The sequence below is a fragment of the Burkholderia guangdongensis genome, from assembly GCF_013403875.1.
Classification (GTDB): domain Bacteria; phylum Pseudomonadota; class Gammaproteobacteria; order Burkholderiales; family Burkholderiaceae; genus Burkholderia; species Burkholderia guangdongensis.
On sequence record NZ_JACBNX010000023.1, the window covers coordinates 113,294 to 170,964 of the forward strand.

General features: G+C 69.4%; 46 protein-coding genes and 1 other RNA gene (2 of these 47 running past the window's edge). 13 read left to right on the forward strand and 34 right to left on the reverse strand.

Annotation, left to right across the window (positions count from 1 at the left end; all coding sequences use genetic code 11):
• The 9 genes from rpoS to ffs all read right to left on the reverse strand — a co-directional run.
• A protein-coding gene (rpoS, locus tag HZI36_RS21390) for an RNA polymerase sigma factor RpoS (protein WP_179404663.1) crosses the window boundary here: on the reverse strand, positions 1-1,082 show its 5' portion. 7 nt of this gene lie to the left of the window's left edge; 1,082 of the gene's 1,089 nt are visible here — the first part of the coding sequence; the start codon lies at positions 1,080-1,082; its stop codon lies beyond the left edge, outside the window.
• Positions 1,083-1,093: 11 nt separating this feature from the next.
• Complete coding sequence (locus tag HZI36_RS21395; protein WP_179404664.1) at positions 1,094-1,990, reverse strand: peptidoglycan DD-metalloendopeptidase family protein; 897 nt, start codon at positions 1,988-1,990, stop codon at positions 1,094-1,096.
• A 5-nt stretch (positions 1,991-1,995) separates the two neighbouring features.
• Positions 1,996-2,973: a protein-L-isoaspartate(D-aspartate) O-methyltransferase gene (locus HZI36_RS21400; protein WP_179404665.1), complete on the reverse strand. Its 978-nt coding sequence runs from the start codon at positions 2,971-2,973 to the stop codon at positions 1,996-1,998.
• Complete coding sequence (gene surE, locus HZI36_RS21405) at positions 2,970-3,728, reverse strand: 5'/3'-nucleotidase SurE (protein WP_179404666.1); 759 nt, start codon at positions 3,726-3,728, stop codon at positions 2,970-2,972. Before surE ends, HZI36_RS21400 begins: the two co-directional genes overlap by 4 nt.
• A 106-nt stretch (positions 3,729-3,834) precedes the next feature.
• A complete protein-coding gene (locus tag HZI36_RS21410; RefSeq protein WP_179404667.1) occupies positions 3,835-5,040 on the reverse strand; it encodes a CaiB/BaiF CoA transferase family protein in 1,206 nt (401 codons plus the stop codon).
• 72 nt (positions 5,041-5,112) lie between these two features.
• Positions 5,113-5,709 (reverse strand): recombination mediator RecR, encoded by a 597-nt coding sequence (gene recR, locus HZI36_RS21415; protein ID WP_179404668.1) that lies wholly within the window; start codon positions 5,707-5,709, stop codon positions 5,113-5,115.
• 34 nt (positions 5,710-5,743) lie between these two features.
• The gene (locus HZI36_RS21420) at positions 5,744-6,070 is read right to left on the reverse strand and encodes a YbaB/EbfC family nucleoid-associated protein (RefSeq protein WP_179404669.1); all 327 of its coding nucleotides are present in this window, start codon (positions 6,068-6,070) and stop codon (positions 5,744-5,746) included.
• A gap of 109 nt (positions 6,071-6,179) precedes the next feature.
• Positions 6,180-8,519 carry a DNA polymerase III subunit gamma/tau gene (gene dnaX, locus HZI36_RS21425; protein ID WP_179404670.1) on the reverse strand — a complete coding sequence of 780 codons (2,340 nt, stop codon included), beginning with the start codon at positions 8,517-8,519 and terminating at the stop codon, positions 6,180-6,182.
• Between the two features lie 127 nt (positions 8,520-8,646).
• Positions 8,647-8,745, reverse strand: an RNA gene (gene ffs / locus HZI36_RS21430) — signal recognition particle sRNA small type.
• Between the two features lie 351 nt (positions 8,746-9,096).
• On the opposite strand from ffs, the gene trxA reads away from it, so the two are divergent.
• The 8 genes from trxA (at position 9,097) to HZI36_RS21470 (ending at position 17,236) form a co-directional block, all read left to right on the forward strand.
• Positions 9,097-9,423, forward strand: coding sequence for a thioredoxin TrxA (gene trxA, locus HZI36_RS21435; protein ID WP_179404671.1), 327 nt, complete (start codon positions 9,097-9,099; stop codon positions 9,421-9,423).
• A 197-nt stretch (positions 9,424-9,620) separates the two neighbouring features.
• Positions 9,621-10,883, forward strand: a complete 1,263-nt coding sequence (gene rho, locus HZI36_RS21440) for a transcription termination factor Rho (protein WP_179404672.1) — start codon at positions 9,621-9,623, stop codon at positions 10,881-10,883.
• A gap of 77 nt (positions 10,884-10,960) precedes the next feature.
• A complete protein-coding gene (locus HZI36_RS21445) occupies positions 10,961-11,791 on the forward strand; it encodes a M90 family metallopeptidase (RefSeq protein WP_179404673.1) in 831 nt (276 codons plus the stop codon).
• Positions 11,792-11,932: 141 nt separating this feature from the next.
• Positions 11,933-12,196 carry a type B 50S ribosomal protein L31 gene (locus HZI36_RS21450; RefSeq protein WP_179404674.1) on the forward strand — a complete coding sequence of 88 codons (264 nt, stop codon included), beginning with the start codon at positions 11,933-11,935 and terminating at the stop codon, positions 12,194-12,196.
• Positions 12,197-12,401: 205 nt separating this feature from the next.
• Positions 12,402-14,150, forward strand: a complete 1,749-nt coding sequence (locus tag HZI36_RS21455) for an ArnT family glycosyltransferase (protein ID WP_179404675.1) — start codon at positions 12,402-12,404, stop codon at positions 14,148-14,150.
• Between the two features lie 83 nt (positions 14,151-14,233).
• On the forward strand, positions 14,234-15,622 hold the full coding sequence (locus tag HZI36_RS21460; RefSeq protein ID WP_179404676.1) for an MATE family efflux transporter: 1,389 nt from the start codon (positions 14,234-14,236) through the stop codon (positions 15,620-15,622).
• 265 nt (positions 15,623-15,887) lie between these two features.
• Positions 15,888-16,724, forward strand: a complete 837-nt coding sequence (locus HZI36_RS21465) for a ComEA family DNA-binding protein (RefSeq protein WP_179404677.1) — start codon at positions 15,888-15,890, stop codon at positions 16,722-16,724.
• 77 nt (positions 16,725-16,801) lie between these two features.
• On the forward strand, positions 16,802-17,236 hold the full coding sequence (locus tag HZI36_RS21470; protein ID WP_484478981.1) for a YidB family protein: 435 nt from the start codon (positions 16,802-16,804) through the stop codon (positions 17,234-17,236).
• 165 nt (positions 17,237-17,401) lie between these two features.
• On the opposite strand, the gene clpB is transcribed toward HZI36_RS21470, so the two are convergent.
• Both clpB and HZI36_RS21480 read right to left on the reverse strand, forming a co-directional pair.
• Positions 17,402-19,999, reverse strand: a complete 2,598-nt coding sequence (clpB, locus tag HZI36_RS21475) for an ATP-dependent chaperone ClpB (protein ID WP_179404679.1) — start codon at positions 19,997-19,999, stop codon at positions 17,402-17,404.
• 138 nt (positions 20,000-20,137) lie between these two features.
• Positions 20,138-20,635: an Rrf2 family transcriptional regulator gene (locus tag HZI36_RS21480; protein ID WP_179404680.1), complete on the reverse strand. Its 498-nt coding sequence runs from the start codon at positions 20,633-20,635 to the stop codon at positions 20,138-20,140.
• 159 nt (positions 20,636-20,794) lie between these two features.
• Here HZI36_RS21480 and HZI36_RS21485 point away from each other — a divergent pair, with 159 nt between their 5' ends.
• Positions 20,795-21,343 (forward strand): group III truncated hemoglobin, encoded by a 549-nt coding sequence (locus HZI36_RS21485; RefSeq protein WP_179404681.1) that lies wholly within the window; start codon positions 20,795-20,797, stop codon positions 21,341-21,343.
• A 43-nt stretch (positions 21,344-21,386) separates the two neighbouring features.
• On the opposite strand, the gene moaE is transcribed toward HZI36_RS21485, so the two are convergent.
• From moaE to alaS, 4 genes are all read right to left on the reverse strand, one after another.
• Positions 21,387-21,863, reverse strand: a complete 477-nt coding sequence (gene moaE, locus HZI36_RS21490; RefSeq protein WP_179404682.1) for a molybdopterin synthase catalytic subunit MoaE — start codon at positions 21,861-21,863, stop codon at positions 21,387-21,389.
• Between the two features lie 10 nt (positions 21,864-21,873).
• A complete protein-coding gene (moaD, locus tag HZI36_RS21495; protein ID WP_179404683.1) occupies positions 21,874-22,131 on the reverse strand; it encodes a molybdopterin converting factor subunit 1 in 258 nt (85 codons plus the stop codon).
• 7 nt (positions 22,132-22,138) lie between these two features.
• Positions 22,139-23,410 carry a molybdopterin molybdotransferase MoeA gene (locus HZI36_RS21500; protein ID WP_179404684.1) on the reverse strand — a complete coding sequence of 424 codons (1,272 nt, stop codon included), beginning with the start codon at positions 23,408-23,410 and terminating at the stop codon, positions 22,139-22,141.
• 307 nt (positions 23,411-23,717) lie between these two features.
• Complete coding sequence (gene alaS, locus HZI36_RS21505) at positions 23,718-26,342, reverse strand: alanine--tRNA ligase (RefSeq protein ID WP_179404685.1); 2,625 nt, start codon at positions 26,340-26,342, stop codon at positions 23,718-23,720.
• 287 nt (positions 26,343-26,629) lie between these two features.
• On the opposite strand from alaS, the gene HZI36_RS21510 reads away from it, so the two are divergent.
• Positions 26,630-27,850: a CaiB/BaiF CoA transferase family protein gene (locus HZI36_RS21510; RefSeq protein ID WP_179404686.1), complete on the forward strand. Its 1,221-nt coding sequence runs from the start codon at positions 26,630-26,632 to the stop codon at positions 27,848-27,850.
• A gap of 3 nt (positions 27,851-27,853) precedes the next feature.
• On the opposite strand, the gene HZI36_RS21515 is transcribed toward HZI36_RS21510, so the two are convergent.
• Complete coding sequence (locus tag HZI36_RS21515; RefSeq protein WP_179404687.1) at positions 27,854-28,066, reverse strand: ornithine acetyltransferase; 213 nt, start codon at positions 28,064-28,066, stop codon at positions 27,854-27,856.
• Positions 28,067-28,321: 255 nt separating this feature from the next.
• Between HZI36_RS21515 and HZI36_RS21520 the strand changes: the two genes are divergently transcribed.
• A complete protein-coding gene (locus HZI36_RS21520; protein WP_179404688.1) occupies positions 28,322-30,028 on the forward strand; it encodes a glutamine--tRNA ligase/YqeY domain fusion protein in 1,707 nt (568 codons plus the stop codon).
• On the opposite strand, the gene HZI36_RS21525 is transcribed toward HZI36_RS21520, so the two are convergent.
• Positions 30,029-30,502, reverse strand: coding sequence for an NUDIX domain-containing protein (locus HZI36_RS21525; RefSeq protein WP_179404689.1), 474 nt, complete (start codon positions 30,500-30,502; stop codon positions 30,029-30,031).
• Between the two features lie 134 nt (positions 30,503-30,636).
• Positions 30,637-32,031: a cytochrome-c peroxidase gene (locus tag HZI36_RS21530; RefSeq protein ID WP_179404690.1), complete on the reverse strand. Its 1,395-nt coding sequence runs from the start codon at positions 32,029-32,031 to the stop codon at positions 30,637-30,639.
• Positions 32,032-32,206: 175 nt separating this feature from the next.
• Here HZI36_RS21530 and HZI36_RS21535 point away from each other — a divergent pair, with 175 nt between their 5' ends.
• Positions 32,207-33,787 (forward strand): acid phosphatase, encoded by a 1,581-nt coding sequence (locus HZI36_RS21535; RefSeq protein WP_179404691.1) that lies wholly within the window; start codon positions 32,207-32,209, stop codon positions 33,785-33,787.
• Between the two features lie 85 nt (positions 33,788-33,872).
• Here the strand turns inward: HZI36_RS21535 and HZI36_RS21540 are convergent, their stop codons facing one another.
• Genes HZI36_RS21540 through bcsB form a run of 9 tightly spaced genes read right to left on the reverse strand, consistent with a single transcriptional unit; the run spans position 33,873 to position 48,801 of the window.
• Positions 33,873-34,058, reverse strand: a complete 186-nt coding sequence (locus HZI36_RS21540) for a hypothetical protein (protein WP_179404692.1) — start codon at positions 34,056-34,058, stop codon at positions 33,873-33,875.
• On the reverse strand, positions 34,040-35,590 hold the full coding sequence (gene bcsG, locus HZI36_RS21545) for a cellulose biosynthesis protein BcsG (protein WP_179404693.1): 1,551 nt from the start codon (positions 35,588-35,590) through the stop codon (positions 34,040-34,042). Before bcsG ends, HZI36_RS21540 begins: the two co-directional genes overlap by 19 nt.
• A gap of 25 nt (positions 35,591-35,615) precedes the next feature.
• Positions 35,616-38,156, reverse strand: coding sequence for a UDP-forming cellulose synthase catalytic subunit (gene bcsA / locus HZI36_RS21550; RefSeq protein WP_179404694.1), 2,541 nt, complete (start codon positions 38,154-38,156; stop codon positions 35,616-35,618).
• Positions 38,153-38,980: a cellulose biosynthesis protein BcsQ gene (gene bcsQ, locus HZI36_RS21555; RefSeq protein WP_179404695.1), complete on the reverse strand. Its 828-nt coding sequence runs from the start codon at positions 38,978-38,980 to the stop codon at positions 38,153-38,155. The genes bcsA and bcsQ overlap by 4 nt, the downstream gene beginning before the upstream one ends.
• Positions 38,977-39,189 carry a hypothetical protein gene (locus HZI36_RS21560; protein ID WP_179404696.1) on the reverse strand — a complete coding sequence of 71 codons (213 nt, stop codon included), beginning with the start codon at positions 39,187-39,189 and terminating at the stop codon, positions 38,977-38,979. Before HZI36_RS21560 ends, bcsQ begins: the two co-directional genes overlap by 4 nt.
• A complete protein-coding gene (bcsE, locus tag HZI36_RS21565) occupies positions 39,186-41,267 on the reverse strand; it encodes a cellulose biosynthesis protein BcsE (protein WP_179404697.1) in 2,082 nt (693 codons plus the stop codon). Before bcsE ends, HZI36_RS21560 begins: the two co-directional genes overlap by 4 nt.
• An 11-nt stretch (positions 41,268-41,278) precedes the next feature.
• Complete coding sequence (locus HZI36_RS21570; RefSeq protein WP_179404698.1) at positions 41,279-45,205, reverse strand: cellulose synthase subunit BcsC-related outer membrane protein; 3,927 nt, start codon at positions 45,203-45,205, stop codon at positions 41,279-41,281.
• On the reverse strand, positions 45,190-46,482 hold the full coding sequence (gene bcsZ, locus HZI36_RS21575) for a cellulose synthase complex periplasmic endoglucanase BcsZ (protein WP_218884155.1): 1,293 nt from the start codon (positions 46,480-46,482) through the stop codon (positions 45,190-45,192). The genes HZI36_RS21570 and bcsZ overlap by 16 nt, the downstream gene beginning before the upstream one ends.
• A gap of 3 nt (positions 46,483-46,485) precedes the next feature.
• Complete coding sequence (gene bcsB, locus HZI36_RS21580) at positions 46,486-48,801, reverse strand: cellulose biosynthesis cyclic di-GMP-binding regulatory protein BcsB (protein ID WP_179404699.1); 2,316 nt, start codon at positions 48,799-48,801, stop codon at positions 46,486-46,488.
• 1,072 nt (positions 48,802-49,873) lie between these two features.
• Here bcsB and HZI36_RS21585 point away from each other — a divergent pair.
• Entirely contained in the window at positions 49,874-51,076 is a 1,203-nt protein-coding gene (locus tag HZI36_RS21585; RefSeq protein ID WP_246327166.1) for an MFS transporter, read from the forward strand.
• A gap of 41 nt (positions 51,077-51,117) precedes the next feature.
• Here the strand turns inward: HZI36_RS21585 and HZI36_RS21590 are convergent, their stop codons facing one another.
• The 7 genes from HZI36_RS21590 to HZI36_RS21620 form a co-directional block, all read right to left on the reverse strand.
• Positions 51,118-51,846, reverse strand: a complete 729-nt coding sequence (locus HZI36_RS21590; protein ID WP_179404700.1) for a maleate cis-trans isomerase family protein — start codon at positions 51,844-51,846, stop codon at positions 51,118-51,120.
• 19 nt (positions 51,847-51,865) lie between these two features.
• A complete protein-coding gene (locus HZI36_RS21595) occupies positions 51,866-52,987 on the reverse strand; it encodes a CobW family GTP-binding protein (protein WP_179404701.1) in 1,122 nt (373 codons plus the stop codon).
• A gap of 34 nt (positions 52,988-53,021) precedes the next feature.
• Positions 53,022-53,624: a UbiX family flavin prenyltransferase gene (locus HZI36_RS21600; protein ID WP_179404702.1), complete on the reverse strand. Its 603-nt coding sequence runs from the start codon at positions 53,622-53,624 to the stop codon at positions 53,022-53,024.
• Positions 53,621-55,045, reverse strand: coding sequence for a UbiD family decarboxylase (locus tag HZI36_RS21605; RefSeq protein ID WP_179404703.1), 1,425 nt, complete (start codon positions 55,043-55,045; stop codon positions 53,621-53,623). The genes HZI36_RS21600 and HZI36_RS21605 overlap by 4 nt, the downstream gene beginning before the upstream one ends.
• Positions 55,046-55,170: 125 nt before the next feature.
• The gene (locus HZI36_RS21610; RefSeq protein ID WP_179404704.1) at positions 55,171-56,103 is read right to left on the reverse strand and encodes an amidohydrolase family protein; all 933 of its coding nucleotides are present in this window, start codon (positions 56,101-56,103) and stop codon (positions 55,171-55,173) included.
• 35 nt (positions 56,104-56,138) lie between these two features.
• Positions 56,139-57,041 (reverse strand): amidohydrolase family protein, encoded by a 903-nt coding sequence (locus tag HZI36_RS21615; RefSeq protein ID WP_179404705.1) that lies wholly within the window; start codon positions 57,039-57,041, stop codon positions 56,139-56,141.
• Positions 57,042-57,380: 339 nt separating this feature from the next.
• Positions 57,381-57,671: the final stretch of a LysR substrate-binding domain-containing protein gene (locus HZI36_RS21620; protein ID WP_179404706.1), read on the reverse strand. 627 nt of this gene lie beyond the right edge of the window; the window shows 291 of its 918 coding nt (coding positions 628-918); the start codon falls outside the window, past its right edge — the gene reads right to left on this strand; its stop codon occupies positions 57,381-57,383.

Sequence of the window (57,671 nt, forward strand, 5' to 3'; positions counted from 1 at the left end):
ACGGCGTCCTTCCGGACGCCATTGGATGCGAAGAAGCGCTTCAGCCGAACGAGCGCTTCCTGCTGAATTTGCCGCACGCGCTCGCGCGTGAGGCCCATCTCGTCGGCAAGCTCCTCGAGCGTCGCCGGCTCGATGTGATTGAGCCCGAAGCGCCGCTCGATCACATGACGATGCTTGTCCGACAGACGCGACAGCCATGCGCGCGTCAGCGTCTCGAGCTCGCGGTGCTGAACTTCGGCATCGGGCGACTGGCTCTGGTCGTCGGGCAGCAGATCGAGCAGGCTGCTCGCCGGATCGAGGTCGAGCGGCGCGTCGAGCGACGCGGTGTGCTCGTTGAGCGCGAGGATGTCGGTGACTTCCTCGGCCGTCTTGCCCGTCAGGTACGCGATGTCGTCGATGCTCGCTTCGCGGCGATCGGCCGCTTCGCCGGTCGACATCGAGTTCTTTTCGAGATGGCGCTTCGCGCGCAGCACCTGGTTGAGCTCGCGGATCACGTGCACCGGCAGACGCACGGTGCGGGCCTGATTCATGATCGCCCGCTCGATGCTCTGCCGGATCCACCACGTCGCGTACGTCGAGAAGCGGAAGCCGCGCGTCGGATCGAACTTCTCGATCGCGTGCATCAGCCCGAGATTGCCTTCCTCGATCAGATCGAGCAGCGGCACGCCGCGATTCAGGTAGCCCTTCGCAATGCTGACGACGAGCCGCAGATTGCGCTCGATCATCACCTGACGCGCGTCGAATTCGCCCGCCTTCGCGAGCCGCGAATAGCGCTGCTCTTCCTCGACCGTCAGCAGCGGCTTCACGCTGATGCGATTCAGGTAATGCTGGATCGTGTCGGCCGTGAGCTCCGCCTGCAGCATCGCGCGAAAATCGTCGAGATCGGCGGGCGCCTCCGCGGCGCCTTCACGCTCGCCGTCGCTGCCATCCGCGTCGGCGTCGCGCGCCTCGAAGTCGCGCTCGTTGTCCGCAGGATCGTCGTCGTCGTCCGTCGAAGCGGCAGCACGCTCCACCGATGCTTGCGTGGCACGACTGACCTTCTCGGACTCGGCTTGCGGCTCGCGGCGCTTCGGTTTCGGCATGGTCGTCCCGTCTATTGAGGCGGCAGGTACTTCAGCGGATCGACAGGCTTACCCTGTCGGCGAACTTCGAAATGCAGCATCACGCGGTCGGCGTCGCTATTGCCCATCTCTGCGATCTTCTGTCCTTTAGTCACCGCTTCCCCCTCTTTTACCATCAAAGCGCGATTGTGTGCATACGCCGTGAGATAAGTTGCATCGTGTTTGATGATAATGAGGTTGCCGTAACCGCGCAGGCCATTGCCCGCATAGACCACGCGCCCGTCGGCCGCCGCGCGGACCACTTCTCCGATCTTGCCGCCGATGTCGACACCCTTGTTCTTCGCGTCGTCGAAATTGCTCAGCACCGGGCCGCGTGCGGGCCACGCGAACGCGATCGGACCGCTCGGCGCGGCCGACATGTCGCTCGACGCCGCAGCGGGCGGCGTCGGTGCCGTCGCGGATGCCGACGGCGACGTCGCGGGGCCGCTGCTGAGCGGCGCGGTCGCCATCGGCGCGCCCGCCTCGGGCATGCCGGCGCCCGCAGGCGCCGATCCCGCCGCTCCGTTCGGCGGCGCGACGCGCAGCAGTTGATCGACCTCGATCTGATTCGGATTCGCCAGATTGTTCCAGGTGGCGACGTCGCGATAATTCTGACCGTTCTCGAGGGCGATCCGATAGAGCGTGTCGCCCGGCTTCACGCGGTAGAAACCCGGAGGGGGCGGGCCGAGCGGCACCGCGGGCTGCGCGGCGCCGCCGGCAGCCGACGGCGCCGACAGGCCGAGCGAGCCGGAGCGGTCGACGACGGGCGCGTTGTCGAGCCGCGTCGCGCAGGCGGCCAGCATCGTCAGCGCAGCCACACAGATCGCGCGCTGGGAGAGCGTCAGCGTTACCTTCGAACGATTGTTTTGCATCGCGCGCAACATACTCATCGGTGTCAAATTACTCCGGATTTTAAAGGGACAAAGAAAACACGATCAAGCCGCGACTCGCGCCACTGTGCCTGCCCGACGCGCTCGACGAGCGTGAGCACCTGCGGCTCCCCGCTCTGCCCACCGACCGGCGCGACGAGCCGCCCGCCGATCGTCAACTGCTCGAGCAGCGCACGCGGCACGTCGAGCCCCGCCGCCGCGATCACGATCGCGTCGAACGGCGCCGCCGACGGCAGCCCCACGCGCCCATCGCCGTAATGCAGGCGGATGTTCGGCACGCGCAGCGGCCGCAAATTCAGCTTCGCGCGCTCGTAGAGCGGCTTCACGCGTTCGATCGAATACACGTCGCTCGCCAGATGGCTCAGCACCGCGGCCTGATAGCCGCAGCCGGTGCCGATCTCGAGCACGCGCTCGATCGGACGGCCGGCCATCGCGAGCTCGATCATTCTCGCGACGACCGACGGCTTCGAAATCGTCTGCTGATGCCCGATCGGCAGCGCCGAATCTTCGTAGGCCTGCGTCGCGAGCCCCGGATCGACGAACATGTGGCGCGGCACCGCGGCCATCGCCGCCAGCACGCGCGCGTCCGTCACGCCATTCGCACGCAGCCGTTCGACCATCCGTTCGCGCACGCGTTCCGAAGTCAGCGCGAACGCGCCGACGAGCGCGACGTTCGGCGCGCCCGTCTTCGTGTCGGCGGGTTTCGGCGACGCGGACTTCTGTGATACCGGGTTCGGCGATACTGGCTTCGACGGCACGGCGGCACTCGGCGCGACGGCCTTCTGCACAGCCGGCGGCTTCGCGGCGCCGCGCGCATCCTGTGCCGTGCGCGGCGTCGCGCTCGCGAGACGCTGGCGGGCCGCTTCGCCGGCCGCATCGCGCTCGCCCGCGCGGCCGTCGGCCTTGCGCGGCTCGCGCTTCAGGTCTTCGAGCGCAAGCGGAAACCGTACGGCCGGTCTAGGCTTCGCGCGCTCCCCGCTCAAGTGCGTCCCCCGGCACGCGCCCAGTCGCGCGTCGCGGACAGCATCTGCGTATGGGTGAGATCGAGTTGCAGCGGCGTGATCGACACGTAGCCGTTCGCGACCGCATGGAAATCGGTGCCTTCGCTCGCGTCCATCGCCGCGCCCGACGCGCCGATCCAGTAGATCGGCTCGCCGCGCGGGTTCATCTGCCGGATCACCGGCTGCGACGGATGGCGCTTGCCGAGGCGCGTAACCTGCCAGCCCTTCAGCTCGCCGTACGGCAGGTTCGGAATATTGACGTTCAGCAGCGGCTGGCCCGGCAGCGGATGCGCGAGATAGTGACGCACGATCTCGGCTGCGACGCGCGCCGCATCGACGAGATGCGCCCAGTCCTTGTCGACGAGCGAGAACGCGATCGCCGGCACGCCGAACATGATCCCCTCGGTCGCCGCGGCGACGGTTCCGGAGTAGAGCGTGTCCTCGCCCATGTTCTGGCCGTTGTTGATGCCCGACACGACGAGATCCGGCTTCACGTCGAGCATCCCGGTCAGCGCGAGGTGCACCGAGTCGGTCGGCGTGCCGTTCACGTAGAAGAAGCCCGTCGACGCCGACCGCTGCAACGACAGCGGCCGGGACAAGGTCAGCGAATTCGACGCGCCGCTGCAATTCTGCTCGGGCGCCGTCACCGTGAGCTCGCCCAGCGGCTGCAGCGCGTCGTGGAGCGCGGCGAGACCGGGGGCGAGATAACCGTCGTCGTTGCTGAGTAGGATTCGCATCCGGCGATTGTAACCGAGGAAAGATGGCACGCGAGAGACAGCCTGCGGGGCCGTCGGAGCACGTGCCGAGCCCCCGCCGCCGCACCGCGCGACGGCCGTGCGCGAATCAGATCGCGCCCTGCTCGCGCAGCGCCGCGATAGCGTCCGCGTCGTAGCCGAGTCCGCTCAGCACCTCGTCGGTATGCTCGCCGAGCTCGGGCCCGAGCCAGCGCGTATCGCCGGGCGTGTCCGACAGCTTCGGCGTGACGTTCGGCAGCGCGATCTCGGTGCCGTCGCCGAGCTTGAAGCGCTGGATCATCTGCCGCGCGACGTACTGCGGATCGGTGAACATGTCGGCGGCGCTGTAGATCCGCCCGGCCGGCACGTCGGCCGCGTTCAGCACGTCGAGCGCCTCGCCGATCGAGCGCGGCGCGAGCCACGCGGCGATCGCGTCGTCGATCTCCTTCGTGCGCGGCACGCGGCCGTCGTTGTGCGCGAGCGCCAGATCGTTCGCGAGATCGTCGCGTTCGATCGCGCTCATCAGCCGCTTGAAGATCGGATCGCTGTTGCCGCCGATCACGATGCTGCCGTCGCGACACGCGTACGTGTTCGACGGCACGATGCCCGGCAGCGATGCGCCGGTGCGCTCGCGCACGAGCCCGTACACGCCGTACTCGGGCACCACGCTCTCCATCATGTTGAACACCGCCTCGTACAGCGCGACGTCGACGACCTGCCCCTTCCCGCCGTTCGCGTTGCGGTGATGCAGCGCCATCAGCGCGCCGATCACGCCGTGCAGCGCCGCGATGGAGTCGCCGATCGAGATGCCGATCCGCGGCGGCGGCAGATCCGGATAGCCGGTGATGTGGCGCAGCCCGCCCATCGATTCGGCGATCGCGCCGAAGCCCGGCCGGTCGCGATACGGGCCGGTCTGCCCGTAGCCCGACAGGCGCACCATCACGAGGCCGGGATTGTCGGCGGCGAGCACGTCGTAGCCGAGGCCGAGCTTCTCGAGCAGCCCGGGCCGGAAATTCTCGATCACGATGTCGGCCTCGCGCGCGAGCTTGCGCGCGATCTCCTTGCCGGCTTGCGCCTTCAGGTTCAGCGTGACCGACTTCTTGTTGCGCGCCTGCACCGACCACCACAGCGACGTGCCGCCCTGCTCCGGATGCAGCTTGCGCCATTTGCGCAGCGGATCGCCGCCGTTCGGGTCTTCGATCTTGATGACTTCGGCGCCGAATTCGGCGAAGAGACGCGACGCGAACGGCCCCGCGATCAACGTCCCGAATTCGAGCACCTTGACGCCCGCGAGCGGGCCCTGGGTCGTGCTCATCTGTCTCCCTCGTATGGAACGCGCCGCCGGCGGGCGGCGCGGCAAACCGCGGCGAACCGTGGCAAATACGCGTTACATCGTGCGGCGGTCGAGCATCGCGCGCGCGATCGTGCCCGCGTCGACGTACTCGAGCTCGCCGCCGACCGGCACGCCGCGCGCGAGGCGCGTGACCGACAGCCCGCGCGCCTTCAGCGTCTGGCCCAGATAGTGCGCGGTGGCTTCGCCCTCGTTCGTGAAGTTCGTCGCGAGCACGACCTCCTTCACGATGCCGTCCGACGCGCGCCGCACGAGCCGGTCGAAATGGATCTCCTTCGGGCCGATGCCGTCGAGCGGGCTCAGCCGCCCCATCAGCACGAAGTAGAGGCCGCGGTAGGTCATCGTCTGTTCGAGCATGATCTGATCGGCCGGCGTCTCGACCACGCACAGCAGCGTCGGATCGCGCTCGGTGTCGCTGCAGACCTCGCAGATCTGCGCTTCCGTGAACGTGTTGCACCGCTCGCAGTGCCGCAGATGCTCGGTCGCGAACAGCAGCGACCGGCCAAGCCGCTCGGCGCCCTCCCGATCGTGCTGCATCAGGTGGTACGCGATGCGCTGCGCGGACTTCGGCCCGACACCGGGCAGCGCGCGCAGCGCTTCGACGAGAGCGGACAGGGCGGACGGCTGCTTCATGCGGAATGCGCGAACGTGCGAACGGTCACCGCGCTCAGAACGGCAGCTTGAAGCCAGGGGGCAGCGGCAGGCCCGAGGTCATGCCGGACATCTTTTCCTGCGACGTCGCCTCGGCCTTGCGGGCCGCGTCGTTGAACGCGGCGGCGACGAGATCCTCGAGCATGTCCTTGTCGTCGGCGAGCAGGCTCGGATCGATCGACACGCGGCGCACTTCATTCTTGCAGGTCATCGTCACCTTGACGAGGCCCGCGCCCGACTGCCCTTCGACTTCGATCAGCGCAAGCTGCTCCTGCATCTTCTTCATGTTTTCCTGCATTTGCTGCGCTTGCTTCATCAGTCCGGCGAGTTGGCCTTTCAACATGGGAATGCTCCTTCTTGATCGTATGAGAGCCGGCACGCGATGCGTGCCGGGCGATGTAGGTTGACGTTGCGTTGTGTTTCGTTGCGTTGCCGTGCGTCGCGGCGCCCGCTCAGTGCAGCGTCGGCGGCGCGCCGTCGGCGCCGGCCCCGGCGCTGGCATCGGCCGGCGCATCGGCGAGCGGCCGCACCGAGCCGTCGACGATCCGCGCGCCGAACTCGCGCACGAGCTGCTGGACGAACGGATCCGCGTGGATTTCCTGCTCCGCGTCGCGCTGCCGCGCGGCGCGCTCGGCCGCGGCGAGCGCCGCCGCGGTGCGGCGCGCGGGCCCGACTTCGACGGTCACGTCGACCGCCTTGCCGAGCGCATCCGCGAGCGCGGCTTTCAGCTTCGCGACCTGCGCGGCATCCGCATATTGCGGGACCGGCACGGCCAGCTTCAGCGCCGTCGCGTCGACCGCGGTCAACTCGCTGTTGAACGCGAGCTGATACGCGACGCCCTTCAGCGGCAGACGCGCGGCCAGCGCCGGCCATTCGCCGTCGAAGCCGATCGGATCGAGCGCGATCCCCGGCGGCAGCGCGCGGAGGTCGACCGGGGCCGGCGCGGGCGCGGCCGGCTTCGGCGCGACGCGCACGTCGTCCGGGCCGCTGTCGAATACCGGGATGAAGCTGTCGCCGCCGAACATCTCGTCCGCACTGAGCGGCACGTAGTCGTCGGGCGGAATGTCGTCCCACGGCGGGATGTCGCGCGTTTCCGGCTGCGGCGCGCGCGCGGTGGCCGATGCGCGCGGCGTCGGCACCGGCACCGCCGGCGCCGGACGCGGCGCGACGGACTTCGCGGGCGCCGGCGCGGCGGCCGGCTTCGCGGTACGCGCACGGTCGGTCGACATGCGCATGCCCGCGTTGCGCAGCACGTCGAGCGCGGCGGCCGCGCCGCCGCTCGGGCGCGCGGCGGCGCGGGCGTCGGGCTCGGCCCGCGTCACGCGACGAGCGGGCGCGGCGGCCGGCTCGGATTCGAATGCCTCGGCAGGCCGTGCCGATTCGCGATCCGGCGCCGGTCCGGCTGCGGATTCGACGACCGGTTGCGCGGATCGGGGCGCTACGGGCGCGGGGGGCGCTGCCGGCGCGGCGGCATCGGCGGGCTGCGCGGCGCGCGGCGCCGGCGCTTCGGTAACGGCGGATTGCGCCGGCGGCTCGGCGCCGGACGCCGACGGAACGGCGTCAGGCACGGCCACACGCGGCTGCGCGGCGTCGCTTTCAGCGCGCGCCGGTTTCGCCGCAGCCACCGCCCCGGTCGCCCCGGCCGCATGCAACAGCCCCGGCACCGCACGCGGCGCGCCCATCGGCCCGGCCGGCGCGCTCGCGCCGGCCGCCGGCTCGAATGCGAGCATTCGCAGCAGCGTCATCGTGAACCCCGCGTACTCGTCCGGCGCGAGCCCGAGCTCCGCGCGGCCGACCGTCGCGATCTGATAGAAAAGCTGCACCTGCTCCGGGCTCAGCGTATCCGCGAAGCGGCGCAGATCGACCGCCTCCGGCCATTCGTCGAGCACCGAGCCCGGCGCGAACTGCGCCCACGCGATCCGGTGCAGCAGGCTCGCGAGATCCTGCAGCGCGGTCGAGAACGACAGGCTGCGCAGCGACATCTCGTCGGCGATCGCGAGGATCGCCGGGCCGTCGCCGGCCGCGAGCGCGTCGAGCAAGCGCACCATATAGGTCTGGTCGAGCGCGCCGAGCATCCCCGACACCGCGGCTTCCGTCACTTCGTTGGCTGAATAGGCGATCGCCTGATCGGTCAGCGACAGCGCATCGCGCATGCTGCCCTGCGCGGCGCGCGCGAGCAGGCGCAGCGCCTGCGGCTCGAACGCGACGTGCTCTTCGCCGAGAATGCGCTCGAGGTGCGACACGATGTGCCCGGCCGGCATCTGCTTCAGATTGAACTGCAGGCAGCGCGACAGCACCGTCACCGGAATCTTCTGCGGATCGGTGGTCGCGAGAATGAACTTCACGTGCGGCGGCGGCTCCTCGAGCGTCTTCAGCATCGCGTTGAACGCGTGGTTCGTCAGCATGTGCACTTCGTCGATCATGTAGACCTTGAAGCGCGCATCGACGGGCGCGTACACCGCGCGCTCGAGCAGCGCGGCCATTTCGTCGACGCCGCGGTTGCTCGCCGCGTCCATCTCGACGTAGTCGACGAAGCGGCCTTCGTCGATCTCGCGGCACGCGCGGCACACGCCGCACGGCTGCGACGTGACGCCGGTCTCGCAATTGAGCGCTTTCGCGAAGATCCGCGACAGCGTCGTCTTGCCGACGCCGCGCGTGCCCGTAAACAGATAGGCGTGATGCAAACGCCCGCCGTCGAGCGCGTGCGTGAGCGCCCTGACGACGTGCTCCTGGCCGACGAGCGAAGCGAAATCCTTCGGACGCCACTTGCGTGCGAGAACTTGATAGGTCATCGGGAAATTGTATCAGCAACGCCCGGCCGCGCCGACACGCGCAACGGCGCGGAAAGCGCCGCGGGGAACGGAAATGGGGCGACGGAAACGGCAGGCAATAAAAAAGCCCCGAACGGGGCAGATGGAAGGTGACGAGCCTGACCCTCGGCACTGGCGGAAAACGGCTGTGGCTGCTTCGTTCCCGACCTGACCAGGTTCACCGGCCCACCATGCGAGGAGGCCCGTCACGGCGCATTCTAGCATCGGTCGCCCGCGAATGCGAATGCTAAATTCGCGCGGCCGCGCCGCCGCGCGCCCCTTGCATTGGGCGCGCGCGCCTCCATCTGCGCCGCGTAGCAGACCAATGCAAAGCCAATGCGGGACCAAACGACACCAAACGGCATCAAATGGGACCGGATGGGACCGGATGGAGCCCGGCCGGGCGTCGTGCCCCTACTGCCGAAGCGGCTACTATCGCCGTCCACAGCAGATAGCAATTTAGGCTAATATGACGCCCGAATGACCCGCGAGCCGCGGCACGCAATGCGGAGCAGGCCGTCCCCGTAGCGGTTCCCGAACCCAAAGAGGTATTGAGACAATGAGCGACCAGATCAAACACATCAGCGACGCATCGTTCGAACAGGACGTCGTCAAATCCGACAAGCCCGTGCTCGTCGATTTCTGGGCCGAATGGTGCGGCCCGTGCAAGATGATCGCGCCGATCCTCGACGAAGTCGCGAAGGATTACGGCGACAAGCTGCAGATCGCGAAGATCAACGTCGACGACAACCAGGCGACGCCGGCGAAGTTCGGCGTGCGCGGCATCCCGACGCTGATCCTGTTCAAGAACGGCGCGGCGGCCGCGCAGAAGGTCGGCGCGCTGTCGAAGTCGCAGCTGACCGCGTTCCTCGACAGCCACCTGTAATTCCGGCATCATCGCGGACGTGTTGCCAACCGGCAACACGTCCGTTGCAAAGCCGCCGATCGGCCGCTCAAGCGCGAAGCGGCCTATGCTAGAATTAAAAAACGTCTACAAGACGCAGTTAATAAGTCTCTGAGCGCTTCCGCTCGCCCTCCTCCCTATTTCACCTCGTCGCATCTCGTCCCTGGCGGGTTCTCCGTATGCATTTATCCGAACTCAAGTCCCTGCACGTCTCTGAATTGATCGAAATGGCCAATGGCCTCGAGATCGAAAACGCGAACCGCCTGCGCAAGCAGGAGTTGATGTTCGCCATTCTCAAAAAACGCGCGAAGACGGGTGAGACGATCTTCGGCGACGGCACGCTCGAAGTGCTGCCCGACGGCTTCGGCTTCCTCCGCTCGCCGGAAATGTCGTATCTCGCAAGCACCGACGACATCTACATCAGCCCGTCGCAGATTCGCCGCTTCAATCTGCACACCGGCGACACGATCGAAGGCGAAGTCCGCACGCCGAAGGACGGCGAACGCTACTTCGCGCTCGTGAAGGTCGACAAAGTCAACGGGCAGCCGCCCGAGGCCTCGAAACACAAGATCATGTTCGAGAACCTCACGCCGCTGCACCCGAACAAGCCGCTGGCGCTCGAGCGCGAAATGCGCGGCGAGGAAAACGTCACCGGCCGTATCGTCGACATGATCGCGCCGATCGGCAAGGGCCAGCGCGGCCTGCTCGTCGCGTCGCCGAAGTCCGGCAAGACCGTGATGCTTCAGCACATCGCGCACGCGATCAAGCAGAACCATCCGGACGTGATCCTGTTCGTGCTGCTGATCGACGAGCGTCCTGAAGAAGTGACCGAAATGCAGCGCTCGGTCGCCGGCGAAGTGATCGCGTCCACGTTCGACGAACCGGCCACGCGCCACGTGCAGGTCGCCGAAATGGTGATCGAGAAGGCGAAGCGCCTCGTCGAGATGAAGCACGACGTCGTGATTCTGCTCGACTCGATCACGCGTCTCGCGCGCGCGTACAACACCGTGATCCCGGCGTCGGGCAAGGTGCTGACGGGCGGTGTCGACGCGAACGCGCTGCAGCGCCCGAAGCGCTTCTTCGGCGCCGCGCGCAACATCGAGGAAGGCGGGTCGCTCACGATCATCGGCACCGCGCTGATCGAAACCGGCAGCCGGATGGACGACGTGATCTATGAAGAGTTCAAGGGCACCGGCAACATGGAAGTGCACCTCGAGCGCCGTCTCGCGGAAAAGCGCGTGTATCCGTCGATCAACCTGAACAAGTCCGGCACGCGTCGCGAAGAGATGCTGATCAAGCCCGAGCTCCTGCAGAAGATCTGGGTGCTGCGCAAATTCATCCACGACATGGACGAAGTCGAGGCGATGGAATTCCTGCTCGACAAGATCCGCCAGACGAAGAGCAACGCCGAGTTCTTCGATCTGATGCGCCGCGGCGGCTAAACCGCCCGCTGCGCGTCGCATGACGGCCGCCCCGCGCGTTGTTCGCGGGGCGGCCGTTTTTTCCGAGCGCGACCCGCATGCTTTCGAAACTGTCCCGCTGGCTCGGCGAACGCCGCCGCGACCACGCGCTGCGCCGCCATCCGATTCCCGACGCGCTGTGGCTCGACACCGTCGCGCGGCTGCCGTTCCTCGGCTATCTGCCGCCCGCCGATCTCGCCCGCCTGCGCGAACTGACGAGCCTGTTCCTCGCCCGCAAGTCGTTCTCGACCGCGCACGGGCTCGAGCTCACCGATGCGATGATGGTCGGCATCGCCGCGCAGGCGTGCCTGCCGGTGCTGAATCTCGACCTGAGCCTGTACGACGGCTGGGTCGGCATCGTCGTGTATCCGGGCGAGTTCGTGATCCGCAAGACCGTGCAGGACGAGGACGGCGTCGTCCACGAGGTCGAGCAGGACGCGAGCGGCGAGGCGTGGGAAGGCGGCCCGGTGATCCTGTCGTGGGAGGATGCGCAGATGACCGACGGCCGCGACGCGTACAACGTCGTGATCCACGAGTTCGCGCACAAGATCGACATGGTCAACGGCGACGCGGACGGCTATCCGCCCCTGTTTCGCCGCTGGCACGCGCCGCACCTCGACGCGCAGGCGTGGGCCGACGTGTTCGAGCACGCGTACGACCAGTTCTGCGCGCGCGTCGACGCGGTGCCGGACCGCGCGTGGGCGCGCTTCGAGCGCGATTCGCTGATCGATCCGTATGCATCCGACCATCCGTCCGAGTTCTTCGCGGTGTGCAGCGAGGCGCTGTTCGTGAAGCCACGCGCGTTCGAGGCCGAGTTTCCCGAGCTGTACCGGCTGCTCGCCCGCTATTACCGACAGGACCCGGCCGGCACGGGCGCGCTCGCGGAATAAAGCACGCGTGAACCTGAAAAATGAGCGTGAAAAATATTCGTCAACCATCTGATTTTCTGGCATAATCGCCGTCTCTCTACCTTAGGCAAGTGGCTCGCGCCGGAAGCGGCGGGTTGGCTACCGCTCTCACCAAGGAAAATCATGAAACCTGGCATTCACCCGGATTACCGCGAAGTCGTCTTCCAAGACATGTCGAACGGCTTCAAGTTCGTGACGCGCTCGACGATCCAGACGCGCGAAACCGTCGAGCTCGACGGCAAGACCTACCCGCTCGCCAAGATCGAAGTGTCGTCGGAATCGCACTCGTTCTACACCGGCCAGCAGAAGATCATGGACACGGCCGGCCGCGTCGAGAAGTTCAAGAACAAGTTCGGCTCGCGCGCCAACGGCAAGGCAGCGAAGTAAGCTTCGCGCCGCTTCCGGTGGTTCACACGCACCGGTTCCGCATCGAAGGGCAGCTGAGGCTGCCCTTTTTTGTGCCCGCTCGTCCCGCGCCGCGCGGCGCGCGGCCGGCATCGCTGACGCGCACTGGCCGGCGCGACTACAATGCCGGTTGCCCTGCCGGTCGCCCGGCAACCGCCCGCCGCGCCGATAACAATTCATTCACTGCATGAAGCCTGTCGTTCGTCTCACCGCCTCCGCCACGCGCGCGCTGCCGCGCTGGCTGCTGCTCACGCTCTGCATCGTCTACGCGATGTTCGGCCTGTTCGGCCGCGATCCGTGGAAGAACGAGGACGCGGCGGGCTTCGGCGTGATGTGGACGATGGCTAAAGGCGGCTGGCACGACTGGCTGCTGCCGAACCTCGTCGGCAAGCCGATCACGAGCGACGGCCCGCTCGGCTACTGGTTCGGCGCGCTCGCGATCCGCGGGCTCGGGCCGTGGGTCGACGCGAGCGACGCGTCGCGCGTCGCGACCGGCGTGCTGTTCTGCGTCGCTTGCGCGTTCGTCTGGTATGCGGCCTATCTGCTCGGCCGGCGCGCCGAGGTGCAGCCGTTCAAGTACGCGTTCGGCGGCGAGCCCGAGCCGCGCGACTACGGCCGCACGCTCGCGGACGGCGCGCTGCTGATCCTCGTCGCGTGCTTCGGCCTCGCGGAGCGCGGCCACGAAACGACGCCGCAGCTCGCGCAGTTCGCGTGGATCGCGATGCTCGTGTACGGCCTCGTGCGTGCGATCGACCGGCCCGTGCAGGGCGCGCTCTGGTGGGGCGTCGCACTCGGCCTGATCGCCCTGTCCGGCAACCCGGTGCTGGTCGCCGCGCTGCTCACGGGGACGGTTGCGCAGCGCCTCATCACGCCCGGCGTGCGCGACCTGCGCGTGCCCGCGATCGGCCTGCCGCTCGCGGCCGCGATCTTCGCGCTGTGGCCGCTGGCCACGTACGTCGCCGCGCATGCGGACGCCGACTGGTTCTTCAATCAGTGGCTGCACGGCAGCCTGATGCGCTTCTCGGGCCCGCCGAGCACGGTGCTCAAGTACGCGGCGAAGAACCTGCCGCTGTTCACGTGGCCGGCGTGGCCGCTCGCGATCTGGGCGTGGTGGAGCTGGGCCGGGCTGCGCCGCCACGCGCACATCGCGCTGCCGCTGTCGGTCGCGGTGCCGCTGATCGTGCTCGTGATCCTGCAGAGCCAGCAGTCGAACCGGATGTACATGCTGCTGCTGCCGCCGCTCGCGGTGCTCGCGACGTTCGCGCTGCCGACGCTCAAGCGCGGCGCGATCAACGCGATCGACTGGTTCGCGGTGTTGAGCTTCACGATCCTCGGCACGTTCGTGTGGCTCGTGTGGCTCGCGTCGCTGACCGGCTTCCCGCATCCGCTCGCGCGCAACCTCGCGCGCCTCGTGCCGGGCTTCACCCCGCATTTCAGCGTGCTGTCGTTCGTCTGCGCGGTCGCGGTGACGATCTGCTGGTTCCTGCTCGCGCGCTGGCGCGTGTCGCGGCAGCCGAAGGTGCTGTGGCGCAGTGTCGTGCTGTCCGGCGCGGGCACGACGCTGATGTGGGCGCTGCTGATGACGCTGTGGCTGCCGATCGTCAACTACAGCCGGACTTATCGCGACGTCGCGCAGCAGATCGCCGCGCATCTGCCGTCCGATTACGAGTGCATCTCGCCGGTGCGGCTCGGCGACGCGCAGATCGCGACGTTCGCGTATTTCGGCCATATGCACTTCGAATTCAACGGCGACTGCGACGTGATTCTGCGGCAGGACCGCTCCGATTTCGGCGAGCCGAGCTCGATGTCGCGCTACGTGTGGCGCCTCGTCTGGGAAGGCCGCCGCGTCGCCGACCGCGACGAGCGGTTCCGTCTCTACGAACGCATCGAGCGGCCGAAGGCGCCGCGCAAGCGCATTCCGCATCCGACAAACTGAAATGAAACGCCCCCACGCTCACTTCGTTCGCTGCCCCCCGAGGGGGCGGTCAGCCCTCTTGGGGCGGCCCGGCGAGGACTGACATGCTTGCCGACATCTTCCAGATCGTCGGACTCGCATGGCCCGTCCTGATCGGCCAACTGGCCATCGTCGCGTTCGGCGTGATCGACACCGCGATGGTCGGTCGCTATTCGGCCATCGATCTCGCCGCGCTCGGGCTCGGCTCGTCGATCTATGTGTCGGTGTTCATCGGCCTGACCGGCATCCTGTCCGCGCTGCAGCCGATCGCGGGCCAGCTGTACGGCGCGCGGCGCTATGCGGAGATCGGCGAAGAAGCGCGCCAGGCGCTGTGGCTCGCCGCGATGCTGGCCGTGCCCGGGTTCCTGCTGCTGCACTTCCCGGAGCCGCTGCTGCGGCTCGCGCACGCGCCCGCCGCGCTGCACGAGCGCACGGTCGAGTATCTGCGGATCCTGTCGTACGGGCTGCCCGCGAGCCTGATGTTCCGCGTGTACAACGCGCTCGCGAACGCGGCCGGCAAGCCGCGTCTCGCGATGATCCTGCAGGTCGGCGCGCTGCTGCTGAAGGTGCCGCTCAACGTGTGGTTCATCTTCGGCGGGCTCGGCATGCCCGCGTGGGGCGGCCCCGGCTGCGGGCTCGCGAGCGCGCTGATCAACTGGGCGCTCGCGCTGACCGGCTTCACGCTGCTCGCGAACGTCGACGACTTCGTGCCGCTCGCGATCTTCTCGCGCTTCTGCTTCCCCGTATGGACGCGCCAGAAGGCGCTGCTGAAGCTCGGCCTGCCGATGGGGCTCTCCTATCTGATCGAGGTCACGTCCTATACCTGCATGGCGCTCTTCATCGCGCAGTTCGGCACGACCGCGCTCGCCGGGCATCAGATCGCCGGCAACGTCAGCGCGGTGCTGTACATGACGCCGCTGTCGATCGGCATCGCGGCGTCGACGCTCGTCGCCCGCGCGCTCGGCGCGCAGCGGCCGCACGAGGCGCGGCGGCTCGGCCGTCACGGCGTGATGCTCGCGGGCGGGCTCGCGCTCACGTACGCCGTCATCGTGACCGCGCTGCGGCCGCTGATCATCGGCAGCTACACGCCGAATCCGGCGGTCATCGCGGCCGCGTCGCCGCTCGTCGCGATCGTCGCCGCATATCACTGCTTCGACGCGCTTCAGGTGTCGACCGCGTTCGTGCTGCGCGCGTATAAAGTCGCGGTCGTGCCGACCGTCATCTACGCGGTCGCACTGTGGGGCATCGGGCTCAGCGGCGGTTATCTGCTCGGCTTCGACGTCGGCGGCTTCTCGCCCGCGTGGCTCGTCGGCGCGCGAGGCTTCTGGTTCGCGAACACGGTGAGCCTCGCGCTCGCGGGCACCGGCCTCGTGCTGTATCTGCGCGCGGTCAGCCGGACGCGGGCGCGCGATGTCGTGCCGGCGGCCCCGCTCGAGCCTGCTAGACTCGACTGAAGGCTACGCTGCGGGAGGCGACACGACGCCCGCGCGGGCGTGTCGACGCCCGGCCGGCCGCATTCGCCGCGATTCCGTCAAGAATCGTCAAAATCGGCACGCATTACCTGACTTTCCCTTTACAGCGCCGCGAACCTTGCGCAACACTCGGGCCGTTGTCTCAAAAGGGGCACGCAATTGTCTTATGCTTGACGCAGCGCGGCATCTCCGCCGCCGCGCCGACCGTTGCAATCGCCATCGTCCGTTTGCTCAAGGGAGCCTATCCATGCTGAAAAAGCTGCTGATGCTGTTCGTCGCGCTATCGCTGTCGCTGACCGCGGCCTTCGCCGCCGCGGTCGAAGTCAACACGGCCGATCAGGCCACGCTCGAATCCGTGAAGGGCCTCGGGCCCGTGAAGTCGAAGGCGATCGTCGACGAGCGCGCGAAGAACGGCCCGTTCAAGGACGCCGACGATCTCGCGACCCGCGTGAAGGGGCTCGGCGTGAAATCGGTCGCGAACCTCGAGGCGGCCGGGCTGACGGTCGGCGGCTCGTCGGCGCCGCCGAAGGGCGAGAAGGCATCGGCAAGCGCCGGTGCGAAGGCCGCCGCGACGGCGACCGCGCCGGCCGCGACCGGCACGCTCGGCACCGCCGTGAATAGCGCGAATAGCGCGAATACTGCGACGAAGGCGACGACCGGCGCCGCGATGACGGCGACGAACGCGACGACGAAGACGACGACCAGCGCAGCCACGACGGCAACGACTGCCGCGACCAAGACCACCGGCGCCGCCACGACCGCGACGAACACTGCGACCAAGACCGCCGGCGCCGCGACGACGGCTGCAGCCACGACGGCGACGACCGCCGCCACGACCGCCGCCGCGCCGGCCGCCGCATCGAAGCCGGCCGCGAAGTCGAAGCGCCAGTCGAAGAAGGACAAGGCCGCGGCGGCCGCCGCGGCGTCGGCGTCCGTCGGTGCGTCGACGCCAGTCGCGGGCGCGAACGTCAATGCGAACGTCAGCGCGAACGCCGGCGCATCGGCGACGAAGGCGACGAAGGGTTCGAAGAAGAAAGGCAACAAGGACAAGGCTGCTTCCGCCGCTGCGGCGTCGGGCGCCTGACGGTTCGTCCCGCGCGCGGCGCGGGACGGTTTCGATTCAACGGGCGCCGCACACGCGGCGCCGCTCAACGAGGTGAAATCATGGGTCTACTCGATATGGTCGGCGGCCTGATCGGCGGCGAAGCCGGCGGCAATTCGCAAAACGCGCTGGTGTCCGCCGCGCTCGAATTCGTCAACAACCAGCCCGGCGGGCTAAACGGCCTGATCCAGAAGTTCCAGCAAGGCGGCGCGGGCGACATCATCGGCTCGTGGGTCGGCAATGGCGAGAACCAGCCGATCTCCGGCGACGCACTGCAGAACGTGCTCGGCTCGGACGCCGTCGGCGCGCTCGCGAGCAAGATCGGCATCGATCCGAGCCAGGCGTCGGGCCTGCTCGCGCAGGTGCTGCCGCACGTCGTCAATCACGCGACGCCGGACGGCCAGGTGCCGGCCGGCGGCCAGGTCGACACGTCGAGCGTGCTCGGCTCGCTGTCGCAACTCGCCGGCCTGTTCGGCGGCAACAAGCAGGCTTGAGCGCAGCCCGGCTCAAGCGGGCATAAGCGAGCTCAAGCGGGCATAAGCGCAAGCTCAGGCGCGTGCCGCGCGCCCGCCAAACGCAAACACCCCGCCTTGACCTTCAAGGCGGGGTGTTCGTTTTCAGGCAACCGCCGGGGCCGACGCCAGCGCGTCGACCGCGCTTCAGTGAACGACGCGCTCGAACGTGAACTTGCCGTCGTGCACGTCGACCGGGATCACGTCCTTCGGCCCGAAGCGGCCCGCGAGGATCAGCTTCGCGACCGGGTTCTCGATCTCCTGCTGGATCGCGCGCTTGAGCGGCCGCGCGCCGAACAGCGGATCGTAGCCGACCTTCCCGATCTGCTCGAGCGCCGCCTCCGACACGTCGAGCGCCATGTCGAGCTTCGCGAGCCGGTCGTGCAGGCGCGCGAGCTGGATCCTCGCGATCGACTGGATGTTGCTGCGATCGAGCGCGTGGAACACGACGACGTCGTCGATCCGGTTCAGGAACTCGGGGCGGAAGTGCAGCTTCACTTCTTCCCACACCGCGTCCTTGATCTCGCCCTGCGGTGCGCCGGCCATCGACTGGATCACCTGCGAGCCAAGGTTCGACGTCATCACGATCACCGTGTTCTTGAAGTCGACGGTACGCCCCTGGCCATCGGTCATCCGGCCGTCGTCGAGCACCTGCAGCAGCACGTTGAACACGTCCGGATGCGCCTTCTCGATCTCGTCGAGCAGGATCACGCTGTACGGCTTGCGGCGCACGGCCTCGGTCAGATAGCCGCCCTCCTCGTAGCCGACGTAGCCCGGCGGCGCGCCGATCAGCCGCGCGACGCTGTGCTTCTCCATGAACTCGCTCATGTCGATGCGGATCAGATGCTCTTCCGAATCGAACAGGAAGCCCGCGAGCGCCTTGCAGAGCTCGGTCTTGCCGACACCCGTCGGCCCGAGGAACAGGAACGAGCCGTACGGGCGGTTCGGATCCGCGAGGCCCGCGCGCGAACGGCGGATCGCGTCGGCGACCGCGTCGATCGCCTCGTTCTGGCCGACCACGCGTTCGTGCAGCTTCTCCTCGATGTGCAGCAGCTTCTCACGCTCGCCCTGCATCATCCGCGACACCGGGATGCCGGTCGAGCGCGACACGACTTCCGCGATCTCTTCCGCGCCGACCTGCGTGCGCAAGAGGCGCGGGCGCGTCGGATTGTGCTGCTCCTTCTCCTCGGCCTGCGTGACCTGCTTGAGCTGCGCGTCGAGCTGCGGCAGCTTCCCGTACTGCAGCTCGGCGACCTTCTCGAGCTTGCCTTCGCGCTGTAACTTCGCGATGTCCGCGCGCACCTTCTCGATCTCCTCCTTCAGCGCCGCGCTGCCCTGCACCGTCGCCTTCTCGGCCTTCCAGATCTCCTCGAGATCCGCGTACTCGCGGCCGAGCCGGTCGATCTCTTCCTCGATCAGCGCGAGCCGCTTCTGCGACGCCTCGTCCTGCTCCTTCTTCACCGCCTCGCGCTCGATCTTCAGCTGGATCAGGCGCCGGTCGAGCTTGTCCATCTCCTCGGGCTTCGAGTCGATTTCCATCTTGATCTTCGACGCGGCCTCGTCGATCAGGTCGATCGCCTTGTCCGGCAGGAAGCGGTCGGTGATGTAACGATGCGACAGCTCGGCCGCCGCGACGATCGCCGGATCGGTGATGTCGACGCCGTGGTGCAGCTCGTACTTCTCCTGCAGCCCGCGCAGGATCGCGATCGTCGCCTCGACGGTCGGCTCGTCGACGAGCACCTTCTGGAAGCGGCGCTCGAGCGCGGCATCCTTCTCGATGTACTTCCGGTATTCGTCGAGCGTCGTCGCGCCGATGCAGTGCAGCTCGCCGCGCGACAGCGCCGGCTTCAGCATGTTGCCCGCGTCCATCGCGCCTTCGGCCTTGCCCGCGCCGACCATCGTGTGGATCTCGTCGATGAACACGATCGTGCGGCCTTCGTCCTTCGCGATGTCGTTGAGCACCGCCTTCAGGCGCTCCTCGAACTCGCCGCGATACTTGGCGCCCGCGAGCAGCGCGGCCATGTCGAGCGACAGCACGCGCTTGTTCTTCAGCGTCTCGGGCACCTCGCCGTTGACGATCCGCTGCGCGAGCCCTTCGACGATCGCGGTCTTGCCGACGCCCGGTTCGCCGATCAGCACCGGGTTGTTCTTCGTGCGGCGCTGCAGGATCTGGATCGAGCGGCGGATCTCGTCGTCGCGGCCGATCACCGGATCGAGCTTGCCCGCGCGCGCGCGCTCGGTCACGTCGACCGTGTATTTCTTCAGCGCCTCGCGCTGGCTCTCGGCGTCCTGGCTGTGCACCTGCGAGCCGCCGCGCACCGCGGCGATCGCGGCTTCGAGCGCTTTGCGCGTGAGCCCGTGCTGGCGCGCGAGCTTGCCCGCGTCGCCCTTGTCGTCGGCCACCGCGAGCAGGAACATCTCGCTCGCGATGAACGAGTCGTTCAGCTTCTGCGCTTCCTTGTCCGCCTGGTTCAGCAGGCCGGCCAGCTCGCGGCCGATCTGGATGTCGCCGCCGGTGCCGGTCACCTGCGGCAGACGCGCGATCGCGTCGTTCAGCGCGGTTTGCAGCGCCTGCACGTGCACGCCCGCGCGCGACAGCAGCGAGCGCGCGGAGCCGTCCTGCTGCGCGACGAGCGCGGCGAGCAGGTGGACGGGTTCGATGTACTGATTGTCGCGGCCTGCCGCGAGGCTTTGCGCATCCGCGAGCGCTTCCTGGAACTTGGTGGTGAGCTTGTCGATTCTCATCTAGGAGACCTCCAATTTTCGAATAACACCCAAGTGAGGCTCGTTATGCGGCTTTCAAGCGGAATTCGATCGATTTTGCGCAAAAAACGGCGGGAAACGGCGCGGCGCACGGCAGGCGGGCGCGCGGGCGCCCGGTGGTCAGTCGGCGTACGCGGACGCGGCGGAATCGTCGCCGGCCGGCGCGACCGCGACGACCGGAATGCCGAGCAGCATCGCGATCGGCGCGCCCGGGCGGGCAAGGTCGCCGATCGTGTGGCGGTCGAGCTCCGCGAAAAACGCGTCGCGCGCGGCCGCGAACACGCCCTTCAACCGGCACGCGGGCTCGATCGCGCAGTCGCGGTGCGGCTGCTCGCCGCCCGAGAAGCAGCCGACGAGCACGAAGTCGTTTTCGGTCGCGCGCACGACCGCGCCGACGCTCAGCCGCATCGAATCCGGATGCAGCCGCAGCCCGCCGTTGCGGCCGCGGACCGTCTCGACCCAGCCGAGCTCGCCGAGCTGCTGCACGACTTTCATCAGATGATTTTTCGAGATGCCGTACGCGTCCGATATCTCCTGAATCGTCGCGAGGCCCTCGCCGCGCACCGCGAGATAGAGCATGACTCTCAGCGAGTAGTCGGTGTAATCGGTCAGTCTCATGAGCGCAAAGGTTCGGCGGTGAAACACGGCGGCCGCGTGCATGGGGGCACGGTGTCGGATAAGATGCGGTTCATCAGCATTTTTTCGAGAGTGGCCGGCCGTTATTGTGCGACAAAATCGCCGCGACGTCCCGCCCGCCCGACCCGGCCCCTTTTCATCATGCCCACTCCGCCCACCCCGCCCGCGGTCGCGCCGATCCGGCCCCGCGACCCGGTTCCGACCGAAGAGAACATCCGCGAACTCGTCCATGCGTTCTACGAGCGCGTGCAAGCCGATCCGCTGCTCGGCCCCGTATTCGACGCACGGCTCGCCGGCCGCTGGGACGATCATCTGCCGAAAATGGTCACGTTCTGGTCGAGCCTCGTGCTGGGCACGAAGGGCTATCGCGGCAACGTGCAGCAGGCGCACCAGCCGCTCGAAGGGGTCGAGCCCGCGCACTTCAGCCGCTGGCTGTCGCTGTTCCTGAAGACGGTCGACGCGCACTACGAGCCCGCGGCCGCGGTCCGGTTCATGGAGCCCGCGCTGCGGATCGCGCAGAGCCTGCAACTGAGCCGCTTCGGCTGGGATTACCCGATCCCGCCCGAGCAGCAGGCGCTCCTCGACGCGGTCGCGCCGCGCCGCCCGGGCGATCCGGTCGAGCCCCCGTCACGTGCGCGCGGCGAGCCTTTTCCGGCGAAGATCATCGGGCGCGGGACGTCGGACGCGTAGGCCCGACGCGCGGGGCCGGCATTCGCGTTCGCGCGAGCCGGCGTCAGCGCCGCGCGTTGTCCGATTCGACGCCCCAGCGCGCGAGCGCCGCGTCGTCGGTGCTGCGCGCGTCGACCCAGCGCTCGCCGTCCGGCGTCGTCTCCTTCTTCCAGAACGGCGCCTGGGTCTTCAAATAGTCCATCACGAACTCGCACGACGCGAACGCGTCGCCGCGATGCGCGGCGACCGTCACGACGAGCACGATCTGGTCGAGCGGAAACAGCTTGCCGACGCGATGCACGATCGATACGTCGATGCCCGGCCAGCGCCGGCACGCGTCGTCCGCGATCCGCTCGAGCGCCTTCTCGGTCATCCCCGGGTAATGTTCGAGCTCGAGCACCGCGACCGCATCGCCTTCGTTGAGATCGCGCACCGTGCCGACGAAGCAGGCGACCGCGCCGATCTTCGGATTACGCGCGCGCAGCGCGCCCACTTCGGCATTCAGGTCGAAATCTGCAGTCTGTACGCGTACCGTCGCCATCGTTCGCTCCTCAGCCGCCCGTCACCGGCGGAAAGAACGCGACCTCGCAGCCGTCGGTGATCCGCGTGTCGGCGTCGGTCATCTCATGATTGCACGCCATCCGCAGCGCGCGGCCCTCGGCGAGCGCTTCGGCCCACGCGCCGCCGCGCGTGCGCAGCCATGCGCGCACGTCGCCGATCGTCGCGATGCCGTCCGGCACGTCGACGCGCTCGTCGGCCACGCCGACCGCCTCGCGCACGCTGGCAAAGAATTTCAGAGCGATGTTCATGGTTCGATCACGCAAGCAGTTCGGAAAACGGCAGGAAGCGGACGGTCTCGCCCGCGCTGATCACATGCTGCGGCGGATTGTCGATCAGGCCATCGCCCCAGACCGTCGACGTCAGCACCGCCGAGCTCTGGTTCGGGAACAGGTCGAGGCCGCCCGCCGCGTTGATCCGCGCGCGCAGGAACTCGTTGCGGCGGTCGCCCTTGCTCTGCTCGAAGTCGGCGCGCAGCGACAGCGCGCGCGGCGCGACGTCGCGCACGCCCGACAGACGCAGCAGGAACGGCCGCACGAACAGCAGGAACGTGACGAAGCTCGACACCGGATTGCCGGGCAGCCCGATGAAATGCGCTTCGCCGCGTGCGCTGTCACGGTCATCATCGCGTTCACCATCGCGCCGGACAGCGCCGAACGCGAGCGGCTTGCCCGGCTTCATCGCGATCTGCCACAGCGCGAGCCGGCCTTCGGCCTCGACCGCGGGCTTCACGTGGTCCTCGTCGCCGACCGACACGCCGCCGCTCGTCAGGATCACGTCGTGTTCGCGCGCCGCCGCGCGCAGCGTGTCGCGCGTCGCCGCGAGCGAATCGGGGACGATCCCGTAGTCGGTCACGTCGCAGCCGAGCCGTTCGAGCAGCCCGCGCAGCGTGAAGCGGTTCGAGTTGTAGATCGCGCCCGGTTTCAGCGGCTCGCCGGGCATCGTCAGCTCGTCGCCGGTGAAGAACACCGCGACCTTCGTGCGGCGCGTGACCGCGAGCCGCGCGCAGCCGACCGACGCGGCCAGGCCGAGCGCCTGCGGCGTGAGCCGCGTGCCGACCGGCAGGATCACCGAGCCGCGTCGGATGTCCGCGCCCTGCGCGGTGATCCATTCGCCCGCCTTCGGCGTGTGCAGGATGTCGACCGCGTCGCCGTTCGCTTCGGTCTGCTCCTGCATCACGACCGCATCGGCGCCGGGGGGCACCGTCGCGCCGGTGAAGATCCGCGCGGCCGTGCCCGCCGCGAGCGGCGCGGCCGGATGGCCCGCCGGAATCCGCTGCGACACCGGCAGGCGCCGCTCGCCGTGCAGCAGGTCGGCGACCCGCACCGCGTAGCCATCCATCGCGCTCGTATCCATCGGCGGCACGTCGAGCGGCGATTCGACGTCCGCGCCGAGCACGCGGCCGAGCGCGTCGAGCGTCGCGACGCTTTCGGTATCGGTCAGCGGAGTAGCAGCGGCCAGCAACGTGGCGAGCGCTTCGGCGGTCGACAGCATCGGCGCGCGCGGCGCCGTCGGGTTCGGATTCGACATCGACAGAATCAGTGAAGGTGGAAGGTGCGGACAAGCGGATACAAGCGGATACAAGCGGATACGCCACATTGTAGCGACGCCGCCGCGCGAGCGCGCGATATGGAGGTCATGCGCAAACGCTTATCGGGCCCTTATCCGGCCCTTATCCGGCCCGTATCCGGCCCTTATCCAGCCCTTATCCCGCGCTCATCGGGCGGGACTGCGGACGAACGAAGAAACGGCGCGTCAAATAAAAATCCCCGCCCGGCGTGGTCCGCCAAGCGGGGATCGAGCCGGCCGTCGCGACGCGCGGCCGGCGTGGCGCCGATCAGAGCCGGCCTTCGACCCAGCCCTTCACGCCCGCGAGCGCGGCCGGCAGGTTCGCCGGCTCGGTGCCGCCCGCCTGCGCCATGTCCGGACGGCCACCGCCCTTGCCGCCGACCTGCTGCGCGACGAAGTTCACGAGATCGCCGGCCTTCACCTTCTTGCTCGCCTCCGCCGTCACACCCGCGATCAGGCTGACCTTGCCGCCTTCGACCGCCGCGAGCACGATCGCCGCGCTCTTCAGCTTGTCCTTCAGCTTGTCGACGGTTTCGCGCAGCGTCTTCACGTCCGCGCCGTCGAGCGTCGCCGCGAGCACGTGCACGCCGCCGACCTCGACCGCCTGCTGCGCGAGCTCGTCGCCCTGGCTCGACGCGAGCTTCGATTTCAGCGCCGACAGCTCCTTCTCGAGCGCCTTCACCTGCTCCTGCACCTGGCCGATGCGCTGCGTCAGCTCCGACGGCTGCGCCTTCAACGCCGCGGCCGCCTCGTTCACGCGCGCGTCGAGCGCCTGCACGTAACGCACCGCGTTGTCGCCGGTGATCGCCTCCACGCGGCGGATGCCGGCCGCGACGCCGCCTTCCATCACGATCTTGAACAGGCCGATGTCGCCGGTACGATGCACGTGCGTGCCGCCGCACAGCTCGCGCGAGAAACCGAGATCCAGCACGCGCACTTCGTCACCGTACTTCTCGCCGAACAGCGCCATCGCGCCGCCCTTCACCGCTTCGTCGTACGGCAGCACGCGCACGATCCCCGGCGCGTTCGCGAGGATCTGGTCGTTGACGATCGCCTCGACCTTGCGGATCTCGTCGTCGGTCAGCGGCGCGTTGTGCGCGAAGTCGAAGCGGGTCTTGTCCGCGTCGACGAGCGAGCCCTTCTGCTGCACGTGCGCGCCGAGTACCTCGCGCAGCGCCTTGTGCATCAGGTGCGTCGCCGAGTGGTTGCGCTGCGTGCGCGCGCGGCGCACTTCGTCGATCTCCGCGCGCAGCACGTCGCCGACTTTCAGCGTGCCCTGCTCGAGCGTGCCGTGGTGGCCGATCACGTCGGCCTGCACCTTCAGCGTGTCGCCGACCGCAAAGCGCGTCGACGCGTTCGCGAGCACGCCCTGATCGCCGACCTGGCCACCCGATTCCGCGTAGAACGGCGTGTGGTCGAGCACGACGACCGCGTGCTGGCCCACCTTCACTTCGTTCGCCGACGCGCCGTCGACGTACAGCGCGACGACCTTCGCGTCGTCGAACGCGAGCTTCTCGTAGCCGTGGAACGTCGTCTTCGCGCCGGTGTAGTCGAGGCCCTGCGTCGCCTTGAACTTGCCGGCCGCGCGCGCCTGCTCGCGCTGGCGCGCCATCGCGTCGTCGAACGCCGGCTCGTCGACGGTCACGCCGCGCTCGCGGCAAACGTCGGCCGTCAGATCCAGCGGGAAGCCGTACGTGTCGTGCAGCTTGAACGCGAGCTCGCCGTCGAGCACCTTGCCGCCCTTGGTATCCAGCTCCGCGAGCGCGGCCTCGAGGATCGACATCCCGTGCTCGATCGTCTCGAAGAAGCGCTCCTCTTCCTGGCGCAGCACGTCGGTCACGCGCTGCCCGGCTTCCGTCAACTCCGGATACGCGGCGCCCATCTCGGCGACGAGATCCGCGACGAGCTTGTGGAAGAACGCGCCCTTGCAGCCGAGCTTGTAGCCGTGGCGGATCGCGCGGCGCACGATCCGGCGCAGCACGTAGCCGCGACCTTCATTGCCCGGAATCACGCCGTCGACGATCAGGAACGAGCACGCGCGGATGTGATCGGCGATCACCTTCAGCGAGTTGTTGCCGAGATCGGCGACGCCCGTCACGCGCGAGGCGGCGTTGATCAGGTTCTGGAACAGGTCGATCTCGTAGTTGCTGTGCACGTGCTGCAGCACCGCGGCGAGGCGCTCGAGGCCCATGCCGGTGTCGACGCACGGCTTCGGCAGGCGCGTCATGTTGCCCTGCGCGTCGCGGTTGAACTGCATGAACACGAGGTTCCAGATCTCGATGTAGCGGTCGCCGTCCTCTTCCGGCGACCCCGGCGGGCCGCCCCACACGTCCGGGCCGTGGTCGTAGAAGATCTCCGTGCACGGGCCGCACGGGCCGGTGTCGCCCATCGTCCAGAAGTTGTCGGACGCATAGCGCGCGCCCTTGTTGTCGCCGATCCGGATGATGCGCTCGGCCGGCACGCCGACTTCCTTCGCCCAGATGTCGTACGCCTCGTCGTCTTCCTGGTACACGGTGACCCAGAGCTTGTCCTTCGGCAACTGGTAGACCGTCGTCAGCAGCTCCCATGCGAAGCGGATCGCGTCCTGCTTGAAGTAGTCGCCGAACGAGAAGTTGCCGAGCATCTCGAAGAACGTGTGATGGCGCGCGGTGTAGCCGACGTTCTCGAGGTCGTTGTGCTTGCCGCCCGCGCGCACGCTGCGCTGTGCGGTCGTCGCGCGCGAATACGGGCGCGTGTCGGTGCCGAGGAAGACGTCCTTGAACTGGACCATGCCCGAGTTCGTGAACATCAGCGTGGGGTCGTTACCGGGCACGAGGCTCGACGAGCGGACGATCGTGTGGCCCTTCGACTCGAAGAAGGAAAGGAATTTCTCGCGGATTTCGGCAGCTTTCATGGCGTGCGGGGACGGTCCTGGCTAAGCGGGCATCGCGCGCCGGCGGCCCCTCTTGGGCCCATTCTCGGGCTTTCGGGCGCACGGCGGCAGGTTCTGAAACGATCGATTATACGGGATAGATCGCCGCTCGCGACCGGGCGGCCGGCCAAAGCGGCCCGGCGATTCGGCCGGCCGCGCGGGGCCACCGGCGGGCTGGATTTGCGTTAAAATGCGAAACATTGTTCCGCTGTGCGAACCACACAACCGCAATGGTCAACATCAGAAACCGGAAAGGAGACGAATCGAACATGGGTGCCCTGAGCCATATCCGCGTGCTGGACCTGACCCGCGTGCTCGCGGGACCGTGGTGCGCGCAGACGCTCGCCGATTTCGGCGCCGACGTGATCAAGGTCGAGCGGCCCGGCGCCGGCGACGATACGCGGCACTGGGGGCCGCCGTACCTGAAGGACGCGAGCGGCGCCGACACGGCCGAGGCCGCGTACTATCTCGCCGCGAACCGCAACAAGCGCTCGATCACGGTCGACATCGCGACGCCCGACGGCCAGCGGATCATCCGCGAGCTCGCCGCGCAAAGCGACGTCGTGCTCGAGAACTACAAGGTCGGCCAGTTGAAGAAATACGGGCTCGACTACGAATCGCTGCGCGCGGTGAAGCCCAACCTGATCTACTGCTCGGTCACGGGCTTCGGCCAGACGGGGCCGTACGCGCACCGCGCGGGCTACGACTTCATCATCCAGGGCATCGGCGGCTTCATGAGCATCACCGGCGAGCGCGACAGCCAGCCGGGCGGCGGCCCGCAGAAGGCGGGCGTCGCGATCTCGGATCTCGCGACCGGGCTCTACTCGACGATCGCGGTGCTCGCCGCGCTCGCGCACCGCGAGCGCACGGGCGAAGGCCAGTACGTCGACATGGCGCTGCTCGACGTGCAGGTCGCGCTGCTCGCGAACATGAACACGAACTTCCTCGCGAGCGGCCAGCCGCCGGTGCGCTGGGGAAATGCGCATCCGAACATCGTGCCGTACCAGACGTTCCAGACGAGCGACGGGTGGATCATCGTCGCGGTCGGCAACGACGGGCAGTTCCGCAAGTTCGTCGACGCGGGCGGGCGGGCCGAGCTCGCGGACGACGCGCGGTTCGCGACGAACCCGGCGCGCGTGCGCCACCGCGACACGCTGGTGCCGATCCTCGCGGAGATGGTGAAGACGCGCGGCAAGGACGCGTGGATCGCGGCGCTCGAGGCGGCCGGCGTGCCGTGCGGGCCGATCAACGAACTCGACGAAGTGTTCGACAACGAGCAGGTGATCGCGCGCGGGATGCAGGTCGATCTGCCGCATCCGTGCGGCGCGAATGCGCGGCTCGTGCGCAATCCGATCGTGATGAGCCGGACGCCGCCCGAGGCGCGCAGCGCGCCGCCGCTGCTCGGCGAGCAGACGGATGCGGTGCTGCGCGAGATGCTCGGGTATGGGGATCAGGAGATCGCGGCGTTGCGGAGCAAGCACGCGATCTGAGCATCAATGGTGATTGATGCTCGCGCCGACCAGGCCGCCCGCCGCCGCGCCGCCGATCGTGCCGAGCGGCCCGCCGGTGATCACGTAGCCGAGCGCGCCGCCCGCGGCGGCGCCGATGCCGGCGTTGCGTTCCGTCGGCGTCATCGCGCACGCGCCGAGCGTCGACAGCAGCGCCGCGATCGCGGCGGTGCGCACGAGAAATCGGGGGATCTTCATCGTCATGATCGTCTCTACCTGCCGCCGGGCGCGTCGCGCGCGGCGGCCTCGTTCGATATATCCGCATGGTCGAACCGGCGCGGGTCATGCGCAAACCGATTTACCGCGTGTTACAGCAGACACAAACCCGAGACAACCCGGGCGGCGCGTTCCGTCGCGGCAGCGCAGCATGGGCGTGCCGGGCCGGATCACGCTCAGGTAGAATGGCCGGATCAGACCGGCGCGGCGTGCGCCGACCAACCCGATCATTCCCGCATGAGCCACGAACGCACCGACGCCGCCCCGGCATCCAACTTCATCCGCAACATCATCGACGACGACAATCGCACCGGCAAATGGGGCAGCCGCGTCGAGACGCGCTTCCCGCCCGAGCCGAACGGCTACCTGCATATCGGCCATGCGAAGAGCATCTGCCTGAATTTCAGCGTCGCGCGCGACTACGGCGGCGTCTGCCATCTGCGCTTCGACGACACGAATCCGGAAAAGGAAAGCATCGAATACGTCGACTCGATCGTCGACGCGGTGCGCTGGCTCGGCTTCGACTGGCGCAAGGACGCGGTCGATCACCAGTACTTCGCGAGCGACTACTACGACAAGCTGTACGAATTCGCCGAGCTGCTGATCAAGCGCGGCCGCGCCTACGTCGACAGCCAGAGCGCCGAGGAGATGCGCGCGAACCGCGGCGGCCTGACCGAGGCGGGCAAGCCGTCGCCGTTCCGCGATCGCACGCCCGACGAGAATCTCGACCTGTTCCGCCGGATGAAGGCCGGCGAGTTCAAGGAAGGCGAGCACGTGCTGCGCGCGAAGATCGACATGGGCTCGCCGAACATGAACATGCGCGACCCGGTGATCTACCGGATCCGCTTCGCGCATCACTACCGCACCGGCGACGCGTGGTGCGTGTATCCGATGTACGACTACACGCACTGCATCTCGGACGCGCTCGAAGGCATCACGCATTCGCTGTGCACGCTCGAGTTCGAGGATCATCGCCCGCTGTACGACTGGGTGCTGAACGAGCTCGCCGATGCCGGCATCTTCACGCGCCCGCTGCCGCAGCAGATCGAATTCTCACGGCTGAACCTCACGTATGCGATCACGAGCAAGCGCAAGCTGCTGCAGCTCGTGACCGAAGGCCACGTCGACGGCTGGGACGATCCGCGGATGCCGACGATCGTCGGCGTGCGCCGCCGCGGCTTCACGCCGGAGAGCATCCATCTGTTCTGCGAGCGGATCGGCGTGACGAAGGTCGATTCGTGGATCGACATGAGCGTGTTCGAAGGCGCGCTGCGCGACGATCTCGACGCGAAGGCGCCGCGCACGGCCGCGGTGCTCGATCCGCTGAAGCTCGTGATCGACAACTATCCGGAAGACCTCGAGGAGGCGTGCACCGCGCCCGTCCATCCGCATCATCCGGACCGCGGCGTGCGCACGTTCCCGATCTCGCGCGAGCTGTGGATCGAGCGCGAGGACTTCGCCGAAAATCCGCCGAAGGGCTATTTCCGGTTGTTCCCGGGCAACAAGGTGCGGCTGCGCTACGGCTACGTCGTCGAATGCACCGGCTTCGACAAGGACGCGGACGGCAACGTCACCGCGGTGCGCTGCAACTACTTCCCGGACAGCAAGTCGGGCACCGACGGCGCGAACAACTACAAGGTCAAGGGCAACATCCACTGGGTCAGCGCGAAGCACGCGCAGGCGGCCGAGGTGCGGGTCTACGACCGTCTGTTCAAGGAGCCGCATCCGGACGCGGGCGGCGCGAACTTCCTCGACGCGCTGAATCCGGATTCGAAGAAGATCGTCCACGCGTATCTGGAGCCGGGCACCGACGTCGCCCCGGAAATGCACTTCCAGTTCGAGCGGCACGGCTACTTCGTCGCCGATCGCCACGATTCGACGCCAGGCAAGCCGGTGTTCAACCGGATCGTCGGGCTGCGCGACAGCTGGGGCAAGCCGGCCTGATCACGCCGCCGGCGGCAGGCGCCGGTGCAGCTCCGCCAGCAGCAAGCGCGTCTGGAACAGCCGCGCGAGGCTGCGGCTCGCGTACGCATCGACCTCGTCGGGCGCGGCCCAGCGGAACGCGTCCATCTCGGGGATCATCGTGCCGTCGCGGCGGCTCGGGAACATCGACGTGCACGTGCAACGCGCGAGATCGATCTCCCGCCCGGTGACGCGCACCGCGAACAGATGCAGTTCCTTGTCCGGCCGATACGAAAAGCGGCCGAGCTCGATGAGCCGTTCCGGCGCGAGCGTGATGCCCGTCTCCTCGAGCAGCTCGCGCAGCGCCGCGTCGCGCGGCGTCTCGCCGGACTCGCCCTGCCCCTTCGGAATGTCCCAGTGCGACGTGTCCGTCGCATGCGCGAGGAACACGCGGCCCGCGTCGTCGAGCATCACGATTCCGCATGACACGGCGCGCGGCGCGGCGGCGCGGGTCACCACGCGGCGCCGGCCCGGATGGCCGAAAAGGAATGGGGAAAGTCGGCTGCCGCCATCGGATTCTCCTTGGCTGATGCCTTGCTGATGAACGGCCGGCCGTCGCGTCGCGCGACCGGCGAGCAACCATAGCACGCTCAGCGCGGCGCCTGCGCGGAATCGGCCCGGTAGCCGTCGGTCAGCGTGTTCAGGAACGCGATCACGTCGCGGATCTCGGCCGCGTCGAGCGCGGGCGCGTCGCCGGGCTTGCGGTCGAACGGCGGCTCGTCGTTCACGTTCGACCAGTAGCGCCGCGGCAGATCGTCGAACTTGCGCACCCGGCCGTGCACGACCGGATAGAACTTCTCCGGATGAATGTCGCGCTCGACGTAGAAGCGCATCACGTCGTCGAGCGAGTGATAGATCCCGTTGTGGAAGAACGTCTTGCGCAGTGCGACGTTGCGCAGCGACGGCGTGCGGAACAGCCCGCAGTATTCGGCGCGGCCCTTCAGGTCGGTGCGCTCGGGCCCGCACGCGCCGAGATCGTAAAAATCCGGATCGCGATTGACCGCCAGCGCGCGGTTGCGCGGCACGCCGATCGCGATCAGCCCGAAATCGCTGAACTGCGGCGGCGTGCCGTCGAGCGCGCGCCGGCTGATGTGGCAGCTCGCGCAGTTGCCCTTGCGCTCGTCGTCGAACAGCTTCAGCCCGCGCTGCTCGGCCGGCGTCAGCGTCGCGCGGCCCGCGAGATACGCGTCGTACTTGCTCGTGTACGGCGCGAACACGTCCGGCGCCTGCTCGAACGTCTCGAGCGCCCGTAGCACCGCGTCGAATGTCGCCGCGTCGTCGTCGAACACGCGCGTGCCGAACACCGCGCGGAATTCGTCCGCGTACGGCGCCGCGCGCACCGCGCGCGCCACCCGCGCGGGGGAGCTGTTCATCTCGAACGGCGACGTCAGCGGCATGCGCGCCTGCTGCGCGCCGCGGTCGACGCGCCCGTCCCAGGTCAGCCCGCCGGTCGGACCGTTGTCGATGCTCTCGTCGCCTTCGTCGTCCGAATCGTGGAAATGCTCGGTGAACGGCGGCACGCCCTGCAGATACTTCAACGACGGCACCGCGCGAAAGCCCTGCCGGCGCAGGTCGTCGCCGCCGAACTGCGCCGACAGCGCGTTCGGCGGCCCGTACGCGTGATCGGGGCTGTGGCATGTCGCGCACGCCTGCCGGCCCGAGCCCGACAGCGACGGATCGAAGAACAATGCGCGGCCGAGCGCCGTCATCCGGCGCACGCCATCGTAGACCTGCGCGCGCGTCTGCGGCCGGTCGACCTCGACGATCGACCCGACGGGCGGCTCGGCGGGCGGCTCGGCCGCGCGCGCGGCCTGCACGGCCTGCACCGCCGGCAAGTCGCGCACCTCATGCACCTCATGCACGTCATGCACGTCGCAGCCGGAAAGCGGCGCCAGCACCGCGAGCGCGGCGGCGAGCGCGAGCGTCCGCGCGGCTTGCCGCCACGGCCGGACGGCGGCGGGACGTTCGATTGAAAAAGCGCGCATCGTCGATCGTTGTCTTCAGGAAAGGATTGAAAGGCGGCGCGAGTCTATGTCAATCTCGTGAACAACGGATGACGACGCGGCGACCGCTTATTGAAAGTCGGCCTACATTTCCCTGTCAAATCGTTCCGGCAGAATCGGCGCATTTTCGATCACCACGCGACAAGAGAGAACAACGATGCAACACGCCTGGATTCGCTTCACGCCGCTCGCGATCGCCGCGGCCATCGGGCTGTCCGCCTGCGGCAACGAAGAAATCGCGCAGCAGAACCTGTCGGCCGTCAAGAACGTGGTCGTCATCTATGCGGAGAATCGCAGCTTCGACAACCTGTACGGTCACTTCCCCGGCGCGAACGGCCTCGCGAACGCGACGGCCACGAGCACGCAGCAGAAGGACCGCAACGGCGCGCCGCTGCCGACGCTGCCGAGGATCTGGGGCGGCCTGACCGCGAAGGGCGTGAGCCCGGCCGTCACCGAGGCCATGACCGCGAACCTGCCGAACGCGCCGTTCGCGATCGACGATCCGAACGGCTTCGCGACGTCGATGAACGTGACGACGCGCGACCTGTATCACCGCTTCTACGAGAACCAGATGCAGATCGACGGCGGCAGGAACGACATGTTCGCCGCGTGGGCCGACTCGGGCGGGCTCGTGATGGGCCACTACACGTCCGATCCGGCGACGCTGCCGCTGTGGAAGATCGCGCAGCAGTACACGCTCGCCGACAACTTCTTCATGGGCGCTTTCGGTGGCTCGTTCCTGAATCACCAGTATCTGATCTGCGCGTGCGTGCCGGTCTACCCGAACGCGGACAAGAGCCCGGCCGCCGGCTCGATCTCGGCGGTCAACGCGGACGGCACGTCGCTCGCGGTCGCCGCGAACTCGCCCGCGTCGGCGCTCGACGGCCCGCCGAAGTTCGTCAACTCCGGCAACCTGACGCCCGACTTCCACGCGGTCAACACGATGCAGCCGGCGTACCAGCCGAGCGGCAACAAGCCGCCCGCGAACGGCGACCACGCGCTCGCCGATCCGGCGCTGCCGACCACGCTGCCGCCGCAGACGCAGCCGACGATCGGCGATCTGCTGACGCAGGCCGGCGTGTCGTGGGCATGGTACGGCGGCGCATGGGGCGACGCGCTGCGGGCCGCGCAGAAAGGCGAATCGGGCGTGATCTACGGGCCGAACCTGACGTCGCCGAACTTCCAGCCGCACCACCAGCCGTTCAACTACTACGCGAACCAGGCGCCGGGCACCGCGAGCCGCGCCGAGCACCTGCTCGACGGCGGCACGGACGGCGCCGCGTTCATCCAGGCGATCGATTCGGGCAAGCTGCCGCAGGTCGCGTTCTACAAGCCGCAGGGCAACCTGAACGAGCACTCGGGCTATACCGACGTGCAATCGGGCGACCGCCACATCGCCGACCTGATCGCGCATCTGCAGAAGAGTCCGCAGTGGAACAACATGGTCGTGATCGTCACGTACGACGAGAACGGCGGCATCTGGGATCACGTCGCACCGCCGAAGGGCGACCGCTGGGGCCCGGGCACGCGGATTCCGGCGATCATCGTGTCGCCGTTCGCGAAGCGCGGCTTCGTCGACCACACGCAGTACGACACGGCGTCGATCCTGCGCTTCATCACGCGCCGCTTCGGGCTGCCGCGCCTCGCGGGGATCCAGGCGCGCGACGACGCGCTCGTCGCGAACGGCGGCCAGCCGATGGGCGACCTGACCCGCGCGCTGAACCTGTCCGGCCGGTAACGGCGCGCGCGGGTTCGATCCCGCGCGGCGCGTCACGACGGGGCGGCTTCGGCCGCCCTCGTCGGTTGCGCAGGCGGCGCGCGCGTCAGCCCCGCAGCCCCATCAGCTTCGCGAGCAGCGGCCACTTGACGAGCGCGTCGACGTACTCGCGGCGCGCCTGCTCGTCGACGTAGCGCGCGGGATCGAACCCGGGCGCATGGCGCGCGAGCCCGGTCACGTCGTTCGGCTGCGCGAGGCGCGCGTCGCCGTCATTCATTTCTCGTCGATCCATACGCCATCCGGAGTGCGTACCGCATAACCGGCGCCGGTCAGCATCGTCACGGTGCCTTCGTTCTCGCCGACCATCTGCGTGCGCGGCAGGTCGGCCGCGTATTGCGACAGCGTCACGCCCGGCTTGAACGGGCTGTTCGACACGAGGTTCGACAGCAGCTGCGCGAGCGCGAGGAAGCTCGACGGCGCGTCGATCACCGTGGTCGGCCCGTGGCTGCCCGGGAAGCCGACGAGCCGCACGCCGACCGGCACGTGCACGATCCGCGGCGTCGGAATCTCGCGCAGGCCGGCCACCTGGTTGCTGTCGCCGCGCAGCGCCGCGCCGTGCTCGGGCACGAACACGATCACCGCGCGCCGCCCCGACGCCGCGATCAGGTCCGCGAGCCGGTCGACGTCGCTCATCAGCCTCGTCGCGCGCAGCGGATACGAATCGATGCTCGACATCGTGCTGCCGACCACGCGATTGCCGTCGTGCAGGCTGATCGTGTTGTAGTACAGCGCGACCGGCCCGGACGTCGACGCGCGATGCGCGTACCAGTTCGCGAGCGTCGCATAGTCGTCGCGGATCTCGGAGCCGTCGAACGCGTGCATCGCGACCGGCGCGTCGGTGTTCGGCAGCATCGGCGCGTCCGGCGCGCCGATGTTGTCGTGCACGACCTGCAGGAAATTGTCGAAATGGCCATCGTGGTTCAGCAGCGTCTGCACGGTATAGCCCGCCTGCGCGAGCTGCGAGAACAGGTAGCACTGCTGCGGCGCGCGCTTGTACAGGTCGTCGTGCGCCTCCTGCCCGCAGCTCGCGCGCAGCACGCGGATCGCGGCCGGCCCGCTGTAGCTCGCGGCCGAGCTGAAGTTCGTGAACAGATAGTCGAAGTGGCTCAGCATCGGATGGTTGCGGACCTTCGCGGCGTCGAGGTCGTCCCACGCGAGCGAGCACACATGCAGCACGATCACGTCGAACTGCGCGGACGAATCGCCGGACAGATGCCCGAACGACACCTGCCGCTGCGATTCCTGCGCGCGGAACGCGCCGAGCGCCGCGTTGCGGTCGGCGCTCGGCGCGGCCTGCTCGGCAAGCGCGGACGGCATGCCCGCCGACTGCGCGCCGCGCGCGCTCAGCGCGGTGCCCGCCTGCCACAGCGGCATCGCGGCGAGCGCGATCAGCACGAACGTCGACACGCGCACCCAGCGGTTCACGACGAAGTACGCGACGAGCGCGAGCGCGACGCCGATCAGCAGCGCCGGCGGCAGCACGCGCGGCAGGATCTCCATCCAGTAACGGAAGCTGAACGTGCCGACCTCGTGCAGCGCCTCGACGAGCCGCGCGAGCGGCGGCAGATGCGCCTCGCGATGGACGAGCGGCACCGCGATCGCGAGCGCGACGACCTGCCGCGCGATGCGCAGCGAACGCCGCCGGATCGGCGCGCTCGCCGCGAGCGCGGCCGCGAGCGCGAGGTTCGCGAGCCAGATCGGCGACAGATGCCCGGTCGCGAACAGGTAGAACTTCAGGATGAAATACAGATTCCAGAACGTCATCGAGACGACTCCATCGTGATCGGTGTCAACGGCGCGCGCGGTCGAGCGCGAGCACGGCCCGCACGCGCGTCGACACGCCCTTCAGCAGGTGCGCGTAGCCTTCGACGCCGACCTGCAGCACCGCCTTCAATCCCTCGAGCGGCGTGTTGCCGCGCTCTTCGACGCGCGCGTCGCGCCAGTGCAGCCATGCGTCCGCGCGGCCGAACGTGCACTGCACGAGCTCGCGCTCGGCGTCGAGCGACAGCGCGTCGAAGCGCACGCCGACGTGCGTCGCGCTCACGCGGCACACGCGCACCGGGAAGTGATACGGCCGGTCGCCACGGTTCATGCACACGGTCAGCGTGTCGCCGATCGCGAGCGCGAGCCCCGGCACCGCGTCGAGCCCGAGCCCGCCCGCCGAGTAGTCGCTCGTGAAACACGCGGCCGTCGTGCCGTCGGCGAGCAGCAGGGTCGCGGGCACACGCATCGCGATCCGGTGCGTGACGCGCACCTGCTTCGCCTCGCGCGCGACCGCGAGCGCCGCGCCGAGCATCAGCACGTTGTAGAGGGTCCAGCTCATCGTCATCAGAATCGTCGAGGTCTCGTCGGCCTGCTCGACCACGAGCCGCCAGAGGCCCGCCGCGATCGCGACGAGGTTCAGCGCGAGCAGCACCAGGTACGGGCGCGACGTCATCCAGTCGGTGTAGCCCTCGTCGATCTTGCCGCCCTTGTCGGTCACGTTGAACTTGCCGTGCTTCGGGCTGATGAACGCGACGGTCGTCGGCAGCGCGATGTACCACGCGAGCACCGACTCGTACACCTCCGCCCAGAACGAATGGCGGAAGCGCCCCTGCATCCGCGCGTTCGCGATATTCGCGAGCACCATGTACGGCAGCACGTAGCTCGCGAGCGCGACCGCCGATGCGTTGATGAAATACAGGTGGAACAGCAGGTACGCGAGCGGCATCGTCAGGAAGATCAGCCGCGGAATTCCGTAGAAGAAGTGCAGCATCGCGTTGCCGTAGCAGATCCGCTGGATCAGCCCGAGCCCGCGTCCGAGGAACGGGTTGTCGATCCGGAAGATCTGCGCCATGCCGCGCGCCCAGCGCGTGCGCTGCTTCACGTGGCCCGCGAGGCTCTCGGTCGCGAGGCCCGCCGCCTGCACGGTCGGCAGGTATGCGGACGTGTAGCCGCGGCGATGCAGCTTCAGCGCGGTGTGCGCGTCCTCGGTCACGGTCTCGACCGCCACGCCGCCGATCTCCTCGAGCGGCCCGCGCCGGAGCACCGCGCACGAGCCGCAGAAGAACGTCGCGTTCCACAGGTCGTTGCCGGACTGCACGAGCCCGTAGAACAGGTTGCCTTCGTTCGGCACCTCGCGGAACGTGCCGAGGTTGCGCTCGAACGGATCGGGCGAGAAGAAGTGATGCGGCGTCTGCACGAGCGCGCATTTCGCGTCGCGCAGGAACTCGCCCATCGTCGTCTGCAGGAACGAGCGCGTCGGCACGTGATCGCAGTCGAAGATCGCGATGTATTCGCCGTGCGTCTTCGCAAGCGCCGCGTTGATGTTGCCGGCCTTCGCGTGCCGGTTGTCGTCGCGCGTCAGGTAGTCGACGCCCGCTTGCACCGCGAACGCCGCGAACTCGGGACGCTTGCCGTCGTCGAGGAGGAACACGCGCATCCTGGCCGCGGGCCAATCCATGCTCTGCGCGGCCAGCACGGTCGGCCTCACGACCGACAGCGGCTCGTTGTAGGTCGGGACGTACACGTCGACGGTCGGCCACGTATCGGGATCGGCGGGCAGCGGCACGATCGGCCGGTCGAGCGGCCACGCGGTCTGGATGAAGCCGAGCACGAGGATCAGCCACGTATACGCTTCCGCCGCGTACAGCATCAGCCCGACGATCGTCTCGATCCCCCCGCGGAAATCGAGCGTCTGCGTGGTGCGCCACCACACGTAGCGGACCATCGCGAGCAGCGCGAGCGACGCGAGCGCGAGCGTCGGCATGTGGCCGGGCAGCCGGCGGATCGCGAGCGCGAGCAGCGCGACGATCACGAAAAACGCGAACTGCGCGCCCGGCATCAGCGGCGACATCCCGGCCGCCGCCCACATCACCGCGCCGACCGTCAGCAGCAGCGGCGCGAGCCAGCGCCGGCGGCCGACGCGGTGCGCGCGCGCGTCGATCCACGCACCCCAGCGCGCCCACGGCAGCGCCGCGAGCGCCGCGCCGATGCGCCGCTCGAGCGCGTGCAGCGCGCGCAACGGCGGCGCCATGAGTGCGATGAGCGCGGCGAGCCGCGCGAACACGTCGCGCGCCGCGCCGCGCCGCTCGCGCGGCGGCCGCAGCCACGCGCGCCATAGCCATTCGTTGACGCTGAGCGGCTGCAGCACGCCCCACTCGGCCGCGACGCGCAGCAGCACGACGCGGACTCCGCGCCGCGCGCGGTCGGGCCGGCCCGGCGCGGGCGGCTGGAAGAACAGCCGCACGATCCAGTCGAGCAGCGTGTGATCGGCCGGCACGCCGAGGCCGAGCGCGAGCCAGTCACGCACGCGGCGCGACGCTGTGTGGAGCGGGCGCGCGCGCGTCATCTGCCGTCTCCGGCGCGCGGGCCGAGCCACGCATCGAGCCAGTTCGCGACGCCGTGCAGATCGTGCGATGCCTGCGAATGCGGAACGTCGTCGAAGATCCAGCCGCCGCGCGCGAACGACTCCGGCACGGCCGCGTCGTGATGCACGCGCACGTCGAGAATCGCGGACGGGCCGGCCGCCGCGCGCAGCATCGCGATCGCGTCGCGCTGCATGTCGCGCGCCGGGTTCAGCCGGTTCACGACGATCCGCAGTTCGACACCGGCCGCGCGCAGCGCGTCGATGCGCGCGGCGATCGTCACGCACGCGGCCGGGTCCGGCGGCGCGACGCACAGCACGAGGTCCGCGCAGCGGATCGCGTGCTCCGCGTGCTGCGACGGATAGCGGGCCGCGTCGATCAGCGCGACGCCGTGCGCGACGGCGTTGCGCTCGTTGTTATCGTCGGTGTTTTCATCGTCGTCGGCGTTCTCACCGCCCGGCAGCGCGATCTCGCCGAGCGCGCGCGCGAGCCACCGCAGGTCGGCCGCGAGGCGCGCCTCGCACGTCGCGACACCCGCCGCGTCGACCTGCCCGTACGGGACGAACAGCACGCCGTCGGCGCTGCGCCACGTGTGCGCGTGCCACGGCTCCCCGCCGCCGGCAAGCGCGGCCGCGAGGCCGGATGCGGCCAGCGTGTCGAGCCCGAGATGCGCGCCGAGCAGGTTCTGCGGATCGAAGTCGACCGCGACGACCGCGCGGCCGCGACGCGCGAGCAGCACCGCGAGCGCCGCGCACAGCGTCGTGCGGCCCGCGCCGCCGGTCGTCGACACGATCGCGACGGTCTTCATCGCGTGCCCTCCGGATCGGTCTCGCCCGCGCCGGGCAGCAGGCGCCCGCGCAGCGCGACGGGCACGAGCTCGCACGGCACCGCGTCGTGGCGGTCGAAGCGGCGCGGCGCATGGAAGCCCCGGCCGAGCCCCAGATGCTGGATCACGATCCAGACCGGCACCGCGATCGCGATGCCGACGACGAATCCGATGAAGACGATCTCGATCATTTGGCCTCCGGCGTGCGCAGCGGCATCGCGCTGCGGGTCGCGGCGCGCGGCCGCGACGTGGCGGGCGAGTCGTCGCGGGTCTCCGATGCGGCGGACGGCGGCGCGGCGAGCGGCGCGGCAGGCGCGCCGGCCACCGACGCCGTGACGGGCGACACACCCGCTGTGCCTGCCGTGCCTGCCGTGCCTGCCAAACCCGTCGTGCCTGCCGTGCCCGTCGTGCCTGCCGTGCCCGCCGCACCTCTTGCGACCGGCGGATGCATCGCCGCGAACAGATCGCTGTAATCGGGCTGCGGCGCGCGCCGGTTCTCCATCTTCAGCGCGTCGAGCTCCGCGTCGATGCCGCCGTGCCCGAGGTGCACGATCCGGTCCGACAGCCGCTCGACCGGCACGTCGAACACGTGCGACAGCGCGCCGTCCGCATCGGCCGGCTCGCACGCGAACAGGAACACGTACAGATGCTCGGCGTCGGCGGTCACGACGTCGCCCGCGCGGCGTGGCACGCAGTGCCGGAGCGCGTCCACGTGCGCGACGCCCGGCAGCAGCGTCATCTTCACGAGCGTATGCGGCAGCGCGAGCACCGCGCCACGGTCGAGCACCGCGCGAATACGCAGGCAGAACGCGCCGACCGGCAGATAGCCGACCACCGCGTCGCCGAGCGCGGCCGCGAGCGCCGCGTGATAGTCGGCCACGAGCGGGCGCGCATGAAGCTGCCCGTGCAGCGCGCGCACCGCGCCCAGCAGCCGCGACGCCGGCAGATCGCGGCCGACGACGCGGTTCGCGCCGAGGCTCAGCACGAGCATCTCGAACTGCTGGCGCAGCACGTCGCCGCGCTCGACGACCGCGATCTTCAGCGCGCCGCCGCAGCGCCGCCGCAGCGTGTGCACGTCCGCACACAGCGCCTCGAGCTGCGCGTGCGAGCGGAACGCGAGCACGGCGGTCGCCGCGCGCGCGTGCGCGCAGGCCGCGACGACGGCCGCGTTGTCGTCGACGATCTCCCAGTCGGCCGGCACCCAGCCGTCGCGTTCGACGACCGCGCGGCTCACGACGACACGCATCTCGTCGCTCGCGAGCTTCATCTGTCGCTCGGGCGCGACCGCCTCGGCGTCGACGGCGGCCGACAGCCGGCCGCTCGACGCGAAGCGCAGCGCTCGCGTCTCGCCGGCCGCGAGTGTGTCGGCCGCGCGCCAGAAATCGACGACCCACAGCAGCTCGCCGTGCGTGCGCTGCAGTTGCGCGACGCCCGCGCACACACTGTGCAAGCCGCTGCGCTTCGTGCGGCGTGCGTCGCGCACGAGCGGCGCGTCGTCGGTGTCCGCGTCGACCGACGCCGCATCGCGCTCGACCGCGTCCGGGTTCATCAGCAGCACGACCGCGATCCGGTGTGCGCGGCACCAGTCCGCGAGCGCGCGGCCCTCGTCGACGAGTGTGGCCGGATCGTCCCAGTCGAACCAGCGCTCGGCGCCCTCGACGAAATACAGCGCACGCGCACGAAAGCCGTAGCGCTTGAGCGCGCGCAGCCCGCCCGCGAGGCGCGCGAACGGGCCCGCGCGGCGCGGCGGGACGGACGGGGTGGACGCAGTGGTCGCTGTAGACGCGGTGGACGCGGTGGACGCGGTGGACGCGGTGGACGCAGTGGTCGCTGTAGACGCGGTGGACGCGGTGGACGCGGTGGACGCAGCGTCGGGTTGCGTGGCGGCGGCCGGCACCGGCATCGCAAGCACGTTCAGGTTGCGCGGCCAGCCGGGTGCGACCGCGGCGCCGCCGAAGCCACGATCGCGTAGCTCGGCCGCGACGCGCGTGTCGTCGCGCGCGAGCACGAGCGTCACGTCGCGCGTGCGCGCCTGCCGCGCGCTTTCCCAGACGAGCGCGTCGCACGCGTCGGTGCGCGCGGCCGCGTAGACGGCATAGAGCCCGCCCGGCTCGAGCGCCGTCCATTCGTCGGGCAGCCCGTCGATCGCGAGCCGGCTGACGACCGTCTGGCGCCCGTCGAGCGGCCAGACCCGCAGCCGCGCGCGCAGCCGGCCGATCAGGCCGGCGATGCCGAGCGCGGGACGAGTGGCTTCGAGATCGGTGTTCACGCTTGGCTCCATCAATAACTCGAATAGAGACGCACCGGTTGCGGGGACAAGCCGCCGCGCCTGTCGCGCGCGTCGAACGCATAGCGCAGATACAGCAGCGCGGAGCTCGGCGCGTAGTCGTGCGAGCGGTCGATGCTGAGCTGCGCGCCGATGCTCAGATGCGCGTCGACGCGATACTCGACGGCCCCGTTCACGCCGTACCAGAACGCGACGCCGTTCGTCGAGCTGCCGCCGTACACGCGCCCCGCGAGCGCCTGCGCGGACTGCAGCCCGGCGACGTTCGGCAGCCCGACGGGGAAGTACGGCGAATTCTTCTCGTAGCTGTTCGAGATGCCGCCCGTCACGGTCAGATCCCACGCGAGCGCGTCGCGATGGCCGGCCCACTCGATCGGCACGCCGAGCGACAGATAGCGCTGCGGGCTGTAGTAGCCGCCCTGCCCGTACGTGTAGAAGCGCAGATTCTGCGCGTAGTGCCACGCGCTGCCGACGAGCCCGGTGCTGATCCGCATGTTCGCGGTGCGGTACACGGGCGCCATGAAGCCGGTGCGCAGCGTCACCGCCGCGTTGCGCTCGACGTTGCGGCCGGTCAGCACGCCCGCGCCGAGATCGGCGAACAGGTTCACCGGGCCGATGTCGGCACCCGCGTGCAGATCGATACCGTCGCGGCGCACGCCGCCCCAGACCGCGCCGGTCCACGGATCGCGCAGCCCCGCGTACGACAGTTCGCTGCTCGTCTCCGGCCGGCGCGACGCGTCGACCGACAGGCTCGCCGGCCCCGCGTCGAACTGGTAGCGCACGCCGCCGACCAGGTAATGGACCGGGAAACCGAGCGGCGACGTGCCGACGTCGACGCGCCACGCGTCCGACCGGTAGCCGGCGCCGAGCCCGACGCCCGTCGCCGACTCGTGCAGCGAGCCCGGTGGCGACGCGCTCGGCGACACGAGCGCCGGATACGTCGCGAACGTGTTCAGCGCGTACGCGGCCGGATTGCGGGTATCGACGGTGCCCGCGTCGAGATGCACCGCGTCGAGATGCAGGAACAGATGGCCGTCGTAGCGGTACGGCACCTGCACGTAGACCGGCACCTGCTGCGCGCGGTACGCGGAAATGCCCTGGTCGCCGGACTTGTACGCGGGCAGCCAGCCGGTCTCGATCTCCGGGTCGCGGCGCTGCTCGAGATCCGCGAGCGCGGCCTGCGCGGGCGTGCGGCCGTCGCGGTTCACGTCGGGCGGCGCCGCGCGCTCCTGCACGAGCGATGCGCGGTACAGCGCGGCCGCGTCGGCGTAGCGGCCCTGCGTCTGCGCGACGCGGCCCGCGGCGACCGTCACGTCCGCGCGCGCCGGATACGCGGCGCGCAGCGCATCGGTGATCCGCGCGGCGTCGTCGGCATCGCGCAAGGCGGTGAGCCGCCGGACCGCCGACAGCCGCGTGTCGACGTCGTCGGCCGGCGCATGGTCGAGCACCGCGTGCACCTCGGCGCGCGCGCCCGCGCGATCGCCGCTGTCTTCGAGGATCCGCGCGAGCGCGAGCCGCGCGGCGGGATCGTCCGGCGTGCGCGCGAGCACCGGCGCGAGCGCCGCGCGCGCGGCCGCGTAGCGACCCTGCGCGCGCTCGAGCTCCGCGACTTCGAGCGCGTAGCGCGGGTCCGCGCGGCCAGCGGCGCTCACGCGATCGAGCCGCTTGCGCGCGAGCGCGTCATCGCCGTGCGCAAGCGCATCGTCGGTCTCGCGCAGCGCGAGCCGCAGCGACTGATCCTCCAGTCGCGCGGTCTGCGCGGCGGTCAGGTTCGGCGTGCCGCGCAGCGCATCGAGCCACGCGGCCCATTCGTCGTCCCGCCCCGCGCTGCCGAGCAGATCGCCATAACGTAGTTGCGCATCACGCAGTTGCACGTCCCGCAGTTGCGCATCCGGTAGTTGCGCGTCCGGCAGTTGCGCGTCCGCATCGGCCTGGCGCGGATGCGCATCGATCCAGCGCTTCAGCGGTGCGAGGCCGCGCGGCGCATCGCCCGCGTCGATCCATTGCGCGCCGGCCGCCGCGAGCATGTCGGGATCGTCCGGTGCCGCCGTCAGCGCGCGCGTCAGCGCCGCGTCGGCCGCCGCGCGATCGCCGCTCGCGAACGCGCGACGCGCATCGGCGAGCGCTTGCTCCGCGTCGAGCCGGTGCGCGAGCGCACGCATCCCGTCGCTGCGCTGCGCGTCGGCAACCGGCGCGAGCGCGGCCTGCGCACCCTCGACGTCGTCGAGTGAATTGCGATACAGCGCGCTCGCGTAGTGCATGTCGGGCGTGTCGGTGCGCGCGAGCCCCTCGTCCATCACAGCGCGGCCGAGCTGCGGCAGCCCCATGTCGCGGTAGAGCCTCGCGAGCGCGAAACGCGTCCACGGTGCGTCAGGCGCCGCGCGCAGCGCCGCTTCGTAGCGCTCGGCGGCCGGCCCGCGCTCGCCTTTGTCCGCGAGCGCCTGTGCCTCTTTCGTCAGGCGGTCCGCACGCAGGCCTTCGAGCGCGCGCCGGTCGTCCTGACCCGTCGCGCGGCGCTGCAGCGCGTCCAGCAACGGCCCGATTTGATCCGCGCGGCCAGTGTTTTCGTAGAGGATCGTTTCATCGCGCACGGCCGACACGTTCGGCGTGCGTGCGGCCAGCAGTCCGCGCAGCAGCGGCTCCGCGCCCGCCCAGTCGTGCTGGGCGAGCAGCGCGTCCGCGAGCAGCAGCTTTGCGTCGGCGCTCTCCGGCTGCATCGCGAGTGCCGCGCGCGCGGCGCGCTCGGCGTCCCGCGGCCGCCCCGCCGATGCAGCCGCGCGGCCCTGCGCGAGCGTTCCCCAGAACTGCGCGGTTCGCGCGAGGCTGTCCCATTTCCCGCGCTGATCCGGCGCGAGCGCCGCCGCGCGCGCGAACAACGCGCGCGCTTCGTCGTGCCGCCCTTCGCGCAACCGCACGAGCCCGAGCGCGCCGATCGCGTCGACATCGTTTGCGCGCGCGAGCGCGGCTTGCTCGAGCAGCGGGCCGGCCGCCGCGAGATCGCCGCGCTCGAGCGCCTTCAGCCCGCGCTGCTCGGCGACATAGCCCGGATCGCGCGCGGCGCGCATTTGCGCGTCGCGCCGCTGCTCCATCGCCGCGATCCTGTCGTGGAACTCGCTGTCGTCGGGCACGCGCGCCAGATACGCGCGCATCGCATCGAGGTACGCGGGGTCCGTGCCCGCCGCCTGCAGCACGCGGCGCCACACCGACATCGCCTCCGCATGATCGACGTCGGGCCGCTGCGCGAGCGCCTCGGCGATCCGGTTCGCGTCGCCGCGCGTCGCGTCGCGCTCGTTCAGCAGGCGCGCGAGCGCGAGCGCGGCCACGGTGTCGGACGGATCGTCGGCGACCGTGCGGCGCAGCGAAGCGATCGCCGGGTCGCGCCCGCCCGCCGCGCCCGACAGGATCTGGTAGTACTCCGCGCCGAGCGCGCCCGCCGGCGCGCCGTGCGGAAACAGCGTGACGAGCCGCCGCGCGGCCTCGTCGTCGTGGCCGCTGCGCGACAGCAAGCGAATCTGCGCCATCTCCTGCCGGCCGCTCGTCTCGACCCGGTATTCGTCGTCGGCGCGCAGCGTCGCCGGCGCGTTCGGCGCGACCGCCTTCAGCCGCGCGAGCGCGGTCTGCGCGCCGGCCGCGTCGCCAAGGCTCAGCAGAATCCGTACCTGCTCGCCGAGCAGCGCCGGATCGCCGGGCGCGATCAGCAGCGCCTTGCGGATCGCGTCGCGCGCGAGGTCGCCGCGGTGCTTGTCCTGCCACATCCGCGCGGTCGCGAGCAGGCGCCGCGCGTTGGCGACGTCGGGCGTCGCGCCGGACACGCCGGATGCGGGCACGGACGCGGTCTGCGCGGCCGGCGCGGTCTGCGCGGCCGCGCAGGCCGACGACGCGAGCCACGCGAGCCCGACGGCGCGCTTCAGCGGGCCGCGCATGACGGATGCCTCCAGAACACGTCGAGCGCGCCGTCCGCGGCGAACCGGTAGCGCGCGTCGTGCCAGCCAAGGCCGAACAGCGTCAGCACGCTCGTGTAGTAGCCGGGCGGCGTCTGCCGCGCGAGCGCGTCGGCGCGCGCCGCCTGTGCGTCCGCGAGCGCGCGCTGGCCGCGCGCGTCGAGAAACGGCACCGCCGCCGCCGAAAAGCCGCCGTTACCGTCGTTCGGAGCGGCCATGCCCGTCGTCGTGTCGACTTTTTCCGGCGGCGCGCCGTGCGCGGCGATGGCGTCGGCGAACGGCGCGAAGCGTGCGAGCAGCGGCGCCGCGAGCGGATCGCGCGGATCGAGCATGCCGGCCCACAGATAGACGCGGATCGCGTCGTACGCGCCTTGCGCATGCGTATCCGGATCGGGCGCGAAACCTGTGCCCGCGCGGTACGCGGCCCAGTCCGGCGCGAAGCCCTTCGGCGCGGTGTCGAGCAGCACGCGCGCGCTGCTCGCGGCGAGCGTGCGCCAGCGCGGATCGTCGGGCACGCGCGCGCCGAGTGCGCGGATCACCTGCGGCGGCACGTAGCTCGGATTGAGCCGCCATTGGCCGGAGCCCGTCCGGAACCCCGCCGGCCCCGGCAGCAGCGTGACGCCGAGGCCCGGCAGATCCGCCGTCTCGTCGTCGAGCACGCGCTTCGCGAGCGTGATCCCGCGCGCCGTGTAGCTGCGCTCGCCCCACAGACGGCCCGCCTCGACGAGCGCGTACGCGATCCACAGATCGGCGTCCGATGCGGCATTCGCGTCGAGCACGCGCCACGCGCCGTCCGGCGCGCGGCCCCACAGCCACGCGGGCAGATGGGAGCTCAGGTCGCCCTGCGCGAGATTGTTCTCGGTCCAGCGCAGGATCGCGTCGAACGCCGGCCGATCGTTCGCGACCAGCGCGAAAAAGAGCCCGTACGCCTGCCCTTCCGACACCGTGCGCGAGTCGGCGGAGCCGACGTCGATCACGCGGCCGTCCGGCGACACGAAATCGCGCTTGAAGGTGTCCCAGCGCGGCCAGGCGGCCGTGCACGATGCGCCGTTCGTCGACGCGCCGTTCGTGGGCGCGCCGTTCGTGGACCCGCCGTTCGCGGACGCACTGGCGGCAGCGTTGGCGGTAGCGCTCGCAGCCGCGCCGGACGACGCCGCACCGGCCGCCTGCGCGGCCACGACCGAGAGCGCGACGAGGCCGGCGCGGAGCCCGACTTGAAGGCCGTCGCCGATGCGCCGCGATCCCGTATCCGCCGCCATCCGTCAGATCCCCCGGCGGCGCGCGGCGATCCGCTGCAGCACGCTGAACACGCCGAGCGCGAGCAGCAGGCCGGCCGCGACGCCGATCACGCCGAGCGCGACCGGATGCCGCGCCGCATGCGTCCACAACCGCGCATACCACGGCACGAAGCCGACGACGTACGGTTCCGCGACGCGTGCACTGTCGATCTCGTCACCGTGCACCAGCGCGACGTCGCCCTGGAATTTCGCGATGAGGCCCGGCTTCTGGAACGCGTCGAGCAATTCGCCGAGATGCGCGCGATCGGTCGCCGTCAGCGCGACGACGCTGCGCCCGCGGCTGCCCGGTAGCTCGAAGCCGAGCAGCGCCGCGAGCGCGCCGTTCTGCTCGAGCCGCGCGCCGCCATCCGGCATGCCCGCGCCGTTGCGCCAGCGCTCGTTGATCGAGAACGCGACGCGCGTGCCACCCACGCCCGCCCGCTCGCCGATCACGAGCGGCAGCGACGCGCGCCAGCGCTCGAGCAGCGGGAACGACGCGGTGCCGTCGATCACGAGCAGATCCTTCTTCACGATCGCGGCTGCGTCGCCGGGCCGCACGACCTGCACGCGCAGCGCCGGAAAACCGGTCCATTCGCCCATGTGGCCGAGCATCGTCAGATACGCTTCGAGCTCCTGCGGCGACGGCTTGTCGCCGAGCACGACCGCGGTCTCCGACAGGTCCGCATAGCGCGTGAACGGGAAGCCGCTGTTCGCGAAATACGCGAGGTTCGGCAATTGCGCGTAGTGAACGAAGTGCGAGAAGTCGATCGTCGAATCGGGATCGACGGCCGCCTGCTGCGGCTCGACCGCCCCCGCCGAGCACAGCCCGGTGCGCTGCGAGTCGAGCGTGAAGCGAAGCTGCAGCTGGTTGCCGCTGCCGACGCGGAACGCCGGGATGTCGACGTCGCTCGTCACGCGCCCGTCCGGCACCGACAGCAGCGGCAGTTGCAGGCGGCCGCGCGCGTCCTCCGCGCGCGCCGGCGCGAGCCGGTACGACTTCACGAGCTGCTCGTTGATCTCGACCGCGAGCGTCGAGTCGTCCTGCGCGACGGGCGCCGTGTAGCGGTAGCGCAGCGCGATCGGCACGCCGGAGCCGTTCCACGAATGCAGGTCGGCCGGCACGCGCAGATTCAGCCGGATCGGCTCCGGCGACGTGCCGCGCACCTCGAGGTCGTGCGGATCCGACACCAGTTCGCGGAACGTCACCGGGCGATCGGTCGGCAGCCAGCGCGGCGCGTCGTATGGCTTGCGCGGCGCACCGAGATCGACGTGCGCGACCGTCGCGGACGGCCCCGACAGCGCCGCGCGGCCGAGCACGAGCGTGTCGACCGCGTCGTCGACCTCGGCCGCCGTGCGGCCGGTCACGAGCAGCAGCTTGCGGCCGGGCGCGGCCGGGTTGTCGGCGATCGCGAGCGTCGGGCCGTTGATGGCCGGCAGCGACAGTCCGGCCGGCAGCGTCGACGCGGTGCCGATCACGACCGCCTGATCGTCGGCCGGCAACGTCGCCGACACCGGGAAGCGCGCGTGCCGGTAGTCGGCGAGCGCGCCGAACCACGACGCGAGCACGCCCGCGCTGCGCAGCGTCGCGGTATCCGGCGACGCGGGCAGCACGAACGGCACGCGCACGAGCCCGTTGTCGCGGCGATCGAAGAACGGCGCGGGCAGCAGCGCGAGATCGTTCGGCAGCTTGACTTCGGATTCGTCGAGAATCAGCGCGCTCGTCGGGCTCACGTCGGCCCACAGCGACGAATTCGACGGATCCTCGCAGTGATCGAGCGTGTAATGCGCGATCAGCCTCAGCCCGATCTGGTTGAAGTCGGAGAAGAAGCGCGGGTCGATCGGAATGTCCTGCGTGACCGGGCGGCCCGCGTGCGCGGCGTCGAACGGCACCGTCGCGACCACCTCGCCGTTGATCGACACTTTCAGGTGCGACATCGGGAACACGAGCGACGGCGAATACGCGTAGGTCAGCCGCAGCCGCGCGGCGGTGACGACGCGGTCGAGCCGCACGCCGACGTTGACGGTACGCGCGTCGTCGGCGCCGCGCAGCCGCAGCGGCTCGAACGCGCCGAGCGTCGCGAACGGCAATTGCGCGGTGACGGCCGGCCCCGCGGGTATGGCGGATGCGGGCGGCGCGGCGCCGAGCGCGCTCGGTGCGGCGGCGATGGCGGACGCCGGTGCCGTGGCGGCGATGGCGGGTGCTGGCGCAGTGGCACCGGTGGCGGCCGACAGGCAGGCGGCATAGCCCGCGACAACAACGGCAACGGCGGATACGGCAAACGATACGACCGGCTTTTTCATGGGCGGCTCCGTTTCACTATTCCGGTGACAACGTCACGCAACGCGAATACGAAAGCGCTAAATCCGCGGATAAAACTCCAATCGCTCCCCCTCGATATCCTGGCTCGTATTGGTCGGGCGCCGACGCCACCCGCCGCCGCGAGCGCCCGGCACTGGGCGCTGGCAGACCTGTGCGCGCCGATCGCGGCGCGCGATATGTCGCATTAAATCCGGAAATCACCCTAATTGGCAAATGCTGGCTCGTTACGACCTGCTTCGTGAAACTCTATTTGAGCGCATCCGTCGACATCGCCACCCCGCCGCCCAGGACTTTCGCATGAAGGCTCCTGCTGGCCAAAGCGGCTTGACGATAGCCGGCGGTTGTAAGCAAAACAAGCGCGGCGGTCGGTGGCCCGGGCGCGGAGGCTAAACCGTCGGGCGCGGCCGTCGGAGGTCGAAGCGCGGAGGTTAAACCGTCGGGCGCGGCCGTCGGAGGTCGACGCGTGGAGGTAAAACCGCCGGGCGCGACCGTCGGAGGTCGACGCGCGGAGGCTAAACCGTCAGGCGCGACCGTCGGAGGTCGACGCGCGGAGGTAAAACCGCCGGGCGCGACCGTCGGAGATCGACGCGCGGAGGTAAAACCGTCGAGCGCGGCCGTCGGAGGTCGAAGCGCGGAGGTAAAACCGTCGGACGCGGCCGTCGGAGGTCGGGGGGCGCGGCCGTCGGAGCTCGACGCGCGGCGGTTAATCCGTCGAGCTCGGCCGTTGGAGGTCGACGCGCGGAGGTTAAACCGCCGGGCGCGGCCGTCAGAGCTCGGGGGCGCGGAGGTAAAACCGTCGGGCGCGGCCTTCAGAGGTCGAAGCACGGAGGTAAAACCGTCGTGCGCGGCCTTCAATGGTCGAAGCGCGAAGATAAAACCGTCGGGCGCGGCTGTCGTAGGTCCGCGCGCCGGCCGCGCCGATCGATATGTTTTTCATATGAATGCGGTATCGATTCGATATTTCACATATCGAACGGGATTTCCTACCATCCGACCGAGCCGATTCGAACCGAACTGAACCGAATTGAACCAATGACGCCGTCGGAGACGTCGATGCAGGAAAACACCCGCCTCACGCGTGGGATGGCCGCGCTGTTCGCGCTCGCGTGCGGCGTGATCGTCGCGAACGTGTATTACGCGCAGCCGCTGCTCGCGACGATCGCGGCCGCGTTCGGCCGCCCGGTGGCCGACCTCGGCTATCTCGTCACGCTTACGCAGCTCGGCTACGCGGGCGGGTTCGTGCTGATCGTGCCGCTCGGCGACGTCGTCGACCGCCGCGCGCTCGTGCTGCGCCTCGTCGCCGCGAACGTCGTCGCGCTGCTGACGATCGTGTTCAGCCCGAACTACGCGACGTTCGCCGCCGGCTGCATCCTGCTCGGCGTCACGTCGTGCTCGACGCAGATCCTGATCCCGATGGCCGCGTCGCTCGCCGAGCCGGCATCGCGCGGCCGCGCGGTCGGCATCGTGATGAGCGGGCTGCTGCTCGGCGTGCTGCTCGCGCGGATCGTCGCCGGCTACGTCGCCTACTGGTCGAGCTGGCGCACGATCTACGCGCTCGCGGCCGTGGCCGGCATCGCGCTCGCCGCGGTGCTCGCGGCCGTGCTGCCGACGCAGGCGCGGCAGGCGCAGCCGGCCGCGCGCTTTCGCTACGTCGAGCTGATCGCGTCGCTCGCGCGGCTGATGCGGCGCGAGCCGCTGCTCGCGCTGCGCTCCGTGTATGGCGCGCTCGCGTTCGCGTGTTTCAGCGTCGTGTGGACCGGGCTCACGTTCGTGCTGAGCCGCCCGCCGTACGCGTACGACGACGCAAAGATCGGCCTGTTCGGAATCGTCGGCGTGCTCGGCGCGCTCGCCGCGCAGTCGGCTGGCCGGCTCGTCGATCGCGGGCACGAGAACCGGGCGACCGGCGCGTTCGCGGCCGCGATCCTGCTGTCGTTCGCGCTGCTCGCGGGCGGCGCCGCGTCGCTGCCGCTGCTCGTCGCGGGCGTGCTGCTGCTCGACGTCGGCGTGCAGGGGCTGCACATCTCGAACCAGAGCGTGATCTATGCACTCGACGCGAACGCGCGCAGCCGGATCACGACCACGTATCTCGCGAGCTACTTCGTCGGCGGCGCGATCGGGTCGAGCGCAGCCGGCGCCGCGTATGCGGCCGACGGGTGGCCCGGCGTCTGCGCGGCGGGCGGCGCGCTGGCCGGCGCCGCCGTGCTCGTCTGGCTCGGCACGCAGCAAGCGCTGCGCTCACGGATGTTCGAGCGCTGACCGGGTCGAGCGGCTGTACAGCGTAGAGGCCGAAGCGACGCTCAATCGACGTCGCTGAATAACCGCCCCCAGCCGCGCACGCCGCGCGGGTCGACGCCCGCGATCCGCAGCGATTGCCAGACGGCGGTGGCGACCGTGTCGTAGATCGGAATACCGGTTTCGGCCTCGAGCGCGTCGACGAGATGCGCGGCGTACAGGTTCGTGCAGAACGTCGTGATCGCTTGCGGCTCGGTGGCCGCGAGCTCGCGCACCATCGCGCGGAGCTGCGCTTCGCCGACATCCGCGAAGCTGTGGTTCACGTGCAGCCCGAGATGCCGCTCGGCCGAGCAGTCGAAGCCATGCCGCGCGTAGTTCGCGACGATCCTGTGCTGCACGTCGTCGACGTACGGTGTCGCGAGGCCGAAGCGGCGCGCGCCCGTGCGTGCGAGGATCTCGTTCAGCGCGAGCACCGACGTCGTCGCCGGGATGCCGGTCGCGTCCGTGATCTGCCGGCACAGCGCGTCGTCGCGATCGAAGCCGAGCCAGCCCGACGACGTGCCGCTCCACGCGATCACGTCGACGCGCGCGTCCGCGAGCAGGCGCGCGGCGGCGAGAATCGGGTCGAGGTCGAACTGGCCGGTCGCCTGCGCGCTCAACGAAATCTCGGTGACCGTGAAGCGCGAGAAATGCGCGCTGACGCCGCTCAGGCCGGCGATCATCGCGCTCGTCAACGGCTCGAGCGCGGTGTTCGACGACGGCGTCAGCATGCCGAGACGGATGCGTTTGCTCATTGAATCGGGCTCCGAATCATCACGCGGCCGCGCCGGCGAGCTCACGCGACGCGCACAGATCGAGCAGCACCTTCAGCCGCTGGCGATCGAGGTGGCGGCCGATGAACACGATCTTGCTGTCGCGCGTGTCGTCCGCCCACGACTCGGCCGGATGCAGGTCGAGCTGCCGGTGCACCGCCTGCACGACGTGGCGCCGGTCGTCGCCCGCGATGTCGAAGATCCCCTTCATCCGGAACACGTCGTCGCCCTGCGCGGCGAGCAACGCGCGCAGGCCCGCTTCGAGGCGCGCGCGGTCGAACGGCCGGTCGAACACGAGCGACACCGAGCTCACCGACGGATCGTGGCGGTGCGCGTGATCGTGGCCGTCATGATCGCCGTCGTGGTCGTGATCACAGCTGGCGTCGCACACGTGGTCGTGATCATGGTGGCCGTGCGCGTGGCCGTGATCGTGTTCGTCATGCGAATGCGCATGCGCGTCGAGCGCGCCGACCGACGGCGTGAAGCCGCCGATCCCGAGGATCTTCGTCAGATCGACCTGCGCGTAATTCGAGCGCAGGATCTGCGCGCCCTCGTTCAGCTTGTGCAGCCGCGCTTCGAGCGCGCCGATCGCCGCGTCCGCCACGAGGTCGGTCTTGTTCACGATGATCCGGTCGGCCGCGACGATCTGGTCGACCGCCTGGTTGTCGAACCCGCGCAGCTGCGGATCGTCGAGATGGCTTTCGATGTGCAGCGCGTCGACGAGCGTCACGACGCCGTCAAGCACGACCTGCCGCGCGACGTCGTGATCCATGAAGAACGTCGCGGCCACCGGCGTCGGATCGGCGAGGCCGCTCGTCTCGACGAGGATGTGATCGAACTTCTCCGGCCGTTCGAGCAGCTTCTGCAGGATCTTCACGAGATCGGTGCGCACGTCGACCGTGCAGCAGATGCAGCCGTTCGTCATCTGGAAGATTTCCTCGTCGGACGTCATCACGAGATCCGAATCGACGTCGACTTCGCCGAACTCGTTCTCGATCACCGCGATCCGGTAGCCGTGCCGCTCGGTCAGGATGTGATTCAGGAGCGTCGTCTTGCCCGAGCCGAGAAAACCGGTCAGGATCGTGACCGGCACCGGCGGCGCTTGCGTGTTGAACTGGCTCATCGTGTGTGCTCCTTCAGCAGATTCGGGAAATGGCTCATGCAGCATCGGCATCGGCGCGCAGCCCCTGCCAGCGGCCGACGAGCCCTTCGTGGTCGATATCGAACAGGTCGAGCACGCGCCCGACCGTGTGGTCGACGATGTCGTCGACCGTTTTCGGATGGTTGTAGAACGCGGGCACCGGCGGCAGCACGATCGCGCCCGCCTCGGTCACGGTCGTCATGTTGCGCAGATGCACGAGATTGAGCGGCGTCTCGCGCGCGAGCAGCACGAGCTTGCGGCGCTCCTTCAGCATCACGTCGGCCGCGCGCGTGATCAGGTTGTCCGCGAGGCCGGTCGCGATCGCCGCGAGCGTGCGCATCGAGCACGGCGCGATCGCCATCCCGTCGCAGCGGAACGATCCGCTCGCGAGCGACGCGCCGATGTCGCGCACGTTGTGCACGACGTGCGCGAGCGCCTCGATGTCGCGCCGCCCCATCCCGAGCTCGTGGCCGGCGGTCAGCAGGCCCGACGGCGACATCACGAGATGCGTTTCGACGGGCGCCACGCAGCCGTCGGCTCGTGCGAGCTGCTGCAGCAGCCGCACGCCGTACACCGCGCCGCTCGCGCCGGTGATCGCGACGATCAGGCGCTTCTTCATAGGCTGCCCCGCAACGCCTGCGGCCGCATCGCGGCAAGCATCTGTGCGGCGCGTGTCATCGCGTCGGCGCCGATCTTCGCGCGCACGCCGTCGAAGTTCGGGCCGCGCGTCGCGTCGAGCCCCATCCGCGACGTCGTGCCGACGCCCGACGCGGACGGATCGAGCGCGCTGCCCGGCAGGCCGTCGACGATCACGACGTCGAGATGCGGCTGCAGATGCGTCGCGATCGCCCACAGCACCTCCTCGTCGCGCGTGACGTCGACATCCGCGTCGACCGCGACGACGTTCTTCAGATACGGATCCCAGCCGAGCAGCCCGAGCATCACCTGGCGCGCCTCGCCGGGCCGCGACTGCTTCAGCGCGACGTACGCGTGAAAGTGCGTGCCCGACGACGGATAGTGCACCGCGGTCACGCTCGGGAAGCGCTCCTTCAGCTTCTCGACCATCTCCGATTCGCGCGGAATGCGGCCGAGGTTCAGATGCTCGGCCGAGTTGCCGCCCATCACGTCGATCAGCAGCGGATCGCGCCGGCGCAGCACGCTCTCGACGCGAAACAGGTTGTTCGTCGAGCGGTCGGACGAATAGCCGGTGAACTCGCCGAACGGCCCTTCGTCCGCGCGCGCATGCGGATCGATCACGCCTTCGAGCACGAACTCGGCGTACGCGGGCACCGCGATGCCGTGGCGCGGCGTCTTCACGACGTCGAGCGGCGCGCCGAACAGGCCGCCCGCGACGTGCCGCTCGTCGACGCCGTACGGCAGCCGCGCGGCGCCCGCGAGCATGAACAGCGGATGCGCGCCGATCACCATCGCGACCGGCAGCGGCTTGCCGAGCGCCTGCGCGCGCTGCAGCATCCGCCACAGATGGCCGCGCGAATGCAGGCTCGTCGCGATCTCGGTCGGCGAATGCAGCATCGACCGGTGATAGCTGGCGTTGCCGATTCCCGTCTCCGGGTCGTCGGCGATCAGGATCGCGTTCGTGATGTACGGGCCGCGATCCGTGTCGAAATGCTTGATCGTCGGGATCGTGGTCAGATCGACGCGCTCGGTCTCGACCGATTCGAGCACCGGGCCGTCGGACACGACGCGCGGCGGCATCATCCGCCGGCTGCGCGCCTGGAATTCAGCGTGCAGCGCGCTGACGTTCACGTCGAGCATCCACGCGATGCGCTTTCTCGACGCGAACACGTTGGTGACGAGCGGCGTGGGCCAGCCGTCGACCTGCTCGAACGCGAGCAGCGGATGACGGCCCTGCGCGGCGAGCTGCCAGACGAGCGCGGTCGGCTCCTGGTCCGCGCTCACGCGCTCGCGGATCGTCAGCACGTCTTCGGGATGCGCGGCCCGATAGCCGGCGAGGAAATGGCGGAAGTCCTGCGGATCTGCGCTGGCGCAGTCGAGCGCGGACGAACGGGACGATGTCATGGTTCGGGTTCCTTGTCATCAGCCTTTCAACGGCGTGGCGCCGTTGCGCTCGGCTGCGATCGCGGGCCGGTGCAGGGATCGACAGGGATCCTGCAGGCACCGGCCCGCCGCATGGCCTGCGCGGCCTACGACTGCGCGGCGACGTCGTCGAGCGACGCGTAGCTGTCGGTCAGGCGCAGCTTCGCTTCCTCGAGGTTGCGCGGCGGCGGCGACGGCTTGATGCCGACGAGGCGCGCGATGTTGTTGCCCATGTAGTCCTCGAGGCCGTCCTCGTCGAGATCCATCCCCTGCGGCGCGGGCCCGCACAGCATCTCGAGCTCGCGCAGCCACATGCCGGGCTCGTTCGGCGGCGAATCGGTGCCGAATACGATCTTGCTGCGCTTCAGCTCGCGCGCGAACTCGACGATCCGCGACTGGAAGCACCAGCCCGATTCGCAGACGACGTTCGGCGTGTCCATCGCCATCCAGAACGCCTCGAACGAGTAGTTGCCGCCCGTCTGGATACCGAAGTGTCCGATGATGAAGTTCACCATCGGGAACTCGCGGATGATCGGATAGAACATCGTCGGAATCGTGTACGGGCCGTCGCCGGTGTGGATCAGCACGACGATGTTGTACTTCGCGCACATCTTCATCGCGGGGCGCAGCCAGTCGAGCGCGCGGTCCGGACGGTAGCCGTGCATGTTCGCGTGCAGCTTCAGCATCTTGAAGCCGTACTCCTTCACGTGGAATTCGAGTTCCAGCGCGCCCTCTTCCGGGCCCCAGCGCGGATTGAACGTGAAGTTGCCGATGAAGCGGTCCGGATACTTCTGGCAGAGCTCCGCGATGTACGACATGTAGTCGCGGATGCCTTCGCGGCCGCGCCGGTTGCCGTCGCGATAGCCGGTGTTGCCGGGCGGCGGCTGGATGAAGCCCATGTCGATGCGGCGCGGCTTGCCGTTGATGATGTACGGGCCGTCCATCATCTTCAGCAGGCGCTCGCCGGTAAACGGCGTGCCGGTGTGGCGCCACGCCTCGTCGACGAGATTGGTCGGGTGCAGATGGGTATCGATGATCATGCTGGTGCTCCGGGTTCGTGTGGCGGGACGGGCGCTCAGGCCGCGAGCAGCGCGTGCGCTTCTTCGACGGTCTTCGGCGCGGGCGTCGGTTCGAGGCCGATCATCCGGGCGGTGTTGTTGCCCAGATAATCCTCGAGCGTCTCCTCGTCGAGATTGAGCCCTTGCGGCGGCTCGAAGCACAGCACTTCGAGCAGGCGCAGCCACATCCCCGGTTCGTTCGGCGGCGTGTCGGAGCCGAACAGGATCTTGTGCTTCGGCAGCACCTTCGCGAACTCGACGATCCGCGACTGCAGGCACCAGCCCGATTCGCAGTACACGTTCGGCAAGTCCATCGCGAGCTGGAACGGCTCGAAGCAGTAGACGCCGCCCGTCTGCACGCCGAAGTGCGCCATGATGAAGTTGACGGTCGGGAATTCCTTGATCATCGGCACCCACTCGGTCGGGATGCTGTACGGGCCGTCGCCGGTGTGCAGCTTCACGAGCACGCCGAGCTCCGCGCATTTCGCGAGCGCGGGACGCAGCCAGTCGAGCGCGCGGTCCGGACGGTACGCGTGCATGTTCGCCTGGAACTGCACCATCTTGAAGCCGAGCTTGCGCACGTAGTGGTCGATCGCGTTGACGCCGTTCTCGACGCCGCAGCGCGGGTTGTACACGAAGCAGCCGATGAAGCGCTCCGGATACCGCTTCACCATCTCGACCGTGTACGCCATGTACGCGTCGATCGATTCGCTGCCCGACTTCACGCCGTCGGTGTACGTGTAGATCGTGTTGCCTTGCGGCGGCTGGATGAATGCCTTGTCGACGCGACGCGGCTTGCCGTTGATCAGGAACGGGCCGTCCATCATCTTGATCAGGCGCTCGCCGGTGAACGGGTCGCCGTCGTGCCGCCACGCGAGATCGACGAGATTCGTCGGGTAGCAGCTTGTGTCGATAATCATGCGGGCTCTCCTCGCAGTGCTTGACGTGGAACGCAGCAGACCACGGCGCTTGGCGCTGCCGCATTGGCGACACGCGTGCCGTTCGGACTGCCTCGGTTTCGGGAGCACTGTGAGAGCGGCGAAGGCTTCGATTGGCGCCACTGACAGAGACTCCGTCAGTGAGCAATCTCCAGATGAACGTTCGCGGCGTTGCGCCGCTGCTTGTTCAATCGACCGCTTCTACCCACGGCCGAATCATGCAGCGGGCGAAATTCCTTTGTCAAGCGCGCGATGCGAAATTTCCGTTCCTCATCCCGCTGCGCTGCACCGCATCGCATCGCATGGCGCGTACCGGCACATTCATTCGGCATCCGCATCTTTCGCCGCGACCTCGCGGCGCCATGCGTCGGTCGTTTCGGCGAGCAGCGCGAGGAAGCGCTCGAGCGCGGGCAGCGTGTCGTCGCGGCGCACGGTCGCGTACAGATCGGCGTTGATCGAACGCTCGTCCATGCCGACGAACACGACGTTCTCGCGCGGCGTCGTCGACAGCGACTCGGGCAGGATGCTGACGCCGACGCCCGCGCCGACGAGGCTCAGCACCGTCTCCGGATCGATCGATTCGTGCAGCACGCGCGGCTGAAAGCCGTCGCG

What these genes read in the sequence shown, in the direction of transcription:
- HZI36_RS21535 (WP_179404691.1), top strand. Translation starts at nt 32,207, where the DNA reads ATGCAACACGCCTGGATTCGCTTCACGCCGCTCGCGATCGCCGCGGCC.
- HZI36_RS21510 (WP_179404686.1), top strand. Translation starts at nt 26,630, where the DNA reads ATGGGTGCCCTGAGCCATATCCGCGTGCTGGACCTGACCCGCGTGCTC.
- HZI36_RS21600 (WP_179404702.1), bottom strand. Translation starts at nt 53,624, where the DNA reads ATGAAGAAGCGCCTGATCGTCGCGATCACCGGCGCGAGCGGCGCGGTG.
- HZI36_RS21485 (WP_179404681.1), top strand. Translation starts at nt 20,795, where the DNA reads ATGCCCACTCCGCCCACCCCGCCCGCGGTCGCGCCGATCCGGCCCCGC.
- HZI36_RS21585 (WP_246327166.1), top strand. Translation starts at nt 49,874, where the DNA reads ATGCAGGAAAACACCCGCCTCACGCGTGGGATGGCCGCGCTGTTCGCG.
- HZI36_RS21445 (WP_179404673.1), top strand. Translation starts at nt 10,961, where the DNA reads ATGCTTTCGAAACTGTCCCGCTGGCTCGGCGAACGCCGCCGCGACCAC.
- HZI36_RS21520 (WP_179404688.1), top strand. Translation starts at nt 28,322, where the DNA reads ATGAGCCACGAACGCACCGACGCCGCCCCGGCATCCAACTTCATCCGC.
- bcsG (WP_179404693.1), bottom strand. Translation starts at nt 35,590, where the DNA reads ATGACGTTCTGGAATCTGTATTTCATCCTGAAGTTCTACCTGTTCGCG.
- trxA (WP_179404671.1), top strand. Translation starts at nt 9,097, where the DNA reads ATGAGCGACCAGATCAAACACATCAGCGACGCATCGTTCGAACAGGAC.
- HZI36_RS21455 (WP_179404675.1), top strand. Translation starts at nt 12,402, where the DNA reads ATGAAGCCTGTCGTTCGTCTCACCGCCTCCGCCACGCGCGCGCTGCCG.
- HZI36_RS21420 (WP_179404669.1), bottom strand. Translation starts at nt 6,070, where the DNA reads ATGTTGAAAGGCCAACTCGCCGGACTGATGAAGCAAGCGCAGCAAATG.
- HZI36_RS21605 (WP_179404703.1), bottom strand. Translation starts at nt 55,045, where the DNA reads ATGACATCGTCCCGTTCGTCCGCGCTCGACTGCGCCAGCGCAGATCCG.
- HZI36_RS21450 (WP_179404674.1), top strand. Translation starts at nt 11,933, where the DNA reads ATGAAACCTGGCATTCACCCGGATTACCGCGAAGTCGTCTTCCAAGAC.
- moaD (WP_179404683.1), bottom strand. Translation starts at nt 22,131, where the DNA reads ATGAACATCGCTCTGAAATTCTTTGCCAGCGTGCGCGAGGCGGTCGGC.
- HZI36_RS21595 (WP_179404701.1), bottom strand. Translation starts at nt 52,987, where the DNA reads ATGAGCCAGTTCAACACGCAAGCGCCGCCGGTGCCGGTCACGATCCTG.
- bcsA (WP_179404694.1), bottom strand. Translation starts at nt 38,156, where the DNA reads ATGACGCGCGCGCGCCCGCTCCACACAGCGTCGCGCCGCGTGCGTGAC.
- HZI36_RS21480 (WP_179404680.1), bottom strand. Translation starts at nt 20,635, where the DNA reads ATGAGACTGACCGATTACACCGACTACTCGCTGAGAGTCATGCTCTAT.
- HZI36_RS21615 (WP_179404705.1), bottom strand. Translation starts at nt 57,041, where the DNA reads ATGATTATCGACACAAGCTGCTACCCGACGAATCTCGTCGATCTCGCG.
- HZI36_RS21560 (WP_179404696.1), bottom strand. Translation starts at nt 39,189, where the DNA reads ATGATCGAGATCGTCTTCATCGGATTCGTCGTCGGCATCGCGATCGCG.
- HZI36_RS21500 (WP_179404684.1), bottom strand. Translation starts at nt 23,410, where the DNA reads ATGTCGAATCCGAACCCGACGGCGCCGCGCGCGCCGATGCTGTCGACC.
- bcsZ (WP_218884155.1), bottom strand. Translation starts at nt 46,482, where the DNA reads ATGGCGGCGGATACGGGATCGCGGCGCATCGGCGACGGCCTTCAAGTC.
- dnaX (WP_179404670.1), bottom strand. Translation starts at nt 8,519, where the DNA reads ATGACCTATCAAGTTCTCGCACGCAAGTGGCGTCCGAAGGATTTCGCT.
- HZI36_RS21590 (WP_179404700.1), bottom strand. Translation starts at nt 51,846, where the DNA reads ATGAGCAAACGCATCCGTCTCGGCATGCTGACGCCGTCGTCGAACACC.
- bcsQ (WP_179404695.1), bottom strand. Translation starts at nt 38,980, where the DNA reads ATGAAGACCGTCGCGATCGTGTCGACGACCGGCGGCGCGGGCCGCACG.
- recR (WP_179404668.1), bottom strand. Translation starts at nt 5,709, where the DNA reads ATGAAGCAGCCGTCCGCCCTGTCCGCTCTCGTCGAAGCGCTGCGCGCG.
- HZI36_RS21610 (WP_179404704.1), bottom strand. Translation starts at nt 56,103, where the DNA reads ATGATCATCGATACCCATCTGCACCCGACCAATCTCGTCGACGAGGCG.
- surE (WP_179404666.1), bottom strand. Translation starts at nt 3,728, where the DNA reads ATGCGAATCCTACTCAGCAACGACGACGGTTATCTCGCCCCCGGTCTC.
- HZI36_RS21530 (WP_179404690.1), bottom strand. Translation starts at nt 32,031, where the DNA reads ATGCGCGCTTTTTCAATCGAACGTCCCGCCGCCGTCCGGCCGTGGCGG.
- HZI36_RS21465 (WP_179404677.1), top strand. Translation starts at nt 15,888, where the DNA reads ATGCTGAAAAAGCTGCTGATGCTGTTCGTCGCGCTATCGCTGTCGCTG.
- HZI36_RS21410 (WP_179404667.1), bottom strand. Translation starts at nt 5,040, where the DNA reads ATGAGCACGACCCAGGGCCCGCTCGCGGGCGTCAAGGTGCTCGAATTC.
- HZI36_RS21570 (WP_179404698.1), bottom strand. Translation starts at nt 45,205, where the DNA reads ATGCGCGGCCCGCTGAAGCGCGCCGTCGGGCTCGCGTGGCTCGCGTCG.
- HZI36_RS21460 (WP_179404676.1), top strand. Translation starts at nt 14,234, where the DNA reads ATGCTTGCCGACATCTTCCAGATCGTCGGACTCGCATGGCCCGTCCTG.
- rho (WP_179404672.1), top strand. Translation starts at nt 9,621, where the DNA reads ATGCATTTATCCGAACTCAAGTCCCTGCACGTCTCTGAATTGATCGAA.
- moaE (WP_179404682.1), bottom strand. Translation starts at nt 21,863, where the DNA reads ATGGCGACGGTACGCGTACAGACTGCAGATTTCGACCTGAATGCCGAA.
- bcsB (WP_179404699.1), bottom strand. Translation starts at nt 48,801, where the DNA reads ATGAAAAAGCCGGTCGTATCGTTTGCCGTATCCGCCGTTGCCGTTGTT.
- alaS (WP_179404685.1), bottom strand. Translation starts at nt 26,342, where the DNA reads ATGAAAGCTGCCGAAATCCGCGAGAAATTCCTTTCCTTCTTCGAGTCG.
- HZI36_RS21515 (WP_179404687.1), bottom strand. Translation starts at nt 28,066, where the DNA reads ATGAAGATCCCCCGATTTCTCGTGCGCACCGCCGCGATCGCGGCGCTG.
- clpB (WP_179404679.1), bottom strand. Translation starts at nt 19,999, where the DNA reads ATGAGAATCGACAAGCTCACCACCAAGTTCCAGGAAGCGCTCGCGGAT.
- HZI36_RS21540 (WP_179404692.1), bottom strand. Translation starts at nt 34,058, where the DNA reads ATGGATCGACGAGAAATGAATGACGGCGACGCGCGCCTCGCGCAGCCG.
- HZI36_RS21395 (WP_179404664.1), bottom strand. Translation starts at nt 1,990, where the DNA reads ATGAGTATGTTGCGCGCGATGCAAAACAATCGTTCGAAGGTAACGCTG.